General features: G+C 73.8%; 53 protein-coding genes (1 of these 53 cut by a window edge). 18 read left to right on the forward strand and 35 right to left on the reverse strand.

The features are described 5' to 3' along the window. Positions 1–135 precede the first annotated feature (135 nt). Positions 136–909, reverse strand: a complete 774-nt coding sequence (locus ACFVGO_RS09575) for an SseB family protein (RefSeq protein ID WP_359905918.1) — start codon at positions 907–909, stop codon at positions 136–138. Between the two features lie 102 nt (positions 910–1,011). Here ACFVGO_RS09575 and ACFVGO_RS09580 point away from each other — a divergent pair, with 102 nt between their 5' ends. The 3 genes from ACFVGO_RS09580 (at position 1,012) to ACFVGO_RS09590 (ending at position 3,851) form a co-directional block, all read left to right on the forward strand. After that, a complete protein-coding gene (locus ACFVGO_RS09580) occupies positions 1,012–2,235 on the forward strand; it encodes an amino acid deaminase/aldolase (protein ID WP_380352728.1) in 1,224 nt (407 codons plus the stop codon). Between the two features lie 58 nt (positions 2,236–2,293). Further along, complete coding sequence (locus ACFVGO_RS09585) at positions 2,294–2,692, forward strand: hypothetical protein (protein WP_380631266.1); 399 nt, start codon at positions 2,294–2,296, stop codon at positions 2,690–2,692. 244 nt (positions 2,693–2,936) lie between these two features. Further along, a complete protein-coding gene (locus ACFVGO_RS09590) occupies positions 2,937–3,851 on the forward strand; it encodes a lytic polysaccharide monooxygenase (RefSeq protein WP_359905910.1) in 915 nt (304 codons plus the stop codon). A 135-nt stretch (positions 3,852–3,986) separates the two neighbouring features. Here the strand turns inward: ACFVGO_RS09590 and ACFVGO_RS09595 are convergent, their stop codons facing one another. From ACFVGO_RS09595 to ACFVGO_RS09610, 4 genes are all read right to left on the reverse strand, one after another. Then, on the reverse strand, positions 3,987–5,117 hold the full coding sequence (locus tag ACFVGO_RS09595; protein ID WP_380631267.1) for a DUF2510 domain-containing protein: 1,131 nt from the start codon (positions 5,115–5,117) through the stop codon (positions 3,987–3,989). 131 nt (positions 5,118–5,248) lie between these two features. After that, a complete protein-coding gene (locus ACFVGO_RS09600) occupies positions 5,249–6,049 on the reverse strand; it encodes a 3-oxoacyl-ACP reductase (protein ID WP_359905904.1) in 801 nt (266 codons plus the stop codon). A gap of 7 nt (positions 6,050–6,056) precedes the next feature. Then, positions 6,057–7,436 (reverse strand): aldehyde dehydrogenase family protein, encoded by a 1,380-nt coding sequence (locus ACFVGO_RS09605; RefSeq protein ID WP_380631268.1) that lies wholly within the window; start codon positions 7,434–7,436, stop codon positions 6,057–6,059. 3 nt (positions 7,437–7,439) lie between these two features. Continuing rightward, complete coding sequence (locus ACFVGO_RS09610) at positions 7,440–8,834, reverse strand: glutamine synthetase family protein (RefSeq protein ID WP_359905898.1); 1,395 nt, start codon at positions 8,832–8,834, stop codon at positions 7,440–7,442. Between the two features lie 165 nt (positions 8,835–8,999). Here ACFVGO_RS09610 and ACFVGO_RS09615 point away from each other — a divergent pair, with 165 nt between their 5' ends. The 4 genes from ACFVGO_RS09615 to ACFVGO_RS09630 all read left to right on the forward strand — a co-directional run bounded on the left by ACFVGO_RS09615 (position 9,000) and on the right by ACFVGO_RS09630 (position 12,969). Continuing rightward, positions 9,000–9,728 (forward strand): gamma-glutamyl-gamma-aminobutyrate hydrolase family protein, encoded by a 729-nt coding sequence (locus ACFVGO_RS09615; RefSeq protein ID WP_359905895.1) that lies wholly within the window; start codon positions 9,000–9,002, stop codon positions 9,726–9,728. A gap of 194 nt (positions 9,729–9,922) precedes the next feature. Continuing rightward, on the forward strand, positions 9,923–11,056 hold the full coding sequence (locus tag ACFVGO_RS09620; protein ID WP_380631269.1) for a cation diffusion facilitator family transporter: 1,134 nt from the start codon (positions 9,923–9,925) through the stop codon (positions 11,054–11,056). 59 nt (positions 11,057–11,115) lie between these two features. After that, positions 11,116–12,018 (forward strand): 5'-3' exonuclease H3TH domain-containing protein, encoded by a 903-nt coding sequence (locus tag ACFVGO_RS09625; RefSeq protein ID WP_380631304.1) that lies wholly within the window; start codon positions 11,116–11,118, stop codon positions 12,016–12,018. A gap of 156 nt (positions 12,019–12,174) precedes the next feature. Beyond that, positions 12,175–12,969 (forward strand): hypothetical protein, encoded by a 795-nt coding sequence (locus tag ACFVGO_RS09630; protein ID WP_380631270.1) that lies wholly within the window; start codon positions 12,175–12,177, stop codon positions 12,967–12,969. A gap of 29 nt (positions 12,970–12,998) precedes the next feature. On the opposite strand, the gene ACFVGO_RS09635 is transcribed toward ACFVGO_RS09630, so the two are convergent. Next, the gene (locus ACFVGO_RS09635; protein ID WP_380631271.1) at positions 12,999–14,225 is read right to left on the reverse strand and encodes an RNA-guided endonuclease InsQ/TnpB family protein; all 1,227 of its coding nucleotides are present in this window, start codon (positions 14,223–14,225) and stop codon (positions 12,999–13,001) included. A gap of 146 nt (positions 14,226–14,371) precedes the next feature. Between ACFVGO_RS09635 and ACFVGO_RS09640 the strand changes: the two genes are divergently transcribed. Further along, complete coding sequence (locus ACFVGO_RS09640) at positions 14,372–14,722, forward strand: transcriptional regulator (RefSeq protein WP_359905883.1); 351 nt, start codon at positions 14,372–14,374, stop codon at positions 14,720–14,722. Positions 14,723–14,948: 226 nt separating this feature from the next. Continuing rightward, positions 14,949–15,494, forward strand: a complete 546-nt coding sequence (locus tag ACFVGO_RS09645; protein WP_359905880.1) for a DoxX family protein — start codon at positions 14,949–14,951, stop codon at positions 15,492–15,494. Positions 15,495–15,732: 238 nt separating this feature from the next. Here the strand turns inward: ACFVGO_RS09645 and ACFVGO_RS09650 are convergent, their stop codons facing one another. Together ACFVGO_RS09650 and ACFVGO_RS09655 are read right to left on the reverse strand one after the other, a co-directional pair. Next, complete coding sequence (locus ACFVGO_RS09650) at positions 15,733–18,588, reverse strand: DEAD/DEAH box helicase (RefSeq protein WP_359901259.1); 2,856 nt, start codon at positions 18,586–18,588, stop codon at positions 15,733–15,735. Positions 18,589–18,739: 151 nt separating this feature from the next. After that, positions 18,740–19,912, reverse strand: coding sequence for an aminotransferase class V-fold PLP-dependent enzyme (locus ACFVGO_RS09655; protein WP_380631272.1), 1,173 nt, complete (start codon positions 19,910–19,912; stop codon positions 18,740–18,742). A 149-nt stretch (positions 19,913–20,061) separates the two neighbouring features. On the opposite strand from ACFVGO_RS09655, the gene ACFVGO_RS09660 reads away from it, so the two are divergent. From ACFVGO_RS09660 to ACFVGO_RS09670, 3 genes are all read left to right on the forward strand, one after another. Further along, positions 20,062–22,128, forward strand: a complete 2,067-nt coding sequence (locus ACFVGO_RS09660) for a prolyl oligopeptidase family serine peptidase (protein ID WP_380631273.1) — start codon at positions 20,062–20,064, stop codon at positions 22,126–22,128. Positions 22,129–22,213: 85 nt separating this feature from the next. Then, the gene (locus ACFVGO_RS09665) at positions 22,214–22,591 is read left to right on the forward strand and encodes a YrdB family protein (protein WP_359901072.1); all 378 of its coding nucleotides are present in this window, start codon (positions 22,214–22,216) and stop codon (positions 22,589–22,591) included. A gap of 154 nt (positions 22,592–22,745) precedes the next feature. Beyond that, complete coding sequence (locus tag ACFVGO_RS09670) at positions 22,746–25,112, forward strand: immune inhibitor A domain-containing protein (RefSeq protein ID WP_380631275.1); 2,367 nt, start codon at positions 22,746–22,748, stop codon at positions 25,110–25,112. A 135-nt stretch (positions 25,113–25,247) separates the two neighbouring features. Here the strand turns inward: ACFVGO_RS09670 and ACFVGO_RS09675 are convergent, their stop codons facing one another. Continuing rightward, positions 25,248–26,705 (reverse strand): MFS transporter, encoded by a 1,458-nt coding sequence (locus ACFVGO_RS09675; protein WP_359901077.1) that lies wholly within the window; start codon positions 26,703–26,705, stop codon positions 25,248–25,250. A gap of 47 nt (positions 26,706–26,752) precedes the next feature. On the opposite strand from ACFVGO_RS09675, the gene soxR reads away from it, so the two are divergent. Further along, complete coding sequence (gene soxR / locus ACFVGO_RS09680) at positions 26,753–27,226, forward strand: redox-sensitive transcriptional activator SoxR (protein WP_359901080.1); 474 nt, start codon at positions 26,753–26,755, stop codon at positions 27,224–27,226. Positions 27,227–27,334: 108 nt separating this feature from the next. Here soxR and ACFVGO_RS09685 read toward each other — a convergent pair whose 3' ends face one another. Genes ACFVGO_RS09685 through ACFVGO_RS09705 form a run of 5 tightly spaced genes read right to left on the reverse strand, consistent with a single transcriptional unit; the run spans position 27,335 to position 33,041 of the window. Beyond that, positions 27,335–28,336 (reverse strand): oligopeptide/dipeptide ABC transporter ATP-binding protein, encoded by a 1,002-nt coding sequence (locus ACFVGO_RS09685; RefSeq protein ID WP_359901083.1) that lies wholly within the window; start codon positions 28,334–28,336, stop codon positions 27,335–27,337. Continuing rightward, a complete protein-coding gene (locus ACFVGO_RS09690) occupies positions 28,336–29,334 on the reverse strand; it encodes an ABC transporter ATP-binding protein (protein ID WP_359901086.1) in 999 nt (332 codons plus the stop codon). Before ACFVGO_RS09690 ends, ACFVGO_RS09685 begins: the two co-directional genes overlap by 1 nt. Beyond that, complete coding sequence (locus ACFVGO_RS09695; RefSeq protein WP_359901089.1) at positions 29,334–30,320, reverse strand: ABC transporter permease; 987 nt, start codon at positions 30,318–30,320, stop codon at positions 29,334–29,336. Before ACFVGO_RS09695 ends, ACFVGO_RS09690 begins: the two co-directional genes overlap by 1 nt. Then, on the reverse strand, positions 30,317–31,279 hold the full coding sequence (locus tag ACFVGO_RS09700) for an ABC transporter permease (protein ID WP_380631278.1): 963 nt from the start codon (positions 31,277–31,279) through the stop codon (positions 30,317–30,319). Before ACFVGO_RS09700 ends, ACFVGO_RS09695 begins: the two co-directional genes overlap by 4 nt. Positions 31,280–31,292: 13 nt before the next feature. After that, positions 31,293–33,041: an ABC transporter substrate-binding protein gene (locus ACFVGO_RS09705; RefSeq protein WP_359901094.1), complete on the reverse strand. Its 1,749-nt coding sequence runs from the start codon at positions 33,039–33,041 to the stop codon at positions 31,293–31,295. 162 nt (positions 33,042–33,203) lie between these two features. On the opposite strand from ACFVGO_RS09705, the gene ACFVGO_RS09710 reads away from it, so the two are divergent. Continuing rightward, entirely contained in the window at positions 33,204–34,655 is a 1,452-nt protein-coding gene (locus tag ACFVGO_RS09710) for an aminopeptidase P family protein (protein ID WP_359901097.1), read from the forward strand. 15 nt (positions 34,656–34,670) lie between these two features. Here ACFVGO_RS09710 and ACFVGO_RS09715 read toward each other — a convergent pair whose 3' ends face one another. From ACFVGO_RS09715 to ACFVGO_RS09730, 4 genes are all read right to left on the reverse strand, one after another. After that, a complete protein-coding gene (locus ACFVGO_RS09715) occupies positions 34,671–34,961 on the reverse strand; it encodes a helix-turn-helix transcriptional regulator (RefSeq protein WP_359901100.1) in 291 nt (96 codons plus the stop codon). A 99-nt stretch (positions 34,962–35,060) separates the two neighbouring features. Further along, complete coding sequence (locus tag ACFVGO_RS09720; RefSeq protein ID WP_380631281.1) at positions 35,061–36,083, reverse strand: nitronate monooxygenase; 1,023 nt, start codon at positions 36,081–36,083, stop codon at positions 35,061–35,063. Between the two features lie 42 nt (positions 36,084–36,125). After that, positions 36,126–36,758, reverse strand: coding sequence for a response regulator transcription factor (locus ACFVGO_RS09725; RefSeq protein WP_359901106.1), 633 nt, complete (start codon positions 36,756–36,758; stop codon positions 36,126–36,128). Then, positions 36,755–37,963, reverse strand: a complete 1,209-nt coding sequence (locus ACFVGO_RS09730; protein ID WP_359901109.1) for a sensor histidine kinase — start codon at positions 37,961–37,963, stop codon at positions 36,755–36,757. The genes ACFVGO_RS09725 and ACFVGO_RS09730 overlap by 4 nt, the downstream gene beginning before the upstream one ends. Positions 37,964–38,126: 163 nt before the next feature. Between ACFVGO_RS09730 and ACFVGO_RS09735 the strand changes: the two genes are divergently transcribed. Continuing rightward, positions 38,127–39,203 (forward strand): ABC transporter permease, encoded by a 1,077-nt coding sequence (locus ACFVGO_RS09735; RefSeq protein ID WP_359901111.1) that lies wholly within the window; start codon positions 38,127–38,129, stop codon positions 39,201–39,203. Then, positions 39,200–39,883 carry an ABC transporter ATP-binding protein gene (locus ACFVGO_RS09740; RefSeq protein ID WP_359901114.1) on the forward strand — a complete coding sequence of 228 codons (684 nt, stop codon included), beginning with the start codon at positions 39,200–39,202 and terminating at the stop codon, positions 39,881–39,883. The genes ACFVGO_RS09735 and ACFVGO_RS09740 overlap by 4 nt, the downstream gene beginning before the upstream one ends. A gap of 1 nt (position 39,884) precedes the next feature. On the opposite strand, the gene ACFVGO_RS09745 is transcribed toward ACFVGO_RS09740, so the two are convergent. The 3 genes from ACFVGO_RS09745 to ACFVGO_RS09755 all read right to left on the reverse strand — a co-directional run bounded on the left by ACFVGO_RS09745 (position 39,885) and on the right by ACFVGO_RS09755 (position 42,365). Continuing rightward, a complete protein-coding gene (locus ACFVGO_RS09745; RefSeq protein WP_380631283.1) occupies positions 39,885–40,481 on the reverse strand; it encodes a Uma2 family endonuclease in 597 nt (198 codons plus the stop codon). A gap of 93 nt (positions 40,482–40,574) precedes the next feature. Beyond that, on the reverse strand, positions 40,575–41,291 hold the full coding sequence (locus ACFVGO_RS09750) for a GntR family transcriptional regulator (RefSeq protein ID WP_359901120.1): 717 nt from the start codon (positions 41,289–41,291) through the stop codon (positions 40,575–40,577). Between the two features lie 192 nt (positions 41,292–41,483). Beyond that, a complete protein-coding gene (locus tag ACFVGO_RS09755; protein WP_359901123.1) occupies positions 41,484–42,365 on the reverse strand; it encodes an NAD(P)-binding domain-containing protein in 882 nt (293 codons plus the stop codon). Between the two features lie 201 nt (positions 42,366–42,566). On the opposite strand from ACFVGO_RS09755, the gene ACFVGO_RS09760 reads away from it, so the two are divergent. Beyond that, positions 42,567–43,124 carry a TetR/AcrR family transcriptional regulator gene (locus ACFVGO_RS09760; protein WP_359901262.1) on the forward strand — a complete coding sequence of 186 codons (558 nt, stop codon included), beginning with the start codon at positions 42,567–42,569 and terminating at the stop codon, positions 43,122–43,124. A 173-nt stretch (positions 43,125–43,297) separates the two neighbouring features. Beyond that, complete coding sequence (locus ACFVGO_RS09765; RefSeq protein WP_380352894.1) at positions 43,298–43,630, forward strand: hypothetical protein; 333 nt, start codon at positions 43,298–43,300, stop codon at positions 43,628–43,630. 4 nt (positions 43,631–43,634) lie between these two features. Here ACFVGO_RS09765 and ACFVGO_RS09770 read toward each other — a convergent pair whose 3' ends face one another. The 14 genes from ACFVGO_RS09770 to ACFVGO_RS09835 all read right to left on the reverse strand — a co-directional run. After that, complete coding sequence (locus ACFVGO_RS09770) at positions 43,635–44,537, reverse strand: ornithine cyclodeaminase family protein (protein WP_380631285.1); 903 nt, start codon at positions 44,535–44,537, stop codon at positions 43,635–43,637. A gap of 104 nt (positions 44,538–44,641) precedes the next feature. Continuing rightward, complete coding sequence (locus ACFVGO_RS09775; protein WP_359901131.1) at positions 44,642–45,670, reverse strand: proline racemase family protein; 1,029 nt, start codon at positions 45,668–45,670, stop codon at positions 44,642–44,644. Beyond that, positions 45,670–47,025, reverse strand: a complete 1,356-nt coding sequence (locus ACFVGO_RS09780; protein ID WP_359901134.1) for an aldehyde dehydrogenase family protein — start codon at positions 47,023–47,025, stop codon at positions 45,670–45,672. Before ACFVGO_RS09780 ends, ACFVGO_RS09775 begins: the two co-directional genes overlap by 1 nt. 50 nt (positions 47,026–47,075) lie before the next feature. Further along, positions 47,076–48,080 (reverse strand): proline racemase family protein, encoded by a 1,005-nt coding sequence (locus ACFVGO_RS09785; RefSeq protein WP_380352898.1) that lies wholly within the window; start codon positions 48,078–48,080, stop codon positions 47,076–47,078. A 92-nt stretch (positions 48,081–48,172) separates the two neighbouring features. Beyond that, the gene (locus ACFVGO_RS09790; protein ID WP_380352909.1) at positions 48,173–49,036 is read right to left on the reverse strand and encodes a dihydrodipicolinate synthase family protein; all 864 of its coding nucleotides are present in this window, start codon (positions 49,034–49,036) and stop codon (positions 48,173–48,175) included. Between the two features lie 131 nt (positions 49,037–49,167). Further along, positions 49,168–50,583 carry an NAD(P)/FAD-dependent oxidoreductase gene (locus ACFVGO_RS09795; protein ID WP_380631288.1) on the reverse strand — a complete coding sequence of 472 codons (1,416 nt, stop codon included), beginning with the start codon at positions 50,581–50,583 and terminating at the stop codon, positions 49,168–49,170. Further along, complete coding sequence (locus ACFVGO_RS09800; protein WP_359901145.1) at positions 50,564–50,881, reverse strand: (2Fe-2S)-binding protein; 318 nt, start codon at positions 50,879–50,881, stop codon at positions 50,564–50,566. The genes ACFVGO_RS09795 and ACFVGO_RS09800 overlap by 20 nt, the downstream gene beginning before the upstream one ends. A gap of 56 nt (positions 50,882–50,937) precedes the next feature. Then, positions 50,938–52,098: an FAD-dependent oxidoreductase gene (locus tag ACFVGO_RS09805; RefSeq protein WP_359901148.1), complete on the reverse strand. Its 1,161-nt coding sequence runs from the start codon at positions 52,096–52,098 to the stop codon at positions 50,938–50,940. 151 nt (positions 52,099–52,249) lie between these two features. Then, on the reverse strand, positions 52,250–53,143 hold the full coding sequence (tatC, locus tag ACFVGO_RS09810) for a twin-arginine translocase subunit TatC (RefSeq protein WP_380352911.1): 894 nt from the start codon (positions 53,141–53,143) through the stop codon (positions 52,250–52,252). Between the two features lie 163 nt (positions 53,144–53,306). Beyond that, entirely contained in the window at positions 53,307–53,612 is a 306-nt protein-coding gene (tatA, locus tag ACFVGO_RS09815) for a Sec-independent protein translocase subunit TatA (protein WP_359901154.1), read from the reverse strand. Positions 53,613–53,803: 191 nt separating this feature from the next. Continuing rightward, positions 53,804–54,013 (reverse strand): hypothetical protein, encoded by a 210-nt coding sequence (locus tag ACFVGO_RS09820; RefSeq protein WP_359901157.1) that lies wholly within the window; start codon positions 54,011–54,013, stop codon positions 53,804–53,806. Between the two features lie 20 nt (positions 54,014–54,033). Further along, positions 54,034–54,240, reverse strand: a complete 207-nt coding sequence (locus ACFVGO_RS09825; protein ID WP_375876040.1) for a hypothetical protein — start codon at positions 54,238–54,240, stop codon at positions 54,034–54,036. Between the two features lie 27 nt (positions 54,241–54,267). Then, on the reverse strand, positions 54,268–55,194 hold the full coding sequence (locus ACFVGO_RS09830) for a WYL domain-containing protein (protein WP_359901265.1): 927 nt from the start codon (positions 55,192–55,194) through the stop codon (positions 54,268–54,270). Between the two features lie 26 nt (positions 55,195–55,220). After that, positions 55,221–55,801, reverse strand: partial view of a WYL domain-containing protein gene (locus ACFVGO_RS09835; RefSeq protein ID WP_359901160.1) — the 3' portion only. The gene runs 394 nt beyond the window's last position; the window shows 581 of its 975 coding nt (coding positions 395–975); its start codon lies beyond the right edge, outside the window; the stop codon is at positions 55,221–55,223.

Below are 55,801 nucleotides of genomic sequence, written 5' to 3' on the forward strand. Positions count from 1 at the left end.
CGCTCTCTCTTCGGTGAGTTTGAGATCCCCCGGGCCCCTTGGGCGGGGGGTCGGGGAAAGAGGGCAACAGGACGGTTCCCTTCCGAAAACCCTTTGGGGGATTCCCACCCCCCCCTCCCCGACCCCCCCGCTCCGTCAACGCCTGTAGAGCGGCTCCCCCGGCAGCTCCGCGCTCGCCGGCAGCACCGCGAGGTCCAGCCCCCGGTCCAGCCGCACCCGCAGCAGCGGGTCCGCGGCCACCGCCCGCCCGACCCGCTGCGCGGCGGCCTGCAGGCCCGCCTGGTCCAGCGCCGGGTCGAACACCACCGCGAGCACCCCGTCGGAGCCCTCCGAACCCGCCAGCAGCCCGGTGACCACCTGCGGCTCCGCCGCCAGCAGCCCGCGGACCGCCTCGCGCACCTCCGGGTCCAGGGCCGGCGGCAGGAACGGCCGGTTCTCCGCCAGCGCCCGCAGCCGGGCGCCGCCCAGCCGGAACGGCACCGGCCCGGCCGGGTCGATCAGCAGCGTGTCGGCCCGCTCCGAGAAGGCGACCATCGCGGCCTGCGGGGCCGCCGTCGGCGCCGGACGGGCGTCGGCGCGCCAGCGGGCCAGCGCCTCCAGCGACGTGAAGGCCGGCAGCGCGCGGCGCCCGTCCGGGGCCTCCAGCACCGGGACGGCCATGTCGCTGGTCTTCTCGTGCCGGTGCCCGTGCGCGTCCACCTCGACCTCGCCGAGGATCGCGACGATCGGGACCATCAGCCGGGTGGGGGTCAGCGCCGCCAGCACCTCCGACTCGGCCGCGCCGTCCCGCGACCAGCGCGCGAGGGCCTCGGTGAGCGCCGGGTCGGCGGTGCCGTCGTCGTCGGAGAAGCCGGGGTTCGGGATGCTCTTGCCGACGAACGCCGGGTTGGAGAAGTCTTTGCGGTCCACCCGCCCGACCCTATGCCACCGCGCGCGAGCGGCCCCATTTCCCTGCACGTTCCCCGTACGCGGGGCCTACCCACCGGTAGCGCGGTGTGGCACCCTGCGCCCATGGTGATCCTCGACGCACCCGCGACCGCGCCCGCCCCGGTCTCCGACCGCCTCCGGTACGACCGCGCCACCGCCCACCTGGACGGGCCGGTGGCCGTCGTGGACCTCGCCGCGTTCGACGCGAACGCCGCCGACCTGGTCCGCCGGGCGGGCGGCAAGCCGATCCGGCTGGCCAGCAAGTCGATCCGCTGCCGGGCGCTGCTGGAGCGGGCGCTGGCCGTGGACGGCTTCCTCGGGGTGATGAGCTTCACCCTGGACGAGTCGCTCTGGCTGGCCCGCACCGGCGTCCGCGACATCCTGCTCGCCTACCCCTCCGCCGACCGGGCCGGCTTCGCCGAGCTGACCGCCGACCCCGGGGCCGCCCGCGAGATCACCGTGGTGCTGGACGACCCGGCCCAACTGGACCTGATCGACCGGGCCCGCGGCGGCGACGCCGAGGTGCGGGTCTGCCTGGAGCTGGACACCTCGCTGCACCTGCTCGGCGGCCGGGTCCGGGTGGGCGCCCGGCGCTCGCCGCTGCGCACCCCAGAGGACCTCGGCGCCTTCGCCGAGCTCGTCCAGCGCCGCCGGGGGTTCCGGGTGGTCGGCCTGATGGCGTACGAGGGGCACGTCGCCGGGGTGGGCGACCGGGTGCCCGGCCGGCCGGTGCGCTCCGGGCTGATCCGGCTGATGCAGGCCAAGGCCCGGACCGAGCTGGCCCAGCGGCGCGCGGCGACGGTCCGGCGACTGCGACAGGTGGCCGACCTGGAGTTCGTCAACGGCGGCGGCACCGGCAGCGTGGAGTCCACCGTGGCCGAACGCGCCGTCACCGAGGTCGCGGCCGGCTCCGGGCTGTACCAGCCGCAGCTGTTCGACAACTACCGCACGTTCCGGGGCCGCCCGGCCGCGCTCTTCGGCCAGCCCGTGGTGCGCCGACCCGGCCTCGGCGTGGTGACCGTCCTCGGCGGCGGCTACCCGGCCTCCGGCGCGGCCGGCCCGGACCGCTCGCCGGTGCCGTACCTGCCGGCCGGGCTGCGCTACGACCCGATGGAGGGCGCCGGGGAGGTGCAGACCCCGCTGCTCGGCTCCGCGGCGGACGACCTGCTGATCGGCGACCGGGTCTGGTTCCGCCACGCCAAGGCGGGTGAGCTGTGCGAACGCTTCGCCGAGCTGCACCTGATCGAGGACGACCGGATCGTACGGACCGTGCCGACGTACCGGGGCGAGGGCAGGACGTTCCTCTGACACTTCGTCCGGTTCTGCCCTACCGTGGTGCCGACACCACGAGCACCTAGGGGGCGACATGGAACCCGAGATCACGGACCTTGCGGCAAGGGGCGCGACCGCGCTGGTCGGCCTGATGGTCACCGAGGCCTGGACACGGTTCAGGCCTCGCTTCGCCGCGCTCTTCGGACGGGAGCGCGAGGAGGAGGTGTCGCTGGAGCTGGACGAGATCCAGGCCGAGATCACCGAGGATCCCGAGAACGGTGAGGGCCAGACCTCCCAGTGGCAGCGGCGGCTGCGTCTGGCACTGCGGAACAATCCGGAGGCGGTCACCGAACTCCGGTCGATCCTGGATGAGTTCGAGCCCAAGGTGCCCGAGCAGGCGACCAACGTGACGTACATCAACAACACGATCAACCAGGGAACCCACAGCGGAACCGTGATCATGACCGGTTACTACAACGAAAAGAAGGACTGACCTTTCCGGAGCCTTAACGGGGCCCGATGGAACGGCTAACCACGGCCGTCCGTCGGGCCTTTGCGCTGCTCGGGGGCCTACAGTCCGTCAACAAGCACAGTACGCGCGGCTATTGCCATCTGGTCCAGACCAATCCTACGCTCTGGCCGGGGGCCGTGCGCCGGGCCGGCGGCCCCCGAACGGGCAGGCGTGCCCGCTCCTCCCCCACACGTGCCCGGAACGACGGTCAAGGAGTCCCCACCCCATGTCCATCAAGCGCAATGCCCTGTCCGTCGGCGTGATCGGCGCCGCGCTCGTCGCGGTGGCCGGAGCCACCGCCGGCACCGCCAGCGCCCACGGCACGATGACCAACCCCGTCAGCCGGGTCGCCGCCTGCTACGCCGAGGGCCCCGAGCACCCGGTGTCCCAGATCTGCAAGGACCTCGTCGCCGCGAGCGGCACCCAGCCGCTGTACGACTGGAACGAGGTCAACATCGCCAACGCCAACGGCAACCACCAGGCGCTGATCCCGGACGGCAAGCTCTGCTCGGCCAACCGCGACAAGTACGCGGCGCTGGACTGGCCGCGCACCGACTGGCCGGCCACCGCGGTGAAGGCCGGATCCTTCACCTTCCAGTTCCGCACCACCGCGCCGCACGTCGGCACCCAGACCGTCTACATCACCAAGGCGGGCTACGACCCGACCAAGCCGCTGAAGTGGTCGGACCTCGACCCGGCCCCGGTGGCCAAGGTGCAGGTCGACCGCAACGCGGTCAACGGGTTCTACACCTACTCCGGCACCCTGCCGCAGCGCACCGGCCGCCAGGTCCTCTACACGGTGTGGCAGCGCAGCGACAGCCCGGAGGCCTTCTACTCCTGCTCCGACGTCGACTTCGGCGCCTCCACCACGGCCGTGTCGGCGCTCGCCGCCCAGGCCCCGGCCGCTCCCAGCGACGCCCAGATCGCGGCCGACGCGTCCAAGTCCACGGTCGCCCACCACGGCCACGGCGGGGACCCGAACTCCCCGGCCGGCCAGGTGATCCCGACCGCCTCCGCGGCCGTGGGCGGCACCTCGGCCACCGGTCCGCTGCTGCTCGCGGGCGCTGCCGCGATCGGTGTCGGCTGGGCCGGCATGGTGCTCCGGCGCCGTCGCGTCGAGGCTGTTCGACGCGACTCCTGACGCCGGGCACGGGAGCCGGGCCGGCACACCCCCGTCCGGCCCGGCTCCCGTGGCACCACCCGTACGACGACGAACGGCGGCCCACCCGGAGGGTTCCCTCCCGGGTGGGCCGCCGCCGTGTGAGGAGCGCGGTGCTCAGGTGGTGGTGCCCCCGGCGCCGCCGTCCGCACCGGACCCGCCGGAGCCGGAGCCCGTCCCGGGCAGCCCGGGGATGCTCGGCAGCTTGCCCTTGTAGGCGGAGATGCCCTGGACGACGGTGTCCATCACCGCGACGTCGGGCGACTTGTCGGCGATGTCGAAGCCGAAGTGCACCGAGACCAGCGACTTCCCGTCGGCGGACGGGAAGACCACGGTCTGCACGTAGCCGTTGTTGCCCTTGGGCGCGTCCACCTTCCAGCGGACCAGGTAGCCGTCCTGGCCGTTGACCTTCACGGCCTCGGACTTGAGCTCCTGGTGCCCGGTGACGTCGCCGTACGCGGCCTTGGCGGCCGTCGCGATGTCGGCCTTGGCCGCCGCCTGGGCGTCGGTGCCGCCGCCGTCGATCCGGCCGGTGTTCACGCCGCCGAGGGAGCAGCTGCCCTTGCCGTCCGCGCAGGTGTACGAGCCGACGCTGAGCGAGGCGTAGCCGTCCGTGGTGGTGCCGGCCTCCCAGCCGTCCGGGACCGGCAGGGTGAGCCGGTTGACCACGTCGATCGCCTTGTCGGCGTTCGGGCTGGTCCGGCCGCCGCCGTTGCCGCCCTTGCCGCCGTTTCCGCCCTTGCCGTTCCCGCTCCCGCCGTTGCCGCCGTTGCCGGGGTCCCCGAAGTCCGGGGCTCCGCCCCACGGGCCGTAGCCGCCCTGCGGGGCCGGGCGGGCGCTGCGCGGGGCGCGGTCCTGGTGGCCGTCCGTCGCGAGGTAGGTGACCCCGGCGCCGACGCCCAGGCCGAGCATGGCGGCGACGGTGGTCGCCAGCACCAGCTTGGAGGGCCTGCGCCGGGGCTTGCGCGGCGGCCCGCCGGGCGTGCCGTAGGCGGTGCCGAAGGGCGGCGGCTCCGGGTAGCGGACGGTCGGGCCGCTCTCCAGCACCTCGCCCTCCAGCACCGTGGGCTGCTCGGCCGCTCCCGGCGCGGGGATGTCCGAGGCGGGGATGTCCGAGGCGGGGGCGTCCGAGGGTGCGGGCCGGGTGTCGGCCGTCCAGCCCTTGCCGTCCCACCACCGCTGCGGCCTCGGGTCGCTCGTGGTGTCCTTGGGATCCGGGTACCACCCGGCGGGAATCTGCTCGCTCACAGAAGAGAATCTAAAGGCAGCCGGATAAACGCGAAATCAGCGCAGCCGGGAATTCCCGCCGTTTTCGATGAGATTCCGGTGAGAACCCCGCTTGCGCGGCCCGGCGCGGCCGGGATTCCCACCGGCGGCGGCTACAGCGGGGTGACGTACGCCCCGGAGATGCCGCCGTCCACCAGGAACTCGCTCGCCGTGATGAAGGAGGAGTCGTCGCTGGCCAGGAAGGCCACCGCGGCGGCGATCTCCTCGGCCCGGGCGAACCGGCCGAGCGGGATGTGCACCAGCCGGCGGGCGGCCCGCTCCGGGTCCGCGGCGAACAGCTCGCGCAGCAGCGGGGTGTCCACCGGTCCGGGCGAGAGCGCGTTGACCCGGATGCCCTCCCGGGCGAACTGCACGCCCAGCTCGCGGGACATCGCCAGCACCCCGCCCTTGGAGGCGGTGTAGGAGATCTGCGAGGTGGCCGCGCCCATCCGGGCCACGAAGCTGGCGGTGTTGATGATCGAGCCGCGGCCGTGCCGGCGCATGTACGGCAGCGCGGCCTTGCAGCACAGGTAGACCGAGGTCAGGTTGACCTCCTGGACCCTGCGCCAGGCGTCCAGGCCGGTGGTCAGGATCGAGTCGTCCTCGGGCGGCGAGATGCCCGCGTTGTTGAACGCGACGTCCACGCTGCCGCAGGTCTCGTACGCCTCGTCGAACAGCGCCTCCACCATGTACGGGTCGGTGACGTCAGTGTGCACGAACAGCCCGCCGACCTCCTTGGCGGCGGCCCGCCCGGTCTCCTCGTCGAGGTCGGCGCAGACCACCTTCGCCCCCTCCGAGGCGAGCCGGCGGGCGGCGGCCAGGCCGATCCCGCTGCCCGCGCCGGTGACCACGGCGGTGCGGCCGACCAGCCGGCGGCAGACGGCCTCGTCCCGCGCGGCGTGCTTCTCGCTCATCGGGCTGTCACTCCTCGCTGTGGATGAAGACGTTCTTGGTCTCGGTGAAGTGGCGCAGCGCGTCCGGGCCCAGCTCGCGGCCCACCCCGGACTCGCCGTAGCCGCCGAAGGGCGTCCAGTAGCGCACCGAGGAGTGCGAGTTGACCGACAGGTTGCCCGCCCGTACGCCGCGGGCCAGGCGCAGCGCCCGGCCGACGTCCCGGGTCCAGATCGAGCCGGCCAGGCCGTAGCGGGTGGCGTTGGCCAGGCGCAGCGCGTCGGCCTCGTCGGTGAACGGCAGGACGGCGGCGACCGGGCCGAAGATCTCCTCGGTGACGGCCGGGACCTGCGGGTCCTCGGGGCCGACGACCGTCGGCGGGTACCAGTAGCCGGGCCCGTCCGGGACCTTGCCGCGGGCCAGCACCGGCAGGTCGGGGGTGAGGTAGGAGGCCACCCGGCGGACCTGGGCGGCCGAGATCAGCGGGCCGAGCTCCGTCTGCGGGTCGGTCGGGTCGCCGGTGCGCAGGCTCTCGACGGCGGGCAGCAGCAGGGCGAGGAAGTCCTCGTACACCTCGCGCTGGACCAGGATCCGGCTGCGGGCGCAGCAGTCCTGGCCGCTGTTGTCGGCGAAGGACATCGGGTCGGCGGCGCGGGCCAGGTCGGCGTCGGCGAAGACGATGCTGGGGCTCTTGCCGCCGAGTTCCAGGGTGACCCGCTTGGCGCGGGCGGCGCAGCGGGCGGCGACCTCCTTGCCGACGACGGTCGAGCCGGTGAAGACGATCTTGCGGACGGCCGGGTGGTCCACCAGGGCCCGGCCGGTGGTGGTGCCCGCGCCGGGGACGACCTGGAACAGGCCCTCGGGCAGGCCCGCCGCGAGGCCGAGTTCGGCCAGCCGCAGCGCGGTCAGCGGGGTGGCCTCGGCGGGCTTGAGCAGGACGGCGTTGCCGGCCGCGAGGGCGGGGGCGAAGCCCCAGGCGGCGATCGGCATCGGGAAGTTCCACGGTGCGATCACCCCGACCACGCCGACCGGCTCGTGGAAGGTCACGTCCAGGCCGCCGGCCACCGGGATCTGCCGGCCGGCCAGCCGCTCCACTCCCCCGGCCGCGTACTCCAGCAGGTCCCGGACGTTGCCGGCCTCCCAGTGGGCGTTGGCCGGCAGGTGGCCGGCCTCCGCCACCTCCAGGGCGGCCAGCTCGGGGACGTGCGCCTCGACCTGGTCGGCGAACCGGCGCAGCAGCCGGGCGCGTTCGCCGGGGGCGAGCGCCGCCCAGCCGGTCTGGGCCCTCGCCGCCCGCCGGACGGCCGCGTCCAGCCGTTCGGGGGCGGTGTCGGGGACGGTGGCGAGCACCTCGCCGGTGGCGGGATTGCGGACGGTGCTGCTCCCGGCGCTCGCGTCGGGCTCGGTCATGCGTCACATCCGTTCGAAGGATCGGTAGCGCTCCCAGTCGGTGACCGCCCCGTCGTAGGCGGCCTGCTCGACCCGGGCCATGTTCAGGTAGTGCTCGACGACGTCGTCGCCGAAGGCCTCGCGGGCCAGTGCGCTGTCCGCCCACAGCTCGGCCGCCTCGCGCAGCGATCCGGGCACCCGGACGTACTCCTCGACCGCGTAGGCGTTGCCGAGGCAGGGCGCGGGCAGGTCCAGCTTGCGCTGCAGCCCGTGCAGGCCGGCCGCGATCATCCCGGCCACCGCGAGGTACGGGTTGACGTCGCCGCCGGGCACCCGGTTCTCCATCCGCAGGCCGGGGCCGTGGCCGACCACCCGGTAGGCGCAGGTGCGGTTGTCCCGGCCCCAGGCGACGGCGGTCGGGGCGAAGGAGCCGGGGCGGTAGCGCTTGTAGGAGTTGATGTTCGGCGCGTACAGCAGGCTGAACTCGCGCAGCGCGACCAGCTGGCCGGCCAGGAAGTACCGCATGGTGTCCGTCATCCGGCCGTCCCGGTCGGCGAAGGCGGGGGCGCCGACGGCGTCGCGCAGCGAGAGGTGGATGTGGCAGCTGTTGCCCTCGCGCTCGTCGTACTTGGCCATGAAGGTGAGCGCGCAGCCGAGCTGGGCGGCGATCTCCTTCGCGCCGGTCTTGTAGACGCTGTGCTGGTCGCAGGTGGTGAGGGCGTCGGTGTAGCGGAAGGCGATCTCGTGCTGGCCGAGGTTGCACTCGCCCTTGGCGGACTCCACCACCAGGCCGGCGCCGGCCATCTCGGTGCGGATCCGGGACAGCAGCGGCTCGACCCGGGCGGTGCCCAGCATCGAGTAGTCCACGTTGTAGAGGTTCGCCGGGGTCAGGCCGCGGTAGCCGCCCAGCCAGGCCTGTTCGTAGGTGTCGCGGAAGACCAGGAACTCCAGTTCGGTGCCGATGTCGGCGGCCAGGCCGTGCTCGGCGAGCCGGGCGATCTGGCGGCGCAGCAGCTGGCGCGGGGCGGCGTCCACCGGGTGGCCGCCGTGCCGGGCGAGGTCGGCGGTGACCTGGGCGGTGCCGGGCTGCCAGGGGGTCAGCCGCAGGGTGCCGAGGTCGGGGCGCATCGCGAAGTCGCCGTAGCCGGTGGCCCAGGAGGAGAAGGCGTAGCCGTCCACGGTGTTCAGGTCGACGTCGACGGCCAGCAGGTAGTCGCAGGCCTCGGCGCCGTGCTCGGCGACCTCGTCGAGGAAGAACCGGGCGGCGAAGCGCTTGCCCTGGAGGCGGCCCTGCATGTCGGTGAAGGCGAGCGCGACGGTGTGCACCTCGCCGGAGTCCACCAGGGTCCGCAGCCCGTCCAGGGTCAGCGGCGGCCGGGCCGGCGAGCCGGCGGCGGCCTGTTCGGGCAGTTCGGACATGCCGAACCCTCCTCCTCGATCACTCTTCGAGATCAAGCGGTCACAGCGAACCGTACGGCCTGCGACTCGCGGGGCGGAAGAGGGCGGGTGGGTGTCGGGTGCCCGTGGCGCGCCGACGCGCGTGGCTGACGGTGGATCAGGTGCTCCGGGGGGAGAATGCGCGCCATGGATCGCAGGCCTTTGATCGGCGTCAGCACCTACCTGGTGGACGCGAGTTGGAGCGATTGGCGGGGCCGCCGGGTGGCCCTGCTGCCCGAGCGGTACACCGCGCAGGTCCGGGACTCGGGCGGGATCGCGGTCCTGCTGCCGCCGGACGTCCCGGAGCGCGCCCCGGAGGTGCTGGCCCGGCTGGACGGCCTGGTGATCGCGGGCGGGCCGGACATCGACCCGGCCTACTACGGGCAGCCGGCCCATCCGGCGACCGAGGTCGAGTCGCCGGAGCGGGACGCCTGGGAGGTCGCGCTGCTGCGATCGGCGCTGGCGGCGGGGATGCCGCTGCTGGCGGTCTGCCGGGGCATGCAGATCCTGAACGTGGTGTGCGGCGGGACGCTGGTGCAGCACCTGCCGGACGTGGTGCCGGTGGACGTGCACGGCGGCTCGCCCGGGCTCTACGGCTCGCACCCGGTGCGGCCGGTGCCGGGGACGCTGCTGGGCGGGCTGCTGCCGGAGAGCGAGCTGGAGGTGCCGACCTTCCACCACCAGGCCGTCGACCGGCTGGGGGCCGGCCTGCGGGTGAGCGCCCACGCGCCGGACGGGACGGTGGAGGCGGTGGAGGGTCCGGGGTTCGCGCTCGGGGTCCAGTGGCATCCGGAGCAGGGGGAGGACCTGCGGCTGATGCGGGCCCTGGTCCGGGCGGCCACCGCGGCGGCCCTCGACCCGCTGGCGCTGGGGTAGCGCAACTGGGCATGAGGGAACGGGAGTTCGGCCCGCCGGGCGGCTGCGGAGTGCGCCGGGTCCGGCCGCCCGGACGGGAACGACAACGGTCACCAGTACAACCTTTGGATCTTTGTCGATTCTGCGGTTCACTTCGGTTGCGGGGCGGTCGCGCCGCGCCCCCTTTCCCACCCGTGCGCCCAGAGAGGACCTCCATGGCCGGGCACGAGCATTCGCACGATGATCATGCGCATGACCAGAAGCACTCGCACGGCTCCGGCGGACACTCCCACGGCCCCGGAGGGCACGGGCACGGCCCCGGAGGGCACGGGCACGGCCCCGGAGGGCACGGGCACGGCTCCGGAGGGCACGGGCACGGCGGCCACTCGCACGGCGTAGCCGCCGACGCGGACCGCCGCTGGCTGCTCAGCGCCCTCGCCCTGATCGTCGTCTTCATGGCCGGCGAGGTCGTGGTCGGCTTCGCCGCCCAGTCCCTGGCGCTGATCTCGGACGCGGCCCACATGCTCACCGACGCCGCCTCGATCGTGCTCGCGCTGATCGCCATGCGGCTCGCCGCCCGCCCGGCCCGCGGCGGCTACACCTACGGCCTCAAGCGCGCCGAGATCCTCTCCGCGCAGGCCAACGGGGTCACCCTGCTGGTGCTGTCGGCCTGGCTGGGCTACGAGGCGATCACCCGGCTGCTCGAACCGCCGGAGGTCACCGGCTCACTGGTGCTGATCACCGCACTGGTCGGGATCGTGGTCAACCTCGCCGCCACCTGGTGCATGTCCAAGGCCAACCGCAGCTCGCTGAACGTCGAGGGCGCCTTCCAGCACGTACTGACCGACCTCTACGCCTTCATCGCCACCGCCGTCGCCGGTGCGATCGTCCTGACCACCGGCTTCGCCCGGGCCGACGCGATCGCCTCGCTGATCGTCGTCGCGCTGATGCTCAAGGCCGGCATCGCGCTGGTCCGGGACTCCGGGCGGATCTTCCTGGAGGCCGCCCCGGCGGGGATCGACCCGGACGCGGTGGCCGACCGGATGGTCACCGAGCCGCTGGTCGAGGAGATCCACGACCTGCACATCTGGGAGATCACCTCCGGTCAGCCGGCCCTGTCCGCGCACATCCTGGTCACCCCCGGCGGCGACTGCCACGCGGTGCGGCGCTCCCTGCAGCGCCGGCTCTCGGAGGAGTACGGCATCACCCACTCCACCCTCCAGGTCGACCACGTCGGCGAGGACGAGGCGGGCGCGCTGCTGCAGATCACCGCCCCGGCCGACTCCACCGTCGAGCACTGCGCCGACGCCCACGGCCCGGTCCACCGCGCCGGACCGCACGAGCACTGACAACACCCGTCCGTCACCGCGGTGCGGCATGATGCTGAGTCGTGACCGCACCGCGACTGATGCTGCTCGACTCCGCCAGCCTGTACTTCCGGGCCTACTTCGGCGTACCGGACACCCTGCGCTCGCCGCAGGGTGAGCCGGTCAACGCCGTCCGTGGGCTGCTGGACTTCATCACCAGACTGGTCCACGACCACCGGCCCGAGCAGTTGGTGGCCTGCATGGACGCCGACTGGCGCCCCCAGTGGCGGGTGGACCTCATCCCCTCCTACAAGACCCACCGGGTCGCCGAGGCGGCCGAGGACGGCGAGGAGGAGGTGCCCGACACGCTGGCCCCGCAGGTCCCGGTGATCGAGCAGGTGCTGGACGCGCTCGGCATCGCCCGGGTCGGCTCCCCCGACTACGAGGCGGACGACGTGATCGGCACGCTCACCGCCCGCGCCGCCGGGCCGGTGCAGATCGTCACCGGCGACCGCGACCTCTTCCAGCTGGTGGACGACGCCCGCGGGATCACGGTGCTCTACCCGGTCAAGGGCATGGGCAACCTCCAGGTCACCGACGACGCGCTGCTGCTGGAGAAGTACGGCGTGCGCGGCGCCCAGTACGCCGACATGGCCGCCCTGCGCGGCGACCCGTCGGACGGCCTGCCCGGCGTCAAGGGCATCGGCGAGAAGACCGCCGCCCAGCTGATCAACGAGTACGGCGACCTCGCGGCCATCCGCGCCGCCGCCCTCGACCTCGGCTCCAGGCTCACCCCGGCCCGCCGCCGCAACATCGTCGAGGGCGCCGGCTACCTGGACGTCGCCCCCAAGGTCGTCCGCGTCGCCGACGACGCCCCGCTGCCGGACTTCGACCCGGCCCTCCCCCGCGAGCCGCTCTACCCGATGACCCTGGAGGAGCTCTCCGCCCGCTGGGGCCTCGGCACCTCCCTGGACCGCCTGCTGGAGGCCCTCGCCACCCGCTGAGCCCGAATCCTCGCAGGGGCCCGCACGTTCGCGTCGAACGTGCGGGCCCTCGGCGTTCCCGGGGCCTGCCGTCCCCAAGTGCCCTTGACCGCAGCCCACTTTGCGATGCAAAGTTCATGGCACAGCAAAGCAATCGTGCGCGACAAGGGGTGGAACATGACGACAGAGCACCGGGCCGGCCCGGCCGGACTCCTCGCCGAGACGGAAGGGCTCCGGGTCCGGGCCCGGACCCGGCTGCGCGGCTCGGGGGTGCCGCTGCTCGGGTTCGGCCTGCTGGCCCTGGCCGCCGTGCCGATCTCCGGCCAGGCCTACAACTTCGGCGCCAACGGGCGGTCCGTCACGTCCTATCCGCTCTTCGCGTACTCCGAGCTCATCGGCCTCTGCGTCCCCCACGCACCGGACGCCCCGTGCCTCGCCGGCGAGTTCGACGGAGCCGTCCTCCGCTTCCTGGCCTGGGGCGTCTGGTACGCGCTGCTCCCGCTCGCCTGGCTGGTGCTGTCCCGCTGGTACCGGCGGCGCGGCGAGGCCCGCGGGATCGTCCCGCGCCGCGTCGGCTGGCTCGCCACCACGGTCGGCGCCGGCGTCCTGGTCGCCGCCGTGCTGGTCGCCCTGCTGTCCGTCCGCCGGGTGCCGTTCGTGCTCGACATGCTCGCCAACACCTACGCCTCACCCTGGTACGCGGTCGGAGCCGGCCTGATCGTCCTCGGGCTGACCGAGCGCAGTCCCCTGGCGGCCTCCGCCGGACTCGTCCACACGGCGCTGCTCACCGCCTACCTCGCGGCGCCCTGGGAGAGCGGCTGGCTGCCGTGGCTCGACCGGGGCGACGGCGGCTGGGCCGACGGCCCGCAGCCGAAGGCCCTGCTGCTGGCGGCGGTCCTGCTGGCCGCCGGGCTGGCGCAGTGGACGGCGGCCCGCCGCGCACCGGGAGCATCCCGTACGGTCACCTCTTGACTTCCTCCCCCTAAAGGAGGGGCTTCCCCTCAGCCTCGCGGCTGAGCCGCTGCGCGTGAGCGCGGCGGTGGGACGACTTCCTGCTTCACCGACGACCGCCCGCCCGGAGTGCTCCGTTGAGGTCTTACACCGTCTCCACAGGCTGCTGCCGCCAGCCCGGCGGCCAGGATGTTCTCAGCTGCGTTCACGTCCCGGTCGTGGGTCGTCCCGCAGCCGCACGTCCACTCGCGGACGTTCAGCGGCATCCTGCCCTGCAGGGTGCCGCAGGCCGAGCACAGCCTGGAGCTGGGGAACAACCGGTCGACGGCGATCAGCTCGCGGCCGTACCACTGGGCCTTGTACTCCAGCATGGACCGCAGCTCGGTCCACGAAGCGTCGCTTATGGAGCGGGCGAGCTTGCGGTTCTTGAGCATGTTGCGGACCGTCAGGTCCTCGATCACGACCGTTTGGTTCTCACGGACGAGTCGGGTGGTGAGCTTGTGCAGGAAATCGCGGCGCCGGTCGGCGATCCGCGCGTGGACACGCGCGACCTTCTTGCGGGCCTTCTCGCGGTTGGCCGAGCCCTTGGCCTTGCGGGACAGTTCCCGTTGAGCCTTGGCCAGGCGCCGGCCGTCACGGCGTTCGTGTTTCGGGTTGGTGATCTTCTCCCCCGTGGAGAGCGTCACGAGGCTGGTGATCCCGGCGTCGATCCCGACCGCGGCATTCACCGGGGCCGGCATCGTCGGCCGGTCGTCGCACAGCATCGAGACGAACCAGCGTCCCGCGCTGTCCTGCGACACGGTCACCGTGGACGGGAGCGCACCCTCCGGGAGCGGCCTCGACCACACGATGTCCAGCGGCTCGGCCATCTTCGCCAAGGTCAGCACGCCGTCTCGGTAGCGGAACGCGGAGCTGGTGTACTCGGCAGACCTGCGGGACTTCTTCCGGGACTTGAACGTCGGGTACTTCGCCCGCTTGAGCCAGAAGTTGGCGAACGCCCCTTGCAGGTGCCGCAGAGCCTGCTGCAACGGAACGGACGAAACCTCGGACAGATAGGACAGTTCCTCGGTCTTCTTCCACGCCGTCAGCATCGCGGAGGTGGCGTTGTAGTTGATCCGCTCCTGGCGCAGCGTCCACGCCTCGGTCCGGGCCTGCAACGCCATGTTGTAGACCTTGCGCACGCATCCGAACGTACGCGACAGCTCGGCCGCCTGCGCACCGGTCGGGTAGAAGCGGTACTTGAACGCCCGCTTCACATGGTTCGCGGTCACACTCACAACCTAGCGCGATCACTTGTAACGATCGAATCTCCCGGTCAGAGCGCTACGGTCCGCCCAACGGCGAAACGCGGCCCGTTGCCCTGCTCCGCAGGAGATCCATTTCCTCCCCCGGCTGAAGCCGGGGGTATCCATGGAGGTCTCCGATGAGCGTTGCGGACGAAGCCGAGGAGCAGCACCCGACCCTGGCCCTGGACGACACCGTCCACCAGCGGGTCCGGCTGGGCATCCTGACCATCGCCCGCGAGGCCGACCGGGTCGAGTTCGGCTTCCTCAAGGAGCAGTTGGGCGCCACCGACGGCAACCTGTCCCGCCACCTCAAGGTCCTGGAGGAGTCCGGCCTCGTCGCCGTCGCCAAGGGCTACGTCGGCCGCCGCCCCCGCACCTGGGTCTCCCTCACCCCCCACGGCGCCGAAGCCCTGGACCGCGAACTGCGCGCCCTGCGCGAACTCGTCCGCCGCCTCGACGCCGCCGGGCCCCGACACCCCCGGACGTAGGAAGGCCGCCGGGCCGACCTCCCACGGGCCGTCCCTCCATCGGACGCCGCACCGAACCTTCCCGCCGCGGCAGCAGGGCGCTAGGCTGCGGCCTTCCGAGCCGGCACCCGACGAGCCGTGCCCGGTCGGTGCTTCGGGCCGCCCCTCACCCGGATCCCGCCGACCGCGGTGTGCCCCGTCCTCCTGTGTGCCGGGGAACTCTGAAAGGGATCTGATGGAGGGGCGAATGGAGTCGCATCTCGCACGCGCCGTGCGGACGGGCAGACGCCGGGCCGAGGACTTCTCCCACGGCTACCGGCGGGTGGCCCCCGGAGTCCTGCGGGTCAGCGTCGGGGCGGTGTACCTCTGGTTCGGGGTGCTCAAGTTCATCCCCGGGGCCAGCCCCGCCGAGGACCTCGCCACCCGCTGCATGAGCCTGCTGACCTTCGACCTGGTGCCGCCCGGCGTCTCCCGGCCGCTGCTGGCCCTCATGGAGGTCGCCATCGGGGCCGGACTGGTCACCGGGCTGCTGCTCCCCGTCGCCCTGGCGGTGTTCTTCGTGCACATGGCCGGGGTGTTCGCGACGCTCGTCCTGCTGCCGGACGACGTGTGGGTGCACGGCGTCCCGCCCGTCCCGACGCTGGAGGGGCAGTACATCCTCAAGAACATCGTGCTGATCGCGGCCTGCCTGACCGTCGCCACCCGACGGGAGGACCGGCCCGACCCGGCCCCGCGCGACGGCCACCTCACCGGCACCGGCCCCCGGGCCGAACACCGGACGATGACGGGCTGACCGCGCCACCGGGCCGCGGCCTCGCCCGGATCGAGCGGGGCCGCGAAGGCCCCGACGCCAGAGCCCGCCGCCCGGGCGGCGGCTCCGCGCCTTCTGTTGCGCAGGAAGTCGGCCGGGCCGACTTCCTGCGCAACGCCGTGGAAGCCCCGGCGGCGAGGCGAAGCCGCATGGGGTGGGAGCGGGAAAGCGAAGGGGCCCGCGCGCTCGGGTGAGCGGGCGGGCCCCTTCGGGTGTCCGGCTAGCCCACGGAGGAGTAGGCGATGATGCCGCGGCGGAGGCCGTCGACGGCCTTGCGGGCGGTCCGGCGGAGTTCGACGTCCTCGCCGGCGGCGTCCTGGATCTGGCCGAGGACGTCGATCAGCTGCTTGGTCCAGCGGACGAAGTCGCCGGCCGGCATGTCGGCGTCGCGCAGGACCTGGTCGAGGTTGTGGCCGAGCGCCCAGCGGTAGGCGACCCAGGCGAAGCCGAGGTCGGGCTCGCGCTGGCCGACGCCCTCCGCGGTGTTGATCCGGTGCTGCTCCTCCAGGGCGTCCAGGTGGCCCCAGATCCGGACCATCTTGCCGAGCGCCTCCTTGGCCGCGCCCTCCGGCACCCGGGGGGCGCCGGCGTCGTCGGACTGGCGGGCCTCGTACACCAGCGCCGAGGCGCAGGCGGCGAGTTCGGCGGCGGCCAGGCCGCTCCAGACGCCCTCGCGGATGCATTCGGAGGCGAGCAGGTCGAGCTCGCCGTACAGCCGGCCGAGCCGCTTGCCGTCGTCGGTGACGGTGTCGCCGCTGAGGTAGCCGAGGTCGGTGAGCAGTCCGCAGACCCGGTCGAAGGTGCGGGCGATGGTGTGGGTGCGCGAGCGCATCCGGCGTTCCAGCAGCTCGGTGTCGCGGTGCAGCCGGTGGTAGCGCTCGGCCCAGCGGGCGTGGTCCTCGCGGTCGGAGCAGCCGTGGCAGGGGTGCTGGCGCAGTTCGGTGCGCAGCCGGGTGATCTCCGGGTCGTCGGCGGCGGCCGCGCGGCCGCGCCGGAACCGCTCGGGCTCCAGGTGACCGGCCTTGGTGCGCAGGGCCGAGGCGAGGTCGCGCCGGGACTGCGGGCTGCGCGGGTTGAAGGACTTGGGGATGCGCAGCCGCTCGACCGCGACGACCGGGTGCGGGAAGTCGATCATGGCGAGCCGCTTGACCTGCCGCTCGGCGGTGAGCACCACCGGGCGGGGGCCGTCCTGGTAGTCGGGGTGGCGCGGGCCTCCCCGGCCGGAGCGGTTGACCGGCGGCAGGCCCGGGTCGAGGACCAGGGCGAGGCCGGCGAACTTGCCGGTGGGCACGTGGATGACGTCGCCCGGCTTGAGCTGCTCGATGGACTCGACGGCGGCCGCGCGGCGCTGGCTGCTGCCCTCGCGGGCCATCTCGTTCTCGCGGTCCTTGAGCTTGCGGCGCAGCTCCATGTACGCGTCGAAGTCGCCGAGGTGGCAGGTCATCGACTCGCGGTAGCCCTCCAGCCCCTCCTCGTTGCGCTGCACCTGACGGGCGATGCCGACCACCGAGCGGTCCGCCTGGAACTGGGCGAAGGAGGTTTCCAGCAGCTCGCGCGAGCGGTGCCGGCCGAACTGGGAGACCAGGTTGACGGCCATGTTGTAGGAGGGCCGGAACGAGGACTTCAGCGGGTAGGTGCGGGTGCCGGCCAGGCCGGCCAGCGCCTCGGGGTCGAGGCCGCGCTGCCAGAGGACCACGGCGTGGCCCTCGATGTCGATGCCGCGCCGCCCGGCCCGGCCGGTGAGCTGGGTGTACTCGCCGGGGGTGATGTCGGCGTGGGTCTCGCCGTTCCACTTGACGAGCTTCTCCATGACCACCGAGCGGGCGGGCATGTTGATGCCGAGCGCCAGGGTCTCGGTCGCGAAGACGGCCTTGACCAGGCCCTTCACGAAGAGCTCCTCGACGACCTCCTTGAACCGGGGCAGCATCCCGGCGTGGTGGGCGGCGATGCCGCGCTCCAGCCCGTCCAGCCACTCGAAGTAGCCGAGGACGTGCAGGTCCTCGTCGGGGATGTCGGCGCAGCGCTCCTCGACGATCGCCCGGACCCGGGCGCGGTCCGCGTCCTTGTTGAGCCGCAGGCCGGAGCTGAGGCACTGCTGGACGGCGGCCTCGCAGCCGGCCCGGCTGAAGATGAAGGTGATCGCGGGCAGCAGGCCCTCGGCGTCGAGCCGGTCGATGACGTCCACGCGGCTCGGCGTCCAGACCCGGCCGGGCCGGCCGTTGGGCATCGAGCGGCCCCGGCCGCGGCCGAAGCGGTCGCGCGGGTTGCGGTCGAGCTCGGAGCGGGCGAGCCGGACCAGCTCGGGGTTGACGGCCTTGCCGGGGTTCTTCAGGTTGTGCTTGGGGCGGCCGTCGCGGTCGGGGTCGGCGAACAGGTCGTACATCCGGTTGCCGGCCATCACGTGCTGCCACAGCGGCACGGGGCGGGTCTCGGAGACGATCACCTTGGTGCCGCCGCGCACGGTGTCCAGCCAGTCGCCGAACTCCTCGGCGTTGGAGACGGTCGCGGAGAGCGAGACGAGGGTGACCGACTCGGGGAGGTGGATGATGACCTCCTCCCAGACGGCGCCGCGGAGGCGGTCGGCGAGGTAGTGCACCTCGTCCATCACGACGTAGCCGAGGCCGTCGAGGGTGCTGGAGCCCGCGTAGAGCATGTTGCGCAGCACCTCGGTGGTCATCACCACCACGGGTGCGTCGCCGTTGACGGTGTTGTCGCCGGTGAGCAGGCCGACCTTGGCGGCGCCGTAGCGCTTGACCAGGTCCCCGTACTTCTGGTTGGAGAGCGCCTTGATCGGCGTGGTGTAGAAGCACTTGCGGCCCGCGGCCAGGGCCAGGTGCACGGCGAACTCGCCGACGATGGTCTTCCCGGAGCCGGTGGGGGCGGCGACCAGGACGCCGGATCCGGCCTCCAGCGTCTCGCACGCCTCCAGCTGGAAGTCGTCCAGCGGGAAGTCGTACAGCTGCTGGAAGCCGTACAGGGCGGTGGCCTGCTCCTTCGCCCGGCGACGGCTGGCCGCGTACGCCTCGGCGGGGCTGAGCTCCTGGTCGTCCTGGGGCTCTGGATCGGGGGTGTTCATCGCCGTCCGGGTGTGGTTGGTGTGATCTCGCATCTCAGCGAGAGGTTACCCGGGAGGAGTGACATCGATAGCACCGTTTTTCCGTGACCTGGACGACCGGGACCACCGGGGCCACCGGCGCCGGCCGACGGCCCGGCCCCGGCCCCGGGGCTCAGCCCTTCAGCAGTTCCACCAGCCCGTCCGCCAGCCGCTCGTACTCCTCCGGCCGGTTGTACAGCTGCGCGCTGACCCGCAGCACCCCGCCGCCGGCCCACGGGCGGACGGCGATCCGGGTGCCGAGCCGGTGCCACACCTCGGCCATCAGCGCCTTCACCTGCGGCTCGGTCTCGCCGAACCCGTCCGGCAGCCGGACGGTGCTCATCCAGACCCCGGGGGTCGCGGGCAGCGGCGCCAGGCCGGCCCGCTCGGCCAGCACCCGGCGGCCGTACGCGGCGAGGGCGGTGTTGTGGGCGGCCACCTCCGCGTGGCCGAGGGCGCGCAGCAGCTCGAAGCCGGCCGGGGCGGCCAGCCAGGGGGTGTAGTCGCAGGTGCCGCGCCACTCCACGTTGCCCGGGAAGCCCTTGTCGTGTTCCCAGGACAGTGCCAGCGGGCGCACCCGGGCGGTCCACTCGGGGCGGACGGCGAGCACGCCGGTGGCGCGCGGGGCGAAGGCCCACTTGTGCAGGTTGCCGAACCAGAAGTCGGCGTTCGGATCGATCGGGGCGGGCAGCATGCCGGGGGCGTGGGCGCCGTCCACCACGGTGGTCACGCCGCGGGCGCGCAGGTCGGCGAGCAGGGCCGGGCCGGCCACCAGGCGGGCGGTGGGCGAGGTCAGCTGGTCCAGGATCGCGACGGTGGTGCGTCCGTCCACGGCGGCGAGCACCGCCTCCCGGACGGCCTGCTCGTCCGGGGCGTCCAGCGGCACCTCGACGACCACCACGTCGGCGCCGGTCTCGGCGGCCCTGCGGACCGCGGCCCGGGTCACCGCGCCGTAGCCGTGGTCGGTGACCAGGATCCGGTCGCCGGGGGCGAACGGGATGCTGTCCAGGGCGATCGCGACGGCCTCGGTGACGTTGGCGACCAGCGCGAGCCGGTCCGGGTCGGTGTCCAGCTCGGCGGCGAGAAGGGCGCGGGCGGCGGCGATCCGGGCGGGGAGGTCGGCGAAGAAGCCGTCCGGGTCCCGCTCGTGCTCGGTGCGCAGCCGCTCCTGCGCCCGCTGCACCGGGACGGGCACGGCGCCGAACGAGCCGTGGTTCAGGTGCGCGGTCTGCGGGGACACGCTGAACAGCCGGTCGGCGGCGGGCAGGGGGGCCGGGGGTTCGGCGGTCCGCAGGTCCTCGGTCACGGTTTCCTCCGCTGGCTGGCGCACCGGTGGGCGGCGCGCCGGTGGCTCGACGTCTCGGCGGGCCGGTCGACACCGGCACGCACTGATGTGTGACATTTCACATGACAGACTACTGGTCGGGGCCCACACCTCGCGACCACCATCGGGCCGTGACCAACACCGACGCCTTCCTTGCCCTCAGCGCCCGTACCGGCCGGTTCGCCTTCGGCGCGCCGCGTGCGTACACCCTCGCCGAGGACGGTACCCGGCTGCTGCTGCTCCGCTCCACCGGTCCGGAGGATCCGGTGGACCGCCTCCACCTGCTCGACACCGCGACCGGCGAGGAGCGCCTGGTCGCCGACCCGGCCGCGCTGCTGCCCGGCCGCACCGGCCGCCGCGACGACCTGCCCGTCGTCGAGCGCCGGCTGCGCGAGCGCACCCGGCTGGTCGCCGCCGGCATCGGCACGTACGCCGCCACCGCCGACCTCGCCACCGCCGTCTTCACCCTGGACGGCCGACTGTTCCGCACCGACACCACCGCCGGCACCAGCGACGAACTCCCCGTCGCCGGGCCCGCGTTCGACCCCCGGCCGGACGCCACCGGGCAGCGCGTCGCCTACGTCGCCGAGGACGCCCTGTACGTCACCCCGGCCCTCGAACCGTTCTCCCCCGTCGACGGCGCCCGCTGGGGCGTCGCCGAATTCGCCGCCGCCGAGGAGCTCGGCCGCTCCCGCGGCCACTGGTGGCGCCCGGACGGCGGCGCGCTGCTGGCCGCCCGGGTGGACGAATCCGCCGTCCCCCGGCGCTACTTCGCCGACCCGGCGCACCCCGGCGAGGCCCCCGAGGACTTCGCCTACCCGCAGGCCGGCGGCCCCAACGCGGACGTCCAGCTCTGGGTGCTCGGCCTCGACGGCACCCGGGTCCGACTGCGCTGGGACGCCGAGGAGTTCCCGTACGTCTGCGCCGCCTCCTGGGCCTCCGCCGAGGAGGTGCTGCTCACCGTCGCCGACCGCCTGCAGCAGAACGTGCTGCTGCTGAGCGTCGACCCGGCCACCGGCACGAGCGCCGAACTCTCCCGCACCACCGACGAGTTCTGGGTGGACGACCTGCCCGGCACCCCGGCCCGGCTGGCCGACGGCCGGCTGCTCACCGTCCACGACACCCCGCAGGCCCGCGGCCTCGCGCTGGACGGCAAGCCGCTGGACACCGCCGGCCTGCAGATCCGCCGGGTCGTCGGCCGGCTGAACGGCCGGCTGCTCTGCGAGACCGGCGAGGGCGACCCCTTCGACCAGTACGTCCACCTGGTCGACCCGGACGGCGGCGCCCCCGAGCCGCTCGCCTCCGGCCCCGGCACCCACACGGCCCTCGCCGCCGCCGACACCCTGCTGCTCACCTCGGCCGGCCCGGAGGGCGTGCGGCGCGTCGTCAGCCGCGACGGCCGCGAGCTGCCGCTCACCGACCACAGCGCCGCGCTGCCCCACCGGGTGGAGCCGCGACTCGCCCGGGTCACCGGGCGCGCCCTGCCCAGCGCCGTGGTCTACCCGCGCGACCACGTCCCGGGCCGGCGGCTGCCCGTCCTGCTGGACGTCTACGGCGGGCCCGGCTACCAGGCGGTGGCCAACGAGCCGCGCCGCTGGCAGCTCAAGCAGTGGTGGGCCGACCAGGGCTTCGCGGTGGTCACCGTCGACAACGGCGGCACCCCGTTCGTCTCCCCCGAGTTCACCCGCACCATCTTCCGCCGCTTCTCCCAGGTGGCGCTGGACGACCAGGTCGACGCCCTGCACGCGCTCGCCGAGCGGCACCCGGACCTCGACCTCGGCCGGGTGGGCGTGCGCGGCTGGTCCTACGGCGGCTACTTCGCGGCGCTCGCCGTCCTGCGCCGCCCGGACGTCTTCCACGCCGCCTGCGCGGGCGCCCCGCCCACCGACTTCCGGCTCTACGACACCGCGTACACCGAGCGCTACCTCGGCCTGCCGCAGGACAACCCCGAGGGCTACGCCGACGACTGCCTGATCACCGACGCGCCCGGCCTGGCCAGGCCGCTGCTGCTGATCCACGGGCTGGCCGACGACAACGTCCACCCCTCGCACACCCTGCTGCTCTCCCAGGCGCTCACCAGGGCCGGCCGGCCGCACAGCGTGCTGCCGCTGCCCGGGGCCACCCACATGACCCCGGGCGGCCTGATGGAGCAGCTCGCCGAGGCCGAACTCGCCTTCCTGCGGGCGTCCCTGGGGTAGTCCGTTGCACCGCCCGGGCCGGACTGCGACACTCCGCACGATCGCCGCCCGGTCCGGGCGGGCCAGGACGACGGGGAGAACGCGGATGAGGATCGACCGACCCGGCCCGGTCGGGCGGCGGCAGTGGACGCCACTGACCGCGGGCAACGCCGGACTCGCCTTCGGGCTGGAGCTCGCCCTGCTGGCGTCGCTCTGCTACTGGGGCTTCCAGGCCGGCCCGAACACCGGCCTGCGGCTGCTGTTCGGGCTCGGCGCTCCGGCCCTGGCAGCCGGCGTCTGGGCGCTGTTCCTGGCCGCGGGCGGGCCCGCCGTCCGGCTGCCGGTCGGTGCGGAGATCGTGGTCAAGCTGCTGGTCCTCGGCACCGGCGCGCTCGCCCTGCACGCCACCGGGCGGAGCACCCTCGCGCTGGTGTACGGCGCGCTGGTGGTGGTCAGCGTGGCCCTGGAGTACACCACCGGCTGACGGTCCGGCAGGCCAAGGGCGTCGTACCTCCTGGTGCGGCGCCCTTCCGCTTGCTCCACACCTCTTCCACGTGACCCGTCACATGTGAAATATTACCTGCGCTTCACCGACTGATGACCTGAAGGACCCCCATCCCCCCGAAAGGACCGGTCAGTTGCGCAGACTGTCCGCCGCCCTCGCCGCCGCGCTCACCACCGGCGCGATAGCGGCCACCCTGCTGGGCACCCCCGCCCAGGCCGCACCCCCGACCCCCGCCGCCCTCGCCGCGGCCCAGGCCGACGCCGAACAGGGCGCCGAGGCCCCGCCCGCCCCGCTGGCCCCCCAGGAGCGCGAGCGCCAGGCGCTGCGCGGCAAGGCCCTGGAGCAGCTCAACAAGGGCTCCGTCGCCAAGAGCGCCGGCAAGCGGGCCCCGGCGAAGGTGAAGATCGGCAACGACTACGTCCAGCTCGCGCACCAGCGCACGGACAAGGTCTTCGTGATCCTCGCCCAGTTCGGCGACGAGGTGGACAACACCACCCAGTGGAACGGCCAGCCCCGCTACGGCGGCACCCCCGGCCCGGCCCACAACCTGATCCCCAAGCCGGGCAAGGACGACAACCACACCCTGTGGTCGCAGGACTTCAACCGCGACTACTACCAGAAGCTGTTCTTCGACGACTCGCCCGGCGCCGTGTCGATGCGCAACTACTACCGCACCCAGTCCTCCGGCCGGTACGACGTCGAGGGCACCGTCAGCGACTGGGTCACCCTCCCGTACAACGAGGCCCGCTACGGCAGCAACAAGGGCCCGCAGGGCTCCGGCGCCTGGACCCAGGGGCAGGAGTTCGTCCGGGACGCCGTCAAGGCCTGGTACGACGGCGAGATCGCCAAGGGCCGCTCCGCCGCCGACATCAAGGCGCAGCTCGCCCAGTACGACGTCTACGACCGCTACGACCACGACAAGGACGGCGAGTTCGCCCAGCCGGACGGCTACCTGGACAACGTCGTCGTGGTGCACGCGGGCGTGGACGAGACCTGGGGCGGCGGCGCCCAGGGCGCCGACGCGCTGTGGGCGCACCGCAGTTGGACCTTCCCGGACGCGACCGGGCAGACCGGCCCGGAGGGCAACAAGATCGGCGGCGCCCCCGTCGGCGACACCGGCCTGTACGTCTACGACTACGTCCAGGGGGGCGAGAACAGCGGCGTCGGCCTGTTCGCCCACGAGTACGGCCACAACCTCGGCCTGCCCGACCTCTACCCCACCAACGGCGGTGACAACAGCGTCAACTTCTGGTCGCTGATGTCCTCCGGCTCGTACCTGGGCAAGGGCCCGAACACCACCGGCGGCTACCCCGGCGACCTCGACGCCTGGAGCAAGCTGCAGTTCGGCTGGCTCGACTACGACGAGGCGCAGGCCGCCACCCGCTCCACCCACGCCCTCGGCGTGAGCAGCTACAACACCGACCAGGCCCAGGCCGTCCTGGTCCACCTGCCGGACGGCACCACCCGCACCGACCTCGCCGACCCGTACGAGGGCGCCAGGCAGTGGTGGAGCGACACCGGCGACAACCAGGACAACTCCCTGACCCGGGACGTCGACCTGCGCACCGCCGCCGGTCCGGCCGCCCTGGACGCGGCGGTCTGGTACGACACCGAGCAGGACTACGACTTCCTGACCGTCGAGGCCTCCACCGACGAGGGCAAGCACTGGACCGCCCTCGGCGGCACCGTGGACGGCGCCCCGATCGGCAACACCAGCGCCAACACCCCCGGGCTGAGCGGCGCGTCCGGCGCCTACAAGCAGCTGCACATCCCGCTGGACGGCTACCTCGGCCGGCAGGTCCGGCTGCGCTTCCACGTCACCTCGGACAGCAACACCCACGGCCGGGGCGTGCTGGTGGACGCCGTCAAGGCCACCGCCGGCGGCGCCGAGCTGTTCACCGACGGCGCCGAGAACGGCGCGAACGGCTGGACCGCCAACGGCTTCACCGCCATCGACGGCCGCACCGCCGTCAAGCAGCACCCGCGCGCGTACCTCGCCGAGAACCGCCGCTACACCGGCTACGGGGCGTTCCTGAAGACCGGCCCGTACAACTTCGGCTACAGCGGCGTCGCGGGCAAGGCCAACGTGGTGGACAACTACCCGTACCAGGAGGGCGTCCTGATCTGGCTGTGGGACACCTCGTACGGTGACAACAACACCAAGGACCACCCCGGCGGCGGGCTGATCCTGCCGATCGACGCCCGCCCGGCGCCGATCCGCTTCGCCGACGGGACGCTGGTCAACGGGCGGGCGCAGACCTACGACGCGACCTTCTCGCTCAAGCCGACCACGCCGTTCACCCTGCACAAGGGCGGCGTCGCGGTGCGCATCCCGTCGAAGCCGGCCGTCCCGGTCTTCAACGACCGCACCGGGGTCTACGGCGACCCGGCCACGCCGCAGCTGACGGTGAAGGTGCCGGACACCAACACCAAGATCGAGGTCGTCCGGGAGTCCCAGGGCGGGAAGATCACCACCGTCCGGGTGGGCCCGGCCTCCTGAGCCGGGAAGCCCCGCGGAAGAGGCCCCGGATCCCCCCGACGACAAGGGATCCGGGGCCTGCTCGTGCCCGCCCCGACGGGGCCCGCTCTTACCCCGCTCGTGCCCGCCACGGGGCCCGCCCGTGCCCGCCCCGGCTCAGCGCCCGAGGCTGCGGGCGGTGCGCGCGGCCGTGGCCACCCCGAGGGCGGTGATCGCGGCGATCCCCAGGGTCATGTACCGGGCCGAGTCGACCGGGGTGTCCCCGCCCAGGTTGACCAGGGTGCCGGCCAGCGCCGAGGTCACCGAGAAGGCGATCAGCTGGGTGGTGTTGATCGCCGCGGCCGCCTTGCCGCCCTCCGCCGGGTCGCCGCTGCTGCGCATCGCGGCCACGCTGAGGTGCGGGAAGGCCAGGCCTATCCCGGTGCCGGCGCCGAAGAGCGCCACCGCCCACAGCACCACCCGCGGCCCGGAGGCGTGCCCGGTCTGCGTCAGCCCGTAGACCAGCAGCCCGCCGACCAGCACCAGCGGTGCGACGCGGATCGCCAGGGCCCGGCCGCGGGCCGTCCCGATCCCGACGCTGAACAGCTGGGCGGTGGTCCAGCCGGCCGAGGTCGTGGCCCCGAGGAACCCGGCCACCAGCGGGGAGAGGCCGCCCAGCTGCTGGCCGAACAGCGGGATGAAGTTCTCCGTCACCACGCCCGCGCAGAGCACCGCGACGGTCAGGTAGAGCCACTTCAGCGGGTTGCCGGCCCGGTAGGTCTGCTGCGGCAGCACCGTGGCCGCCCCGCGCCGCTCGGCCGCCACGAAGCCCACCAGCAGCGCCAGTCCGGCGAGCAGGCACAGGGCCGTCGGCCAGCCGCTGGGCACCGTCGAGCTGACGCTGAAGGCGGCGGCCGCCAGGGTGAGCAGCAGCAGCGAGGGCAGCGGCACCGGGCCGCTGCCGTGCCCCGCGCCGGGGCGCCCGGGCAGCACCCGGCGGGCCAGGACCGCCAGCACCAGCGCGGCGACCAGCAGCAGGACGTACGCCCCGCGCCAGGCGCCGAGCTGGGCGAAGAGCCCGCCCAGCGACGGTCCGACCAGGGTTCCGACGCCCCACATCGCGGAGACCAGTCCGGCCGCGCGGGTCCACAGCCGCTCCGGCAGGGCGCTGCGGATCACGGCGTAGCCGAGCCCGGCCACCAGCCCGCCGCCGAGGCCCTGCACCACCCGGCCGAGGATCAGCGCCGCCATCGACGGGCTGAGCGCGTTGACCACCGCGCCGGCGCCGAAGACCAGGAAGCCCAGCACGTAGGCCCGGGCGGCGCCGAGGCGGTCCAGCAGCCGGCTGACCAGCATCGAGGCGATGACGGCGGCCATCAGGAAGCCGGTGGCCACCCACGCGTAGTACCGCTCGCCGCCGATGTCGGCGACGATCGAGGGCATCAGGGCGGCGGTGAAGTAGAGGTTCATCGCGTACAGCGCGACGCCGCCGGCCAGGATCGAGGCGGAGGCGGCGTAGCGGCGGGAGAAGAGTTCGCGCCACCCGCCGGGGGCTCCCGCGGACGGCGACTCCGACGGGTAACTGTCCAGCTCGGCGGTGGTGGTGTCGTTGTCGACGGCAGCTGATTCGGTCACGTCCGGTACGCTAGGACTTCAAGAGAACTTGAAGTCAAGGAGCCGCCATGACCACCGCGCCGGTCGATCTGCTGAGCGTCGGCGAGGTGGCCCGGCGGGCCGGGATCGCCACCTCGGCGGTGCGCTTCTACGAGGACCAGGGGCTGATCTCCTCCGAGCGCACGACGGGCAACCAGCGGCGCTACCGGCGGCACGTGCTGCGCCGGATCTCGCTCATCCTGGTCGCCAAGCGGCTCGGCATCCCGCTCTCCGAGGTCGCCGAGGTGTTCACCGGCCTGCCCGAGGACCGGATGCCCGGCAAGCACGACTGGGAGCGGATCTCCCTGCGCTGGGCCGAGCAGCTGCGCGCCCGCCGGGCCGAACTGGAGCGGCTGGAGGACGAACTGACCGGCTGCATCGGCTGCGGCTGCGTGTCGCTGCGCCGCTGCCGGGTGCTCAACCCGGGGGACGAGCTGGCCGCCGAGGGGCCCGGCCCTCGCCGGCTGCTGCCGGAGGAGGGCCTGCTGCCCGCCGAGGAGTGAGCGGGCAGCAGGGCCGAGCGCGGAGAGTGGGCGGGGAAAGGGTGGAACCCGGCCGGACGCGGCCCTCGCAGGGTTCCCCGCCGCGTCCGACCGGGGGCTTGTGCGGCCTCAGGCCTCCGGGAAGTGGCAGGCGGCCTGCCGCTCGCCGGGCCCGGCGATCCTCAGCAGCGGCCGCTCGGTCCGGCAGATGTCCTGGGCCTTGGGGCAGCGCGGGTGGAAGGTGCAGCCGGGCGGCGGGTCGGCCGGGCTCGGCGGGTCGCCGAGCAGCACGATCCGCTCCCGGTTGCGCTCCGCCTCCGGGTCGGGCAGCGGGACGGCGGACAGCAGCGCCCTGGTGTACGGGTGCGCGGGAGCGCCGTACACCTCGGCCTTGTCGCCGATCTCCACGATCCGGCCCAGGTACATCACCGCGACCCGGTCGCAGACCCGCTTGACCACCGAGAGGTCGTGCGCGATGAACACGTACGCCAGCCCCAGCTCCTTCTGGAGCCGCTCCATCAGATTGACCACCTGGGCCTGGATGGAGACGTCCAGCGCGGAGACCGGCTCGTCGGCGATCACCAGCCGCGGCGAGGTGGCCAGCGAGCGGGCGATGCCGATGCGCTGGGCCTGGCCGCCGGAGAACTCGTGCGGGTAGCGGTCCAGGTGCTCGGGGATCAGCCCGACCAGCTCCATCAGCTCGCCGGCCCGCTTGCGCGCGTCCGCCGCGCTCCCGCCCTGGACCAGCAGCGGCTCGGAGATGATCCGGGCCACCGTCTGGCGGGGGTTGAGCGAGGAGTACGGGTCCTGGAAGACCATCTGGAGGTCGCGCCGGTGCGGGCGCAGCCGGGCCTGGGAGAGCCCGCCGATCTCGGTGCCGTCGAAGGTGACGGTGCCCGAGGTCGGGTCGAGCAGCCGGACGATCATCCGCCCGGTGGTGGACTTGCCGCAGCCGGACTCACCGACCAGGCCGAGCGTCTCGCCCGCGCCGACGTCGAAGCTCACCCCGTCCACCGCCCGGATCGGCGCCCCGGGCCGGCCGGTGCGGCCGCGCCGGCCGGGGAAGGTCTTCACCAGGTCCCGGACGGACAGCAGCGGCGCGGTCGCGCCCTTCGTCGACGGTGTGGTCATCACAGCACCCCTTCCGGCACCAGCGGCAGGTGGCAGGCGGCCTGGTGGCCGGGGGCGAGCCGGTCGAGCACGGGGCGCTCGGCCAGGCAGCGGGTGTGCTCCTCGGCGGACGCCGCGGTGGTGCGGGCGCAGCGCGGGGCGAAGGAGCAGCCGGGGGCGGGGGCGATCAGCGACGGCGGGCTGCCGGGGATGGCCCGCAGCGGGGCGTCGTCGGCGTCGTCCAGGCGCGGCAGCGAGTCCAGCAGGCCGCGCGTGTACGGGTGCGCGGGCTGCGCGAACAGCCGGTCCACCGGGGCCTGTTCGGCGGCCCGGCCGCCGTACATGACCAGCACCTCGTGGGCGACCCGGGCGACCACGCCGAGGTCGTGGGTGATCATCACGACGCCGAGGCCGCGCTCCTGCTGGATCCGGGCGATCAGGTCGAGGATCTGCGCCTGGACGGTGACGTCGAGGGCCGTGGTGGGCTCGTCGGCGATCAGCAGCTCGGGCTCGCAGGCGAGCGCCATGGCGATCATGACGCGCTGGCGCATGCCGCCGGAGAACTGGTGCGGGTACTCGTCGACCCGGCGGGCCGGCTCCGGGATGCCGACCTCGGCCAGCATCTCCACCGCCTTGGCCCGCCCGGCCTTGCGGTTGGCCTTGAAGTGCACCCGGTAGTGCTCGGCGATCTGCTCCCCGACGGTGTAGAAGGGGTGCAGGCTGGACAGCGGGTCCTGGAAGATCATCGCGATCCGGCGGCCCCGGACGGTGCCCAGTTCCCGCTCCCCGAGCCCGTTCAGCTCCTGCCCGTTCAGCCGGATCGAGCCGGTGACGGCGGCGCCGCGGTGCAGGCCCATGACGGCGAGCGAGGTGACGGACTTTCCGCTGCCCGACTCGCCGACCAGCCCGAGGGTGCGCCCGGCCTCGACGACGAAGGAGATCCCGTCCACCGCGCGGACGGTGCCGCGCGGGGTGTCGAAGGCGACCTTGAGGTCCTCGACCTCCAACAGCCTGGTCATCAGTACCTCACTCTCGGGTCGACGAACGCGTAGAGCAGGTCGACCAGCAGGTTCGCCGCGACGATGAAGAAGGCCGCGAGCAGGGTGACCCCGAGGATGACGGGCTGGTCGGAGCGGGCCAGGCCGTCGTAGAACAGCCGGCCGACGCCGGGCAGGCCGAAGATCGACTCGGTGATGACCGCGCCGGCCAGCAGGCCGCCGAGGTCCATGCCGAAGATGGTCAGGATCGGCGTCATCCCGGCGCGCAGCCCGTGCTTGACGGTGACCGTCCGCGGCGGCAGGCCCTTGGCCCGGGCGGTGCGGATGTACGGCTCGGCCATCGCCTCGATCATCGAGTTGCGGCTCTGCCGGGCGTACATGGCCGCGTACAGCAGGGCCAGCGCGATCCACGGCAGCAGCAGGTTGGAGCCCCACTCGAAGGGGTTCTCGGTGAACTTGTGGTACGAGGGGTAGGGCAGCAGCCCGGCCGTCCTGACGACGCCCCAGATCAGCATGATCGAGGTGAAGTAGACCGGCAGCGAGGCGGCGCCGACGGACAGCACCATCAGCGTCTTGTCGACCGGTCGGCCCTTGCGCAGCGCCGAGGTGACGCCCGCGCCGAGGCCGAGGACCAGCCAGAGCACGGCCGCGCCGAGGGCCAGCGAGACGGAGACCGGCAGCCGGTCGGTGAGCAGGTCCCAGACCGGCAGCCCGTACTCGTAGGAGTAGCCGAGGCAGGGGAAGCCGCAGTGCACCGCGCTGGGGCCGGAGCCGTAGTCGCGGCCGGCGAAGATGCCGCCGAGGTAGGCCAGGAACTGGTCCCAGACCGGCTTGTCCAGGCCCATCGCCGCCTTGACGTCGGCGAGCCGCTCGGGGCTGCAGGTCTTGCCGCAGGCGGCCGCGGCCGGGTCGTTGGGCAGCAGGTAGAAGATGGTGAAGGTGATGGCGCAGATGGCGAGCAGGATGCCCGCCACACCGAGCAGGCGGCGGCCGAGGTAGAGGATCACGACCGGCCTCCCCGGGGGTCGAGGATGTCGCGCAGCGCGTCCCCGAGCAGGGTGAAGGCGAGCACGGCGACGAACAGGAAGGCGGTCGGGATCAGGAAGTAGGTCGGGTCGGTCTCGTAGTGCACGATGCTCTCGGCGATCATCTGGCCCCAGGACGCGGTCGGCGGGCGGACGCCCACGCCGAGGTAGCTGAGCGCGGCCTCGGTGGCGATCATGCCGGGGATGAGCAGGGTGGTGTAGGCGATGATCGGGCCGGAGACGTTCGGCAGGATCTCGCGGGTGAGGATCCGCCAGGAGCGCGCCCCGCCGACCTTGGCGGCCTCGACGTACTCGCGGTGCTTGAGCGAGAGGGTCTGGCCGCGCACCACCCGGGCGATGCCGGGCCAGGTGAACAGCCCGATCACCAGGGTGATCAGCAGGATCCGGTTGACGTCCTTGGCCACCGACATCATCGCGATCATGAAGATCAGCGAGGGGAAGGACATCGTGAGGTCCATCAGCCGGGACAGCAGCGTGTCGACGCGCCCGCCGAAGTAGCCCGCCGCGATGCCGGCCAGGGTGCCGGCGATCACGACCACCGCGGTCGCGGTGAACGCGATCAGCAGGGACACCTGACCGCCGTGCAGCACCCGGGCGAACAGGTCGCGGCCGCTGCCCGGCTCGACGCCCAGCCAGTGCCGGGCGCTGATGCCGCCGAAGTCGCCCCTGGGCACGCCGCCCAGGTACGGGTCGACGGCGCGCTTGTCGAACTCCTCGGGGGTCCAGCCGCCGAGCGCGCTGAGCGGTCCGGCCAGCGCCGTGATCAGGATCAGCACGCCGACGGTGATCAGCCCGAACCGGGCCGAGCCCTTGGCCCACAGCTGGTCCCAGACCAGCCGCCAGGGCCCGCGCCCGGCACTCTTCTTGGCGCCCCCCGCCGTGACGTCGGCCACGGCGGCGGGCTCAGTGGTGGTACTCATCGCTGCCGGCCCCTCACTTGCCCTTGGCGGGGTCCTTGAGGCCGATGGCACCCAGGTCGAGCATCCCGGCGAAGCCCGAGTTGCCGAAGGCGCCGGCCACGTTGGTGCCGACCAGCAGGGGGCGGCGCTGCCAGATCAGCGGGACGGCCGGGGCCTTCTTCGCCAGGTCCTGGTCCAGCTGCTGCCAGGCCTTGTTGGCCTCGCTGACGTCCGTCATGGCCGCGATCTGGTCCATCCGGTCCATCGTGGCCTGGTCCTTGAACTGGCTCAGGTTGCCCTGGTTGCCCTTCTCCTTGATGGTGCGGCCGTCGAACTGGAACGGCAGGAAGGTCGCACCGGAGGGGTAGTCGGGACACCAGCCGCTGATGGTCAGGTCGGGGGCGTTCTTGATGTCGCCGACGGTGTCCTGGAAGGCGGACGGGTCGGTGGTGTTGATGGTGACCTGGACGCCGGCCTTGGACAGCGACTGCTGGATCGCCTCGGCACGGCTCTTGTCGCCGAGCGAGACGGTGAGCGAGACCTTGAGGTCGCTCTTGCCCGCCTCCTGGAGCAGCTTCTTGGCCTTCTCCGGGTCGCCGGCCGCCGGGACCTTCAGCGGGTCGGACTTGACGCCGCCGGTCAGCGAGGGCGGCAGGTAGGAGGTCGCCACGTCGGCCATCGCCGGGCCGCCGAAGGCCGTCACCTGCCCCTCGCGGTCGACCGCCCACATCATCGCCTCGCGCACCTTCGGGTCGTCGAAGGGGGCCTTGGCGGTGTTCATGTACAGCATGTCGGTGCAGCCGGTGACCTCGGCGGCCATCCGGGCCTTGACGTCCGGCTTGGGCAGCACCTTGGCGACGGTCTCGTGCGCCATCCACGGCATGTTGATCGCGTTGGCGTCGGCGCCGTCGCTGGCGATGATCCGGTCGTCGGCCTGGCCGCCCTTGATGCCCTGGGTGACCACGACCTTGTCCGGGTAGGCCTTGCGGACGGTGTCGGTGGCCGGGTCCCAGTTGGTGTTGCGGACCAGCACCAGCTGCTTGCCGCGGTCGTAGGTCTCGATCTTGTACGGACCGGAGGAGAACGGCCGGGCGTCGTACTGGGTGCCCTTCTCCTGGGACTGCGGCACCGGGGAGAAGGTCGGCAGCGAGACGGTGGAGGAGAACTCGGCGACCGGGCGCTTCAGGTGGAAGACGATCGTCCTGTCGTCCGGGGTCTCGATGCTCGCCAGGTGCTCGCCGTTCAGCGGGCCCTTGTAGTTCTCGCCGCCGGCCAGGTACTGGATCGCGTAGTCGGGGCCGCCGGTGAGGTCCGGGGAGTAGGACCGCTCGACGTTGTACTTGATGTCGGCGGACTTGATCGGCGTGCCGTCCTCGTACTTGAGGCCGTCCTTGAGGGTGAAGGTCCACACCTTGCCGCCCTCGGAGGACTTGCCCAGGTCGGTGGCGAGGTCCGGGACGATCTCGCTGCCCGCCGCGCCCGGCTCGGCCTTGAAGGTGGTCAGGGTCCGGTAGAGCAGCCGGGTGCCGAAGTCCATGTGCGGCACCACCCAGCTGCGGGCCGGGTCGAGGTGGGCGAAGTCCTGGTTGGTCAGGACGGTGAGGGTGCCGCCCTTGACGGGGGTGCCGCCGATGACCGAGCCGGACGCGGCGCCCGGGCCCTTGCCGTCGGAGGGGGCGGCGTCGCTGCCGCTGTCACTCTTGTCGTTGGAGCAGGCCCCGAGGCCGAGGGTGAGGGTCGCCGCGAGGGCCGCCGCGAGGGCGGCGTGGGTGCGCCTGGTCATGTGCAACTCCGCTGTGGGGGGCCCGATCCGCCGGATCTGGCCGCTGCGCTGTGTGACCCGTAACATAGTAATGTGAAATTGCACTGCACAAGAGGTGACGGCTCCCGTTACCGAGCTGTGTCCGTGCCAGGCATCTCCCCAGCCCCACCAAGGAGTTCACCGGTGACCCTTCCCCCGACCGGCCTCAACACCGGGAGCCACGACCTCCCGGTCTCCCCCGCCCTCGCCTCGTTCATGGGCACCCGGTGGGCCGCCACCCCCATTCCCACCGACCTGCGCGTCCCCGGCCACGACCGCTTCCCCGGCCGCCGCGCCCGGCTCTCCGCCGCCTTCCCCGGCGAGCGGCTGATCGTCCCGGCCGGCCGGCTCAAGGTCCGCTGCAACGACCTCGACTACCGCTTCCGCCCGCACAGCGCGTACGTCTGGCTCACCGGCCTCACCGGCGAGGACCAGGCCGACCACGTCCTCGTCCTCGAACCGGCCGGCCCCGAGGGCCACGAGCCGGTGCTCTACCTGCGCCCCCGCTCCCCCCGCGACGGCGGCGAGTTCTACCGCGACCGCCGCTACGGCGAGTTCTGGGTCGGCGCCCGGCCCGACCTCGCCGAGGCGGCACAGCTCACCGGGGTGCGCACCGAACACCTCGACGACCTCGGCAAACTGCTCACCGGCCCCCAGCCGCCCACCCGGGTGCTGGCCGGCACCGACCCGCTGGTCGACGAGGCCACCGGGCGCCCGAACGGCGACCACCGGGACAGCGAACTGGCCGCCGTCCTCTCCGAGTTGCGCCTGGTCAAGGACGAATGGGAGATCGGACAGCTGCAACTGGCCGTCGACCACACCACCACCGGCTTCGAGGACGTCGTCCGCGCCCTGCCCACCGCACTGCGCCACCACCGCGGCGAGCGCTGGATCGAGGGCGTCTTCGACCTGCGCGCCCGCGCCGAGGGCAACGGCACCTCCTACACCACCATCGCCGCCTCCGGCGCCCACGCCTGCGTGCTGCACTGGATCCGCAACGACGGCGCCCTCGACCCGAACTCCCTGCTCCTCCTGGACGCCGGCGTCGAGACCGACACCCTCTACGCCGCCGACATCACCCGCACCCTCCCGCTCAGCGGCACCTTCACCCCGGTCCAGCGCCAGGCCTACGACCTCGTCCTCGCCGCCCAGAGCGCCGGCATCGCCACACTGCGCCCGGGGGCCCGGTTCCGCGACTTCCACCGCGCCGCCATGCGGGTCATCGCCGAAGGCCTCGCCGACTGGGGCGTCCTGCCCGTCTCCGCCGAGGAGGCCCTCGCCGAGGACAACGGCCTCTACCGCCGCTACACCCTCTGCGGCAGCGGCCACATGCTCGGCCTCGACTACCACGACTGCGCCAAGTCCCGCGCCGACCGCTACCTCGACGGCACCCTGGAGGAGGGCATGGTGCTCACCGTCGAGCCCGGCCTCTACCTCCAGCCCGACGACGAGACCCTACCCGCCGAACTCCGCGGCCTCGGCATCCGCATCGAGGACGACCTGGTCATCACCGCCGACGGCGCCCACCTGATGTCCGGCGCCCTCCCCCGCACCGCCACCGACGTCGAATCCTGGATGGCGGACCTGCTGTCCTGAGGAGGCAGCGGACGATCAAGCCACCTTGATCGTCCGCTCCCCTCGCCGAATCGTCACCTCGACCTCGCCGCCGATCGCCGCCGAATACGCCCGCAGGTTGTCCAGGCTGTCCACCTGCCCGTGCTCGATCTGCGACACCCGCGCCTGACTCACGCCCATCAGCGCCGCCACCTCCTTCTGGGTGAGGTTGGCCGACTTCCGCATCTCGGCCAGCTCATGCCCCCGAATCTGAGCAAGCATCTCCTGGCGGACCTGCGCCCGCCTCGTCTCCGCCTCCGGCGTCACCAGCTCGGGAAACCGCTTCACGACCTCGGCTCGCACCTCGGTCCAACTACGCCCCGCGAATTCCCGCTCAATCCACCCCTGCGAGGGACAACACGCCGAGTCCTGCGCGCCCCCGACGCCCTACCCCCGCGCCGCCTGCCACAGCTCCGCGACGATCTGCTCCGCAGGCCCCGTGCGGGCCAGGCGGTGGGCGGTGCCGGCCCAGAGGTGCATGGCGGCCGTGTCGCCGCGGCGGGCGGCGGCGGCGCGCAGGGGGGTGGTGAGGCGGTTGACCTCGGGGTAGGCGGGCGGGGCGTACGAGCCGTGGCGGTCGATGAAGGCGTTGCGCAGGCCGCGGGCCGGGCGGCCGGTGAAGGCGCGGGTGACGACCGTCTCCGGCAGCTCGACGAGCGCGGCCCGGTGGGCGGCCGCGGCCCCGGACTCGTCCGACCGCAGCAGGGCCGTGCCCAGCTGCACCGCCACCGCTCCCGCCCGCAGGGCCGCCGCGACGGCCGGGCCGTCGCCGAGCCCGCCCGCGGCGATCAGCGGTAGCGCCGTCACCTCCCGCACGGCGGCCAGCAGGTCGAGAAGCGGCAGCTCCCCCGGCTCGTCCGTCACCCGGTGGGTGCCGCGGTGGCCGCCCGCCTCCGGGCCCTGCACGCACAGCGCGTCCATCCCGACCGCCTGCGCCGCCCGCGCCTCCTCCGGCGTGGTGACGGTGCCGATCTGGGTCGTCCCGGCCGCCCGCAGCGCCGCCGCCTCCTCGGCCGTCGGCAGCCCGAAGGTGTACGAGACCACCGGCACCGGGTCCGCGAGCAGCGCGGCCAGCTTGGCCTCCCAGTCGTCCCGGTCCGGCCCGTCCTCCTCCGGCAGCGTCACGCCCCACCGCTCGGCCTCGGGCCGCAGCCGCTCCCGGTAGGCGGCGACGGCCGCCCGGTCCCCGGGCGTGCCCGGCACGAAGAGGTTCACCCCGTACGGCCGGTCGGTCGACGCCCGCACCGCGGCGATCTGCTCGGACATCCCGGCGGCGGTCCTCATCCCGGCGGCCAGGAAGCCCAGCCCACCGGCCCGGTTCACCGCCGCGACCAGTGCGGGCGTCGAGGGGCCGCCCGCCATCGGGGCGGCGATCACGGGGACGGCGAGCTCGTCGAGCCGGACGGTCATCGGGCGCTCCTCACACTGCTGCGGGTACGGAACACCCCCACCCTACGCTCGGCGGATCAGCCCCCGCCGCCGTGCCTCGCGCACCGCCGCCGTGCGCGAGTCCACGCCCAACTTGGTGTAGATGTGCACCAGATGGGACTTCACCGTGGCCTGGCTCAGGTGCAGCCGCTGGCTCACCTGCTGGTTGGTCAGCCCGTCCGCGACCAGCCCCAGCACCTCGGTCTCCCGGGCGCTGAGCGCCGCCGCCGGCGTCCGCATCCGCTCCAGCAGCCGGTCCGCGACGCTGGGCGCCAGCGCGCTGCGCCCGGCCGCGGCGGCCCGTACCGCCTGGGCGAGCTCCTCCGGCGGGGCGTCCTTCAGCAGGTAGCCGGTGGCGCCCGCCTCCAGGGCCGGCAGGGTGTCCGCGTCGGTGTCGTACGTGGTGACCACCAGGACCCGCGGCGCGCCCGCCCGGGCGGTGATCGCCGCGGTGGCCTGCGCCCCGTTCATCGCCGAGCCCGGCCCGAACTGGAGGTCCATCAGCACCACGTCCACGCCCGGTTCCGCCGCCAGTTCGACGGCCCGCTCGGCGGTGGCCGCCTCCGCCACGATGGCGAAGTCCGGCTCGCACTCCAGCACCGCCCGCAGCCCGGCCCGCACCACCGGGTGGTCGTCCGCGATGAGCAGCCTGATCACGGGCCGGCCTCCGGGGTGACGGGCAGCTGCACCGCCACCGTGGTGCCCTGCCCGGGCGCCGACTCCACCGTGAAGCGGCCGCCGAGCGCCCGCGCCCGGGCCCGCATCGAGGGCAGCCCGAACCCGCCGTCCCCGTCGGGGCGGCCGGCCGCCACCACCGCCGGGTCGAACCCGGCGCCGTCGTCGTACACGTCCAGTGCCACTTCGCCCTCCATGTAGCTGAGCGTCACGTCGGCCCGCGAGGCGCCCGCGTGCCGGACGGTGTTGCCGAGCGCCGACTGCGCGATCCGCAGCAGCGCGACCTCCTGCGCGGCCGGCAGCCGGACCGGGTCGCCGAAGACGTGCAGGTGGACGGGCAGCGTGCCGTGCGCCGTCGTCGTCGCGCACAGCCGCTCCAGCGCGACCGGCAGCGGGTCGCCGTCCAGCGCGGGCGGGGTGAGCGCCCGGACGAACCTGCGGGCCTCGTCCAGGTTGTCCTGGGCTGCCTGCCGCGCCTGCTCGACGTACCCGGCGGCGGCCTCGGTGCGCTCCGGCAGGGCCCGCTGGGCCGCCCGCAGCAGCAGCTGGATGGAGCTGAGGCTCTGCGCGAGGGTGTCGTGGATCTCCCGGGCGAGCCGCTCCCGCTCGGCCAGCACCCCGGCCGCGTGGTGCGCGGCGGCGAGGTCGGCGCGGGCGGCGGTCAGTTCGTCGATCAGCCGGCGGCGTTCCTCGCTCTCCCGGTACAGCGCCTGGTAGCCGAGCACGGTGGCGGTGGCGACGGCCGCGCCGAGCGCGGGCCCGATCGAGGCGGCGAAGCTGAAGCTGTGCTGGTGCCAGGACCAGGCGGCGATCGACGCGGCGGCGGTCAGCCCGACGGCGACGAGCCCGCCGCGCCGCCCCAGCAGGTGCAGTTCCAGGAAGTACAGCGGGAACGCCAGCCAGACCCCGTCCTGGGTGGCGATCAGCACGCCCGCCCAGGTGGCGCCGAGCAGCACCAGCCAGAGTGCCGCCGCCCGGCGCGAGCGGCGCACGGCGGCCAGCTGCGGCCCGACGGTGTAGACGGCGGCCATCGCGGTGGCCGCGGCGGCGACGGCGGCGGGGTCGCCGCCCCGGTCGACGAAGACGGCCCGGGCGACGGCGAGCGCGAGCAGGCCCGCAACGAGCAGGTGCAGGCAGACCTGGAGGACGCGGGCGACGGGGGTGGTTCTGGATCGTTCGGTCGCCATCCGTCCAGCCTAAGTTCCGCGCCGGCGTCCGGCATCAATCAAAAGGTTGAACTCGGCCTATTCCCTTTGATGCCCAGGATGCAATCCCCGGCGCGATGCCCCGGGGCCCCTCCGTCCGGGACGGTGGAAGAGTCGAAAACACCTGTGCAGAGGAAGGTTCACCGTGTTCGTCGCCTGGAGGGACCTGAGGTTCGCCAAGGGGCGGTTCGCCTTGATGGGGACCGTCATCGTGCTGATCACCGTACTGGTCGGCCTGCTGTCCGGGCTGACCGCCGGGCTCGGCCGGCAGAACATCTCCGCGATCACCGGCCTGCCCGCCGACCACCTGGTCTTCGGCAAGCCGGCCGACGGGCAGAAGCTCTCCTTCACCGATTCCCAGGTCACCCCCGACCAGTGGCAGGGCTGGGCCCGCGAGCCCGGCGTCACCTCCGCCCAGCCGCTCGGCATCACCACCACCAAGGCCGCCGCCGGGCAGCGCACCGCCGCGCTCTCCGCCTTCGGCGTCCCGGAGGACTCCGGGCTCGCCCCGCAGGGCACCCGGATCGCCCCCGGCCAGGCCGTGCTGTCCAGGACCGCCGCCGAGAACCTGGGCGGCCTCGCCCCCGGCGCCGAGTTCACCCTCGGCGGCCACCCGCTGCGGGTCGCCGCCGTCCAGGGCGACGCCGCGTACAGCCACACCCCGGTGATCTGGACCTCCCTCGGCGACTGGCAGCAGGCCGCCCCCGGCGGCACCGGCCACGCCACCGTCATCGCCCTCACCACGGCGAAGGGCGCCGACCTGGCCGCCGCCGACGCCCGCCACGGCACCGAGACCCGCACCCGCGACGACGCCCTCACCGCGATCGGCTCCTACACCTCGGAGAACGGCTCCCTCCAGCTGATGCGCGGCTTCCTGTTCGCCATCTCCGCCCTGGTGATCGGCGCGTTCTTCACGGTCTGGACGATCCAGCGCAGCGGCGACATCGCCGTGCTCAAGGCCCTCGGCGCCTCCACCCGCTACCTGCTGCGCGACGCCCTCGGCCAGGCCGTCCTGCTGCTGGTGCTCGGCACCCTGCTGGGCACCGCGGTCGCGGCCGGCTTCGGCGCGCTGATCGGCTCCGCCGTCCCCTTCGTCCTGGACGCCCCGACCGTCCTGCTGCCCGCCGCCGTCATGATCGCCCTCGGCGCGATCGGCGCGGCCCTGTCCATCCGCCGGATCACCTCCGTCGACCCGCTGACCGCCCTGGGGAGCGCCCGATGAGCTTGACCCTCGACCGCATCACCCTGACCTACCCGGACGGCGACGGCCGGCTCACGGCCCTGGACGAGGTCTCGCTGACCGTCCCCAAGGGCTCGCTCACCGCCGTCGTCGGCCCCTCCGGCTCCGGCAAGTCCAGCCTGCTGGCGGTCGCCGCCACCCTGATCACCCCGGACTCCGGGCAGGTCGTCATCGACGGCACCGACACCGCGGGCCTCGACCGGGCGGAACTCACCGCGCTGCGCCGCACCAGGATCGGGATCGTCTTCCAGCAGCCCAATCTGCTGCCCTCGCTCACCGCGGTGGAGCAGCTGCAGGTGATGGCCCACCTGGACGGCCGCGCCCCGCGCACCGCCCTGCCCCGGGCCCTGGAACTCCTGGACGCCGTCGGCCTGCGCGACCAGGCCGCCCGCCGCCCGCACCAGCTGTCCGGCGGCCAGCGCCAGCGGGTCAACATCGCCCGCGCGCTGATGAACGACCCCACCGTCCTACTGGTGGACGAACCGACCAGCGCCCTCGACCACGAGCGCGGCGCCGCCGTCCTGGACCTGATCACCGACCTCACCCACCGCCGGGCCACCGCGACCGTCCTGGTCACCCACGACCGCACCCACCTGACGGCCGTCGACCAGGTCGCCGAGGTCCACGACGGCCGGCTGACCCTGCCCGCGGCGGCGCTCTGACCTACTTCTTGGCCGTCAGCACGTCGTCCACCGAGAGCGTCACCGACGCTCCGATCGACTCCGGCAGGGTGAAGGACTGCCCGGGGTGGTGGACGGCGTGCACCCGGTACTCGCCGTCGTCGGGTTCGGTCAGCACCATCACGCGCTGGTTCATCCGGTCCACGATCACGTAGACCGGCACCCCCGCCGACGCATAGACAAAGGGCTTCTTCTTCAAGTCATCGCTGTAGTTGGACGAAGTGACTTCCAGAACGAGCCGGAAGACCGCCGGGTCGTAGCAGTTGTACTCGATCAGGTGATCGTCGATGTCGGCATCGACAACAGCCAGGTCGGGAACCGCATAGTCGGATGGCCCGTCCGGCAGCCAGATTCCAACGCCCTGAAGGACATCGGTCCCGCCTCCGTCGAGGCCGGCCTCGAACAGGACACGCATCAGGCGGCTCAGCGACTTGCTGTGCGAAGCATTCGGCGGCGGCGTCACGGCGATCTGGCTCCCGACGATCTCGACCCGGTAGCCGGGGAACTGCCCGGAGATCAGCTCAGCGGCTTCGAGCAGCGTCGGCTGCTCCATGGGCTCTTCCACTGCTGCGGCGGACATGGAATTCCTCCTGGCTGCCGATGTCGAGAGCATCATCGTAGAACTCGGACGCCTCCCGGCGCCCGATCCTCAGTCCTCACCCGAACGAGTGGTTCAGCTCCGGCGGGCCCCGAGTCGCAGGGCCGAGGCCTCCGGCTCGGCGGGCTTCTCGCCGCCGGCCCACAGCGAGCGGACGTGGCTGAGGTGGCGGGTCATGCAGGCCTCGGCGCCGGCCGAGTCCCCGGCGAGCATCAGGTCCAGCAGCTCCAGGTGCTCCTCGGCCGAGGAGACCAGCTCGCCGCGCTCGTCGAGCCGGTTGAGGCCGTAGAGCCGCGAGCGCTTGCGCAGGTCGCCGACGACCTCGACCAGGCGGGAGTTGCCGGCCAGCCCCAGCACGTCCAGGTGGAACTGGCGGTCGGCCTCCAGGTAGCCGATCAGGTCGTGCTTGCGGGCCGCCGCGACGATCGCCTCGGCCTGCGGGCGCAGCCGTTCCAGCTGATCCTTGGTGGCGGTGCGCGCCACCCGGCCGACGGTCGGGACCTCGATCAGGGCGCGGATCTCGGTGAAGTCGTCGAGGTCGCGGTCGGTCAGCTCGGTGACGCGGAAGCCCTTGTTGCGGACGGCCTCGACGAGGCCCTCGCGGGCGAGGTCGAGCATGGCCTCGCGGACCGGGGTCGCGGAGACCCCGAAGTCGGCGGCGAGCGCGGGTGCGGAGTAGACCACGCCGGGGCGCAGTTCGCCGGAGATCAGGGCCGCCCGGAGTGCGTGGGCGACCTGGTCGCGAAGCCGCTCCTGTACGGAGATCAGGGTGCGGGATTTGAGGTCGGCCATGGTGTTCCTCCGGGTGGGTGCAGAACACCAGCGTACAATGTCACGTTACGTTGCGTACGCGACAGCTGGTGATTCGAACACCCGTCACCGGCCCGCCGGGCCGGCCCTCCGTGACGCCGAATGCCATGGTGGCAGCGGCCGTCGGCCGTGACAACGGCCGACGGCACACGATCTTCGGGTCCGCACGGAGGGCTACGCCCGACGGAACCGGCCCACCAGGCTGCTCAGACTGGCCGCACCCTCGCCGGCCGCCACGCCCCGCCGGACCGCCTCCGCGAGGACGGCCGGCAGGGCGCCGTCCACCCCGGAGGCCTCCGCGGTGTCCCGGACGTGCTCGATGCTCGCGAGCGCCATCGCCAGCCGGTCGACGTCCCCGCGGTGGTCCCCGGCGGTGATCCGCGGCGCGTAGAACTCGATCATCCGCGGCACCAGCGAGGCGGTGGGCAGGGCGTACGGCCGGAACTCCTCGGCCGAGATGCCGTTGGCCTCGGCGATCGCCGTGGCGTGCAGGTAGCCGACCATCGAGGACCAGAACAGGTCCATCTGGATCTGGTAGTACAGCTGCGCCAGCCCGGGGTCGTCGCCCCGGTAGTCGGCCCCGGTGAGCACCTCCAGGGCGGCCCGGTGCCGCCGGAACAGCTCGACCGGGCCGCTGTAGAAGGTGGACGACTCGGGGCTGCCGATGCCCGACGGCGGCACCTGCACCCCGCCGGTCAGGTGGCCGGCGCCGCGTTCGGCCAGCCAGCGGGCGGCCTCGCGGGCCCGCCCGGGAGTGTCCGAGCCGAGGTTCACGATCGTCCTCCCCCGCAGCGCCGGCTCGACCGACTGCAGCACCTCGAACACCGCGTCGTAGTCGGTGAGGCTGAGCACCACCAGGTCGTTCGCCGCCACCGCCGCCTCGGCGTCGGATGCGGCCCGCGCACCCCGGGCGACGAGCGCGTCGGCCCGCCCGGCGGTGCGGTTCCACACCGTGACGGCGTACCCGGCGTCCAGGAACGCCCCGGCCATGGCCCGCCCCATCGGGCCGAGCCCGATCACCGTCACTGATCGCCGCGCCTGCTGCTCCACGGACATGCGCTTCCCCTCCTCTGGAACGAACGCTCTATCCAGAGCGCCGGGCCGACGCTAGCACAGGACTGGAACGAACGCTCTACCCAGAATCTCGGCTAGGATCGCGGCGTGAACACGCCCGAGAGAGCCGACGCGAGAACGAGCGCGAGGACGAGCTCGAAGACGAACGCGAAGGCCGAAGCGAAGCCCGGCACCCGCGAGCGGATCGTCCGGGCCACCTCCCGGCTGCTGCAGCGCCAGGGGTACGAGGGCACCGGGATCAAGCAGATCTCCCGCGAGGCCGAGGCCACCCTCGGCTCCGTCTACCACTTCTTCCCGGGCGGCAAGCAGGAGTTGGCCGCCGAGGCGATCCGGCACGGGGACGAGGAGTTCGCCGTCCTGCTGCGCGCCGGGCTCGGCTCCTCGCCGGACCTGGGCGAGGCGATGACCTCCTGCACCCGGATGCTCGCCACGGAACTGCGCGAGTCCGACTGGCAGGACGGCTGCCCGATCACCAGCACGGCCCTGGAGACGGTCGGCCGGGTGCCGGTGATCGAGGAGGCGGTGACCGAGGCCTTCGCCAACTGGCGGGCCGTCGTGGCGGAACGGCTGCTCGCCGCCGGCATCGGCGAGCAGGACGCCCGCGAGCTGGCCGGCACCGTGATCAGCACCCTGGAGGGCGCCGAGCTCGCCGCCCAGGTCGCCCGCAGCGAACAGCCGCTGCTGGTCACCGGCAAGCACCTGGCCCGCCTGCTCACCGCCTACGCCGACGACCGGGCCTGACCCGCGGCACCGGGCCGCCTGCCCGAAAGACGGGCCGAAGGACGAGCCGAAAGACGGGCCCGAGAAGCCCGGGAGACGGCCGGAAAACGTGAGGAGCCGGCGCAGCGGGGGATCCCTTCCCGCTGCGCCGACTCCGGTTTCACAACTCCCAACCACGGCCAGGAGTAACGCACTTGTCGATCGAAGCCGCGCTGTACGACGGCCGCCCGAACAACGGCCGCCGCACCAGCCCGAACCTGCTGCACCTGTCCACCGGCCACGGCGCCGGTCTCGCCGACGCCCTGGCCGCGCACGCCCGCCCGTCCGACCACCGGCTCGGCCGGATCGACCCGTACGGCGACACGCTGTTCAACGAGCAGGACGCCGGCGCCGCCTTCGAGGAGGCCACCGCGCTGCTCGCCCGCTGCACCACCGGGGAGCAGCGGGCGGCCGTCCGCGACCTGCGCAACCTACTCGCCAACTGCGCCGCCACCCCGGGCAGTTGGCTCATGTTCCTCGGCGACTGAACCGCTAGGACGCGGCCCGGTACACCTCCGCCGCGACGGCCAGGTCCTGCCAGGCCATCCCGACGCTCTTGAAGAACCGCGGCCGCCCGTCCGGCACCAGCGCGTCGCCGCGCACCAGCTCGGAGAGGTTCCACAGCTGCCGCCCGGCCACACCCGCCATCAGCAGGTCCCCGGCCTCCCGGCCCGCGACCGTGCGCGCCTCCACGTACAGCTCGGCCCGCTGGACCAGCAGCTCGTCGACCTCCCGCGCGTCCGGCTCGTGCGAGCCCACCGCGGCCACCGCCGCGTGCGCGGGCACCAGCGCGCCGTCGAACAGCGGCGTGCGCGCGGTGGTGCAGCAGACCACCAGGTCCGCCTCGCGGACCGCCCGCGGACCGCCGACCTCGGCCGTCAGCCCGAGCTCCCGCCCGTACGCCGCCAGCGCCTGCGCCCGGTCGGCGTTGCGCGCCACCACGGTGAGCCGGCGCAGCGGCCGGACGGCGAGCAGGGCGTCCAGGTGCCCGTACGCCTGCGGCCCGGAGCCGAACAGCACCAGGTGCTCGGCCTCCGGCACCGCCAGCCGCCGCAGCGCGGCCGCGGTGACGGCGGGCGTGCGCAGCGCGGTGAGCGCGGCACCGTCCAGCAGGGCGAGCGGCTGCAGGGTGGGCCCGTCCAGCAGCAGGTAGCTGCCGGTGATCCGGGGCAGCCCCCGCTCCGGGTTGGCCGGCGCGACACCGGCGATCTTCACGCCCGCGTACGGCCCGGCGGCGGCCGGCATCATCAGCAGTTCCCCGGCGGGCACCGGTACGGCGGATCGGGCGGGTGCCGCCTCCGGGTCGAACCCGTCCAGCAGCACCCGCTCGATCGCCCCCACCGCACCGGCGGGCCCGACTCCGCCGGTGCCCGCCACGGCGTACTGGAGCGGCACAACCGCCGTACCGGGCAGTGCGGTCGGGCTCGGGTCGCCCGGAACCACAGCGGTCCGGCTCTCGGATGTCCGGCTCTCGACGGCCCTGCTCTCGGATGTCCGGCTCACAGCAGGAACCCCGCTCCCAGCTCGTCGTCCGGCTCCAGGACGAAGCCGTGCTCGCCGGTGCGGAAGGCCGCCCCGCCGACCTCGGTGACCACGCCCTCGCCCTGCGGGTCGCCGCCCGGCAGGAAGCGGCCGGAGAAGACCGTCCCGATGATCGACTCGTGCCGCAGCGGCTCGCCGGGGGCCAGCCGCCCCTCGGCGGCGAGCACCGCCAGCCGGGCGGAGGTGCCGGAGCCGCAGGGCGAGCGGTCGATCTGGCCGTCGGCGAAGACGGTGACGTTCCGCTGGTTCAGCACCCCGTCCACCGAGGGGAGTTCGTCGTACAGCACCACGCCGTACACACCCGAGAGCCGGGCGTCCGTCGGGTGCGCGACCGCCTCGGCGCCGGCCAGCGCGGCCCTGATCTCCCGCCCCACGGCGGTGAGTTCGGGCAGCTGCTCCGGTTCCACGGCGAGCCCGAGGGCGGCCGCGGACACCGAGGCGTAGCAGGCGCCGGAGTGCGCCACGGCGACCTCCACGGTGCCGAGCGAGGTCTCCACCGGCAGCTTCAGCGCGGTCACCCGGCTGGGCACGTTGCGGAAGGTCACCCCGGTGGTGTGTCCGCCGGCCCGGTGCACCAGGGCGGTGACCCGGCCGGACGGCACGTCGATCCGCACCCGTGCCACGCCGTCCGCGGGGGCGGGCACCAGGCCGGAGTCCACGGCCCAGGCGCCGAGCGCGATGGTGCCGTGCCCGCAGGCGGTGGAGTAGCCGTCCTTGTGCCAGAACAGCACGCCCAGGTGCGCCTCGTCGTCGTCCGGCGGCACCAGGAAGCCGCCGTACATCCCGGCGTGCCCGCGCGGCTCCTGGACGAGCAGCTGCCGGATGTCGTCCAGCGCGCTGGGCCGGGGCGCGGTCGCGCTGCCGCCCGCGCCGAGCGCGATGGCCCGGCGTTCGGCGACGGTGTCGCCGGGGATCGGCGGGACGCCGTCCAGCACGATCCGGAACGGCTCACCGGCCGTGTGGTAGTCGACGGTGCGGACGAACATCAGGCGCCACCTCCCGGCAGCACGCTGACGGTCCGGCTGACGGTGTAGAAGTCCAGGGCCGCCTGGCCCTGCTCGCGCTCGCCGTGGCTGGCGCCCTTGGCTCCGCCGAAGGGCAGGTGGAAGTCGACGCCGCTGGACGGGGCGTTGACCCGGATCATGCCCGCGTCCAGCCGGTCGGCGGCGGCCAACGCCACGTCCAGGCTGCGGGTGTGCACCGAGGTGGAGAGGCTGTGCGGGGTGTCGTTGGCGAGCGCGATGGCCTCGTCCAGGTCGGCCGCGGCGTGCAGCACGGCGATCGGGCCGAAGAACTCCTCGCGGGCCAGCGGGTGTTCGGCCGGCACCTCGGCGAGCAGGGTCGGCTCGACGTACCAGCCGTCCCGCTCGGGCACCCGGCCGCCGGTGAGCACGCTCGCCCCGGCCTCGACGGCCGAGGAGACGGCGCCGGTCAGCCGCTCCCGGGCGGCGGCGTTGATCACCGGTCCGCAGACCGCGTCGTCGACCGCCGCCAGCGCCTTGACCAGCGCCTCGCGCAGCGGCTCGTGGGCGGCGCCGACCGCGATCACCCGGCTGGTGGCGGTGCACTTCTGCCCCGCGTACCCGGCGATGGCCGCGGCGATGTGCCCGGCGGCCTGCGCGATGTCGGCGTCCGGCAGCACCAGCGCGGCGTTCAGCCCGCCGAGTTCGGCCTGCACCGGCACCCCGCGCTCGGTCGCGGCCCGCACCACGGCCCGGCCGACGCCGGTCGAGCCGGTGAAGGAGATCACGTCCGCGGTCTCCACCAGCGCCGCGCCCTCCTCGGCCCCGCCGGGCAGCACCGTGAACACGTCCTCGGGCAGCCCGGCCAGCTCGGCCAGCCGCAGCGCGCAGGCCGTCGCCTCGGGCGCCGGCTTCAGCACCACCGCGTTGCCGACGGCGAGGGCCGGCGCGGCCTTCCAGGTCGGGATCGCCAGCGGGAAGTTCCACGGCGCGATCAGCCCGGCGACCCCGTAGGGGCGGCGCCGGGTGAGCAGCAGCCCGGGGCCGGCGGCGGTCTCGTGCACCGCCCCGGAGGGCGCGTACGGCGCCTGCGCGTAGTAGCGCCAGATCGCCGCCGTGCGGGCGACCTCGCCGAGCGCCTCGGCCAGCGGCTTGCCGACCTCGCGCACGATCAGCGCGGCCAGCTCGTGGGCGTGCGCCTCCACGGCGTCCGCGATCCGGCCGAGCGCCGCCGACCGGGCGCCCGCTCCGGCGGCGAGCCAGTCGCCCTGCGCCGCCCGGGCCCGCCCGACGGCGGCCCGCACGGCCTCGGCGCCGGGCTCCTCGACGGCGACCACGAGGTCGGCGGGGTCGGCGGGGTTGTACGAGGTGATGGTCACAGCCAGCAGCCCTTCGAGGGAGGTACGGGGAACGAAGGAGGTAGGAGGGGTCAGAGCAGGAAGCCCGCCGGGAACGGGTCGCTCGGGTCGAGGAAGTACTGGGCGGTGCCGGTGACCCAGGCCCGCCCGGTGACGGTGGGCACCACCGCGGGCCGCCCGGCCACCTCGGTCTCCTCGACCAGCCGCCCGGTGAAGGTGGTTCCGATGAAGGAATCGTTGCGGAAGTCCCGCCCGAGGGGCAGTTCGCCGCGCGCGTGCAGCTGGGCCATCCGCGCCGAGGTGCCGGTGCCGCAGGGCGAGCGGTCGAACCAGCCGGGGTGGATGGCCATCGCGTGCCGGGAGTGCTCGGCGGTGGAGCCGGGGGCGAGCAGCTGGACGTGGTGGCAGCTGTGGATGGACGGGTTCTCCGGGTGCACCGGCCGGTCCGGGCTCGCGTTGATCGCGTCCATCATCGCCAGGCCGGCGTCCAGGATCTCCTGCTTGCGCTCGCGCTCGAAGGGCAGCCCGAACTCGGCGAGCGGCAGGATGGCGTAGAAGTTGCCGCCGTACGCGAGGTCGTAGGTCACCGTGCCGTAGCCGGGCACCTCGATCTTGCGGTCCAGGGCGACCGAGTAGGAGGGCACGTTGCGGATGGTCACCGCCTTGGCGGCGCCGTCCTCGACGTGCACCTCGGCGACCACGAGTCCGGCCGGGGTGTCCAGCCGTACGGTGGTGACCGGCTCGACCACCGGGACCATCCCGGTCTCGACCAGCACGGTGGCGACCCCGATGGTGCCGTGCCCGCACATCGGCAGCAGTCCGGAGACCTCGATGTAGAGCACGCCGAAGTCGGCGTCCGGCCGGGTCGGCGGCTGGAGGATCGCGCCGCTCATCGCGGCGTGGCCGCGCGGCTCGTACATCAGCAGGGTGCGGAAGTGGTCCAGGTGCTCCTGGAAGTGCACCCGGCGCTCGGCCATGGTGGCGCCGGGGATGACGCCGAAGCCGCCGGTGATCACCCGGGTCGGCATGCCCTCGGTGTGCGAGTCGACGGCGTGGAACACGTGGCGGCTGCGCATGGGTCACAACTCCCGTACAGGTTCGGATGGTGGGGGGTGGGCCGGGCCGACTGCCGCCGCAGCCGGCCCGGAGGCCCGGGTTCGCGCCGGTGTCAGACCAGGCCGTCGGCCAGCGCCTTCTCGGTGGCCGCGCGGACGGCCGCCTCGATCTCCGGGACGAGCGGCTGGCGCGGGGCGCGCACCGGGCCGCCGGGGCGCCCGGCGATGTCCATGGAGAGCTTGATGGCCTGGACGAACTCGGTCTTGGAGTCCCAGCGCAGCAGCGAGTGCAGCGACTTGTAGAGCGGCAGCGCGCTCTCCAGGTCCTTGGAGACGGCGGCGTCGTAGAGCGCCACCGAGGCGGCCGGCAGGGCGTTCGGGTAGCCGGCGATCCAGCCGACCGCTCCGGCGAGCGCCAGCTCCAGCAGCACGTCGTCGGCGCCGATCAGCAGGTCCAGCCCGGGGGCCAGCTCGGCGATCTCGTACGCCCGGCGGACGTCGCCGCTGAACTCCTTGACCGCGACGATCGAGCCCTCGGCGTGCAGCTGGGCGAGCAGCGGGGGGACCAGGTCGACCTTGGTGTCGATCGGGTTGTTGTACGCCACGATCGGCAGGCCGGCCTTGGCGACCTCGGCGTAGTGGGCGCGCACCGAGGCGTGGTCGGCCCGGAAGGCGTTCGGCGGCAGCAGCAGGACGGAGCCGGCGCCGGCCTCGGCGGCCTGCTCGGCCCAGCGGCGGGACTCGGCGCTGCCGTAGGCGGCGACGCCGGGCATGACCCGGGAGCCGTCGCCGGCCGCCTCGACGGCGACCTCGACGACCTTGGCGCGCTCCTCGGCGGTGAGCGTCTGGTACTCGCCCAGCGAGCCGTTGGGGACGACGCCCTCGCAGCCGGAGTCGATCAGCCAGCGGACGTGCTCGGCGTAGGCGTCGTAGTCGACGGAGTGGTCCGGGCGCAGCGGGAGCGTGGTGGCGACCATGACGCCGCGCCAGGGACGGTTGGTGTCGTGCTGGGTGATGGACACATGAGCTCCTTGATGAGGTGTGACATTTTACAAGAGCGGACGGGCCGGAGACAAGGTCCCCGGCCCGCCGTTCGACGGCGGGCCCGTTACGACTCCGGGGTGGGCCCCGCCGCCAGCTGGGAGAGCGGCACCGGGCAGCCCAGCGGGCGGCGGTCGGGCCCGGGCTCACCCGAACCGGCCAGGCAGGCCACGGCCGGACCGCACATCCGGCCCTGGCACCAGCCCATCCCGGCCCGGGTGAGCAGCTTGACGGTGCGCGGATCGCCCGCGCCCAGGTCCTCGACGGCCTCCCGGATCGCCTCGACCGGCACCTCCTCGCACCGGCAGACGTCGGTGTCCGGACGCAGCCAGCCGGTCCAGCCGGAGCCCGGCCGGTGGGCGGCGGCCATCAGGTCGGCGAAGGCCCGCAGCCGCGAGCGGCGGCGCATCAGCGCGGCCGCGGGCCGCTGCCCGGCCACCGCGTACGCGGCCAGCTCGCCCTCGGCGAGCGCGAGGTCCGCGCCGCCGACGCCATTGGTCTCCCCCGCGGACCAGAGGCCGGGCACGCTGGTGCGCAGCCGGGCGTCGACCTCCAGCGCGACCGCGCCGTCCGGCCCGGTCACGGTCCGCGCCCCCAGCTCGGTGGCCAGGTCGATCTGCGGCAGCAGGCCGTGGCCGACGGCGAGCGCGTCGCAGTCGATCCGCCGCCCGGTGCCGGGCACCGGCCGCCAGTCGGCGTCCAGCCGGGCCACCGTGACGCCGGTGACCCGGTCCGTCCCGTGCGCCTCGACCACCGCGCTGCGCGGGCGCAGCCGCACGCCGTGGCGCAGCAGCGCCCCGCCGTGCCCGGCACCCTCGACCAGCTTGCCGGGCACGCCCGCCAGCACGCCGGGGTGCCGCGCGTACCCGAGGTAGGCGGTCGCCTCGACCACGGCGGGCACCTCGGCCCCGGCGGTGACCAGCGAGGAGGCGGCCGCGAGCAGCAGCGGGCCGCTGCCGGCCACCACGATCCGCTTCCCGGGCAGCACCAGCCCGGCCTTGAGCATGGCCTGGGCGCCGCCCGCGGTGACGACCCCGGGCAGGGTCCAGCCGGGGAACGGCAGCTGCCGCTCGTACGCTCCGGTGGCGAGCAGCACCGACCGGGACCGGACGGTGGCCCGGTCGGTGCTCTCCGGCCCGCGGGTGACGTGCACCGCGAAGCCGTCCCCGGTGCGCTCCAGGGCCCAGACCTGGTGCCCGGCCAGGAAGGCGGCCCGCCCGGCGCGCTCGTACGCGTCGAGCCGGTCGGCCCGGCCGGTGTAGGCGGACCAGTGGTGGTGCAGCCGGTCCGGCCGCGCCGCGCCCAGGCCGGGCGCCGGGTGGCGGTAGTACTGCCCGCCGGTGCTCCGCCCGCCGTCCAGCAGGGCGCAGCGCAGCCCGAGGTCGGCGGCGGTGACGGCGGCGGCCAGCCCGGCCGGGCCGGCGCCGACCACCACGAGGTCGTACGGCTGGCTGTCGTGGGCGTCAGACGGCGAGGTCGGCACGGCCGTGGCCCTCCTGGGTGGTGACGGTGGTGCCGGGCTCCGCGGGGAGCAGGCAGGTGCGCTGGTTGGGGCGGCCGTCCACGGTGGCCAGGCAGTCGAAGCAGGCGCCGATCCCGCAGAACGCCCCGCGCGGTTTGCCGCCGACCCGGGTGGTGCGCCAGGCGAGCACGCCGTCGGCCCAGAGCGCGGCGGCGATCGACTGCCCGGGCAGCGCGGGGACGGGCCGCCCGTCGAACTCGATGTGGTGGGCGGGCCCGGGCTCGGCCTGGACCAGCCCGGCGGGGGTGCGGCGGCGCATCGGCGGCTTCTCCAATCCTGGACGGAATCTCATGTGTGGCGATGGCGGGCCGGCGCTCACCCGGCCGGGAAGCGGTCCGCCCGGAACGGTGCGAGGTCCAGCTCCGGCCGCTTGCCGGTGAGCTGCTCGCTGATCAGCAGCCCGGTCGCCGGGGCCAGCCCGATGCCGGCCCCCTCGTGCCCGCAGGCGTGGTAGAGCCCGGGGACCCGGGGGTCCGCGCCGATGGCCGGCAGGTGGTCCGGCAGGTACGGGCGGAAGCCACGGTAGGTGCGCATCACGGTGACGTCGGCGAGCACCGGGAACAGCGCGGCGGCCTGGGCGGCGAGCCGGCTCAGCACCTCCTGGGAGAGCGTGCGGTCGAAGCCGACCCGCTCCCGGCTGGCACCGATCAGCACCGGCCCGCCCGGGGTGCCCTCGATCACGGCGGAGGTCTCCAGCCCGGCCGATCCGCTGGCCACGTTGGCCACGTAGTCGGCGGCGTAGACCTTGTGCCGCACGACCCGCGGCAGCGGCTCGGTGACCAGCACGAAGCCGCGCCGGGGCAGCACCGGCAGGTGCACTCCGGCCAGCGCGGCGATCTCGCCGCCCCAGGTGCCGGCCGCGTTCACCACGGCGGCGGCGGCCAGGCTCCGCCGGTCGGTCCGCACGCCGCGCACGGCGCCGTCCGGGCCGCGGTCGACGGCGGTGACGCTCTCCCCGGTGATCAGCTCGGCGCCCATCCGGCGGGCCTCGCGCAGCAGGTGGGCGGCGGCCAGGGCGGGCTGGACCTGGGCGTCCTGCGGGTAGTGGAAGCCGCCGGCCAGGCCTTCGGCCAGGTGCGGCTCCAGCTCGCGCAGCCGCTCGCCGGGCACCTCCTCGGCCTCGACCCCGACGGTCCGCTGCCCGGCGGCGAAGGCCCGCAGCGCGTCCTGCCCGGCGGCGGTGGAGGCGACCACCACGCCGCCCTTGGGCTCGTACTCGATCGCGGGGCCGAGCCGCTCGGCGAGTTCGCGCCAGAGCCGGGTGCTGAGCAGGGCGAGGTCGAGTTCGGGGCCGGGCTCCTTGTCGGAGACCAGCAGGTTGCCCTCGCCCGCGCCGGTGGTGCCACCGGCCACCGGGCCGCGGTCCACGACGGCGACGGCGAGCCCGGCGCGGGCGGCGTAGTAGGCGCAGGCGGCGCCGACCACACCGGCGCCGACCACGACGACGTCCAGGGGAGGTCTCTCGGTCTTCAGCACGGCAGTAATATGTCACATGCCATGCGACCTGCCAAGACCGCCCCGCCGAAACCCGGGACCACCCCCACCAGCGGAAAGGCCGGAACGGCGGGGAGCCCCGGCCCACCGCTCGGCAGAACGGCGGACCGGGGCTCCCTCAAGCCCTACCGGCTCAGGTGATGTCGTCCATCTCCTCGCGACGGGACGCCGGCACCGACGCACCGGCCGCCGGGGTCGCCGAGGCCCGGACGGACTCCGCACCGGCCACCGGCTGCACCGAGAGGTCCACGTGCGAGGCCTCCTCGTCGTCCAGCCCGGCGTCCGGGTTGCGGCGCGCCTTGCGCTTGTCGTTGAAGAGCGCGATCCCCACCGCGATGAAGTACAGCGCCCAGATCGGCATCGACAGCAGCAGCATGCTGAACGGGTCGGCGCCCGGAGTGGCGAACGCGGCGAACACGGTGATCGCCATGACCATCCCGCGCCACCAGCTGAGCAGCCGCTTGCCGGTCACGATGCCGACCAGGTTGAGCATCACCAGCAGCAGCGGGAACTCGAAGGCGAGGCCGAAGACCAGCACCATCCGGGTGGCGATGTCGAAGTAGTCCTCGGGCGGCAGGATCGGCGTGGTGTCGCTCGGAGTGAACGAGATCAGCATCTCGACCATGGTCGGCATGACCATGATCGCGGCCGCCACGCCCGCCAGGAACAGCGGGGCGCCGCACGCCATGAAGATGACCGCGTACTTCTTCTCGTTCCTGTGCAGGCCGGGCGCCACGAAGGCCCACACCTGGTACAGCCAGACCGGGACGGCCGCCACCACGCCCGCGGTCAGCGCGACCTTCAGCATCCAGTTGAAACCGGCGGTGAGGCCGATGTTGGACACCTGGGCGCAGCGCCCGTGGTACTGGTCCGCGTCGACCTTGGTGTTGCACTGCGGCAGCGGCTGGAGCAGGAAGTGCTCGATCTGCTTGTGGTAGATCGCCGCGACGATCGCGAACAGCACGATCGCCAGGACCGACTTGACCACGCGGTTGCGCAGTTCCCGCAGGTGGTCGGCGAGGGCCATCCGCCCCTCAGGATCCTTTGACGCCTTCGGCGCCTTGGAGAGCTTGCTCAACCCCGGTCCTCAACTCGTGCGTCGGGGCCCGCCGGTCGACGGGCCTCCGTGGTCGCGCGCCTCCCGCACGTCGTGCGCGCGGCGTGCGTCAGCTGCCTCACGTGCGCCGCGCTCAGTGCGGGCGGTCGCCGTCGGGCGCGGAGGCCCCGGCGGCGGGCTCGTTCACCGGACGGGCCGTGGCCGAAGCGCCCGGAGCGGACTGGATGGTCCGGCCCGCGGCACCGTCGACCGGGGCCGCTGCCCGGGCGGGCGGGCTCGACTGCTCGGACCGGCCGTCCGAACGCATCGCCTGGGCCTCGCTCTTCAGGATCCGCATCGACTTGCCCAGCGAGCGCGCCAGGTCGGGCAGCCGCTTGGCTCCGAACAGCAGGATGGCGAGAACCACGATCACCACGATCGCGGTCGGCGAGATGCGCATGCGCGACCACCTTCAGTCATGGCGGCCCGACGGGCCGTCCGCTGCGGATGGTAACCGCTGCGGATGACGCCACGACGACGGCCGCCCGAACAGGACAGCGGCCCCCGGTACGCGGTTCAGGAGCCAACTGAGAGCGTAACCCGCCCCCACCCGCGCGCAGCAGCCCCCGTACCACCCGGAGCCGCGCCGTGCTAGGCGGCCGGGACCCGCTCCGCCGCCGGGGCGTTCGCCGCCGGCATCGCGTCCGCCAGGTCCTCGGCCGCCGCGGCCAGCGCCCGCGAGGCCCGGTCCACGCCCTCGGCCAGCGCCCGCACGTCCAGCCAGAGCCGGATCGCGAGGACCCCGAGGACCAGCAGGCCCGCGGTGGCGAGCAGGACGGCGGCGACGAGCATCCAGGACATGCGCCCACCCTATACGGGGGTCACCCCTCCGCCGGGACGAGCCGCATGGTGCGCACCCCGGCCCCGGTGAGCGCCTCGACGATCTTCTCCCCGGCCGGCTTGCGCACCGCCGCACCGCACCGCGGGCAGCCGAAGCTGTAGTGCGCCTGGGCCGGGGTGCGACCGAGGGTCAGGCGGAAGTCCTCGGCCGGGAGCTCCACCTTCTCCCGGCACTCGGAGCAGTACACCTTGAATCTGGTCCCGGGTTCCACCGCTCAGGCCCGCCCCTCCCCGTAGGCGGCCAGCGCCTCCCGCGCGGCCGAGCGCGCCTGCTCGGCCAGTTCGGGCGGCGAGACGATCCGGCCGTCCCGGCCCAGCCGCAGCGCCAGCGGGCGCAGCTGGGAGGGGTCGGCGCTGCGCAGGGTGATCCGCAGCCCGCCGTCGGGCAGTTCCTCGGCCCGGTCGTGGGTGTAGTACTCGGCCACCCAGCGCCCCCCGGAGGAGACCTCGACGACCACCTCGGGGTCGTCCGCCGCCGGGTTGACCAGCCCGCCGCTCAGGTCGCGGGGCTCGCGCCGGGGCGGGTCGGCCGGGACGTCCAGGACGCGGATCTCGGCGACCCGGTCGAGCCGGAACATCCGGTGGTCCTCGGAGGTGCGGCACCAGGCCTCGAGGTAGGTGTGGCCCTCGGTGAGCAGCCGGATCGGGTCCACCTCGCGCTCGGTCATCCCGCCGCGCCCGTGCGAGTAGTAGCGCAGCCAGAGCCGGCGGCCCTCGCTGAGCGCGCGGTCGATGTCGGCGAACACGTGGCTCTCCGCCTCGAAGGTCACGCCGACCCGGGCGCTGCCCTCGGCACTCTCCCCGGCCGCGTTCTCGATCTTGGCGACGGCCCGGGTGAGCGCCTCCCGGTCCCCGGCCCGCAGGCCCGGCAGCCCGGCCACCGCGCGGGCGGCCACCAGCAGCGCGGTCGCCTCGTCGGCGGCCAGCCGCAGCGGCTGGGCCACGTCGTCGACGTTGTGCCACCAGATCCGCTCGCCGTCGGTGTCGATGTCGAGCAGGTCGCCGCCGCGGAAGCTGGTGCCGCACATCGGCAGCACGTTGAGGTCCGCGATCAGCTCGCGCTCGCTGATCCCGAACGCCCGGGCCACCTCGGCGACCTCGGCCCCGGGCCGCTCGCGCAGGTAGGTGACCAGCGACAGCATCCGTCGCGTCTGGTCGATGGCATTACTCACGGCCGCTCTCCCTCGATACCCGCGACCGCCCGCAGCCGGTCGACCACATCCGCCCGCAGCTCCTCCGGCCCGAGCACCAGCACGTCCGGCCCGAACTCGGCCAGGTCCGCGCCCAGCCCGTTGCCGTACGGGATCTCCAGCTCGTCCCAGGCCTCGTCCACCCGGGTGCTGCCCAGCGCCTTGGTGCGCAGCGGGAAGCCGGCGCCCCGGCGGACCCGGACGGTCGCGGTGGCGGTGGCCCCCTCCCCCGCGAACTTCGCCACGGTGGCCCGGACGTCCACGTGCTCGGGCACGGTGCCGAGGAACGCCCCGGACCTCGCCTTCACCTTGCCGGTGATCCGGCTGAGCCGGAACACCCGGGCGTCGCCGCGGTCGCGGTCGTACCCGGCCAGGTACCAGTGCCCGCGCCAGCACTCCAGCGCCCACGGCTCGACGCTGCGCTGCTCGGCGGCGGCGGCGCCGGCCTTGCGGTACTCGAAGGAGACCGGACGGCGGTCCCGGGCGGCGGTGAGCAGCGGCTCGAACGCGGCCTCCCGGGCGGGGATGCGCGGCTCCAGGGCGGTGCGGCCCTCGGCCT

The organism is Kitasatospora sp. NPDC057738, assembly GCF_042798815.1.
GTDB classification, from domain to species: Bacteria; Actinomycetota; Actinomycetes; order Streptomycetales; family Streptomycetaceae; genus Kitasatospora; species Kitasatospora lactacystinica.

Bases quoted from the DNA above. Each gene is read 5' to 3' on its own strand.
- ACFVGO_RS09580 (WP_380352728.1), top strand. From the start codon at position 1,012: ATGGTGATCCTCGACGCACCCGCGACCGCGCCCGCCCCGGTCTCCGAC.
- ACFVGO_RS09585 (WP_380631266.1), top strand. From the start codon at position 2,294: ATGGAACCCGAGATCACGGACCTTGCGGCAAGGGGCGCGACCGCGCTG.
- ACFVGO_RS09590 (WP_359905910.1), top strand. From the start codon at position 2,937: ATGTCCATCAAGCGCAATGCCCTGTCCGTCGGCGTGATCGGCGCCGCG.
- ACFVGO_RS09600 (WP_359905904.1), bottom strand. From the start codon at position 6,049: ATGAGCGAGAAGCACGCCGCGCGGGACGAGGCCGTCTGCCGCCGGCTG.
- ACFVGO_RS09605 (WP_380631268.1), bottom strand. From the start codon at position 7,436: ATGACCGAGCCCGACGCGAGCGCCGGGAGCAGCACCGTCCGCAATCCC.
- ACFVGO_RS09610 (WP_359905898.1), bottom strand. From the start codon at position 8,834: ATGTCCGAACTGCCCGAACAGGCCGCCGCCGGCTCGCCGGCCCGGCCG.
- ACFVGO_RS09615 (WP_359905895.1), top strand. From the start codon at position 9,000: ATGGATCGCAGGCCTTTGATCGGCGTCAGCACCTACCTGGTGGACGCG.
- ACFVGO_RS09620 (WP_380631269.1), top strand. From the start codon at position 9,923: ATGGCCGGGCACGAGCATTCGCACGATGATCATGCGCATGACCAGAAG.
- ACFVGO_RS09625 (WP_380631304.1), top strand. From the start codon at position 11,116: ATGCTGCTCGACTCCGCCAGCCTGTACTTCCGGGCCTACTTCGGCGTA.
- ACFVGO_RS09630 (WP_380631270.1), top strand. From the start codon at position 12,175: ATGACGACAGAGCACCGGGCCGGCCCGGCCGGACTCCTCGCCGAGACG.
- ACFVGO_RS09640 (WP_359905883.1), top strand. From the start codon at position 14,372: ATGAGCGTTGCGGACGAAGCCGAGGAGCAGCACCCGACCCTGGCCCTG.
- ACFVGO_RS09645 (WP_359905880.1), top strand. From the start codon at position 14,949: ATGGAGTCGCATCTCGCACGCGCCGTGCGGACGGGCAGACGCCGGGCC.
- ACFVGO_RS09650 (WP_359901259.1), bottom strand. From the start codon at position 18,588: ATGAACACCCCCGATCCAGAGCCCCAGGACGACCAGGAGCTCAGCCCC.
- ACFVGO_RS09665 (WP_359901072.1), top strand. From the start codon at position 22,214: ATGAGGATCGACCGACCCGGCCCGGTCGGGCGGCGGCAGTGGACGCCA.
- soxR (WP_359901080.1), top strand. From the start codon at position 26,753: ATGACCACCGCGCCGGTCGATCTGCTGAGCGTCGGCGAGGTGGCCCGG.
- ACFVGO_RS09685 (WP_359901083.1), bottom strand. From the start codon at position 28,336: ATGACCACACCGTCGACGAAGGGCGCGACCGCGCCGCTGCTGTCCGTC.
- ACFVGO_RS09690 (WP_359901086.1), bottom strand. From the start codon at position 29,334: ATGACCAGGCTGTTGGAGGTCGAGGACCTCAAGGTCGCCTTCGACACC.
- ACFVGO_RS09700 (WP_380631278.1), bottom strand. From the start codon at position 31,279: ATGAGTACCACCACTGAGCCCGCCGCCGTGGCCGACGTCACGGCGGGG.
- ACFVGO_RS09705 (WP_359901094.1), bottom strand. From the start codon at position 33,041: ATGACCAGGCGCACCCACGCCGCCCTCGCGGCGGCCCTCGCGGCGACC.
- ACFVGO_RS09720 (WP_380631281.1), bottom strand. From the start codon at position 36,083: ATGACCGTCCGGCTCGACGAGCTCGCCGTCCCCGTGATCGCCGCCCCG.
- ACFVGO_RS09730 (WP_359901109.1), bottom strand. From the start codon at position 37,963: ATGGCGACCGAACGATCCAGAACCACCCCCGTCGCCCGCGTCCTCCAG.
- ACFVGO_RS09740 (WP_359901114.1), top strand. From the start codon at position 39,200: ATGAGCTTGACCCTCGACCGCATCACCCTGACCTACCCGGACGGCGAC.
- ACFVGO_RS09745 (WP_380631283.1), bottom strand. From the start codon at position 40,481: ATGTCCGCCGCAGCAGTGGAAGAGCCCATGGAGCAGCCGACGCTGCTC.
- ACFVGO_RS09750 (WP_359901120.1), bottom strand. From the start codon at position 41,291: ATGGCCGACCTCAAATCCCGCACCCTGATCTCCGTACAGGAGCGGCTT.
- ACFVGO_RS09755 (WP_359901123.1), bottom strand. From the start codon at position 42,365: ATGTCCGTGGAGCAGCAGGCGCGGCGATCAGTGACGGTGATCGGGCTC.
- ACFVGO_RS09775 (WP_359901131.1), bottom strand. From the start codon at position 45,670: ATGTTCGTCCGCACCGTCGACTACCACACGGCCGGTGAGCCGTTCCGG.
- ACFVGO_RS09785 (WP_380352898.1), bottom strand. From the start codon at position 48,080: ATGCGCAGCCGCCACGTGTTCCACGCCGTCGACTCGCACACCGAGGGC.
- ACFVGO_RS09790 (WP_380352909.1), bottom strand. From the start codon at position 49,036: ATGGTCGCCACCACGCTCCCGCTGCGCCCGGACCACTCCGTCGACTAC.
- ACFVGO_RS09800 (WP_359901145.1), bottom strand. From the start codon at position 50,881: ATGCGCCGCCGCACCCCCGCCGGGCTGGTCCAGGCCGAGCCCGGGCCC.
- tatC (WP_380352911.1), bottom strand. From the start codon at position 53,143: ATGGCCCTCGCCGACCACCTGCGGGAACTGCGCAACCGCGTGGTCAAG.
- tatA (WP_359901154.1), bottom strand. From the start codon at position 53,612: ATGCGCATCTCGCCGACCGCGATCGTGGTGATCGTGGTTCTCGCCATC.
- ACFVGO_RS09820 (WP_359901157.1), bottom strand. From the start codon at position 54,013: ATGTCCTGGATGCTCGTCGCCGCCGTCCTGCTCGCCACCGCGGGCCTG.
- ACFVGO_RS09830 (WP_359901265.1), bottom strand. From the start codon at position 55,194: ATGCTGTCGCTGGTCACCTACCTGCGCGAGCGGCCCGGGGCCGAGGTC.